Origin of the sequence: Mesorhizobium sp. M0664, from assembly GCF_040320565.1 — a bacterium.
Lineage (GTDB): Bacteria > Pseudomonadota > Alphaproteobacteria > Rhizobiales > Rhizobiaceae > Mesorhizobium.
The window spans coordinates 1-53119 of record NZ_JAMYPW010000039.1 but is presented as its reverse complement, the minus strand read 5'-3'; the positions used below and the strand labels follow the sequence as shown (position 1 = coordinate 53119).

62 protein-coding genes and 5 pseudogenes (1 of these 67 cut by a window edge) are annotated in these 53119 nt (G+C 61.0%); 37 read left to right on the top strand and 30 right to left on the bottom strand.

Annotated elements, in window-relative coordinates:
- A protein-coding gene (locus NKI39_RS26025; protein WP_031195575.1) for a type II toxin-antitoxin system VapB family antitoxin crosses the window boundary here: on the bottom strand, window positions 1-20 show its 5' end (the start). It extends 238 nt beyond the left edge of the window; only the first 20 of its 258 coding nucleotides appear in the window; it begins with the start codon at window positions 18-20; its stop codon lies beyond the left edge, outside the window.
- 499 nt (window positions 21-519) lie between these two features.
- Here NKI39_RS26025 and trbB point away from each other — a divergent pair, with 499 nt between their 5' ends.
- The 14 genes and pseudogenes from trbB to NKI39_RS25955 all read left to right on the top strand — a co-directional run.
- The gene (gene trbB, locus NKI39_RS26020) at window positions 520-1536 is read left to right on the top strand and encodes a P-type conjugative transfer ATPase TrbB (protein ID WP_352835397.1); all 1017 of its coding nucleotides are present in this window, start codon (window positions 520-522) and stop codon (window positions 1534-1536) included.
- Window positions 1537-1610: 74 nt separating this feature from the next.
- Window positions 1611-1874: a TrbC/VirB2 family type IV secretion system protein gene (locus NKI39_RS26015; protein WP_352474837.1), complete on the top strand. Its 264-nt coding sequence runs from the start codon at window positions 1611-1613 to the stop codon at window positions 1872-1874.
- Window positions 1874-2137 carry a VirB3 family type IV secretion system protein gene (locus tag NKI39_RS26010; RefSeq protein WP_352612597.1) on the top strand — a complete coding sequence of 88 codons (264 nt, stop codon included), beginning with the start codon at window positions 1874-1876 and terminating at the stop codon, window positions 2135-2137. Before NKI39_RS26015 ends, NKI39_RS26010 begins: the two co-directional genes overlap by 1 nt.
- 11 nt (window positions 2138-2148) lie before the next feature.
- Window positions 2149-4656, top strand: a complete 2508-nt coding sequence (trbE, locus tag NKI39_RS26005; RefSeq protein ID WP_352835394.1) for a conjugal transfer protein TrbE — start codon at window positions 2149-2151, stop codon at window positions 4654-4656.
- Window positions 4653-5402 (top strand): P-type conjugative transfer protein TrbJ, encoded by a 750-nt coding sequence (gene trbJ, locus NKI39_RS26000; RefSeq protein WP_502898609.1) that lies wholly within the window; start codon window positions 4653-4655, stop codon window positions 5400-5402. The genes trbE and trbJ overlap by 4 nt, the downstream gene beginning before the upstream one ends.
- 12 nt (window positions 5403-5414) lie before the next feature.
- Window positions 5415-5783, top strand: coding sequence for a putative entry exclusion protein TrbK-alt (trbK-alt, locus tag NKI39_RS25995; RefSeq protein ID WP_352835392.1), 369 nt, complete (start codon window positions 5415-5417; stop codon window positions 5781-5783).
- Window positions 5780-7150: a P-type conjugative transfer protein TrbL gene (gene trbL / locus NKI39_RS25990; RefSeq protein WP_352835390.1), complete on the top strand. Its 1371-nt coding sequence runs from the start codon at window positions 5780-5782 to the stop codon at window positions 7148-7150. The genes trbK-alt and trbL overlap by 4 nt, the downstream gene beginning before the upstream one ends.
- Window positions 7147-7833, top strand: coding sequence for a conjugal transfer protein TrbF (trbF, locus tag NKI39_RS25985; RefSeq protein ID WP_352835387.1), 687 nt, complete (start codon window positions 7147-7149; stop codon window positions 7831-7833). Before trbL ends, trbF begins: the two co-directional genes overlap by 4 nt.
- Entirely contained in the window at window positions 7833-8894 is a 1062-nt protein-coding gene (gene trbG, locus NKI39_RS25980) for a P-type conjugative transfer protein TrbG (RefSeq protein WP_352835385.1), read from the top strand. The genes trbF and trbG overlap by 1 nt, the downstream gene beginning before the upstream one ends.
- On the top strand, window positions 8891-10105 hold the full coding sequence (locus NKI39_RS25975; RefSeq protein WP_352835382.1) for a TraB/TrbI/VirB10 family type IV secretion system protein: 1215 nt from the start codon (window positions 8891-8893) through the stop codon (window positions 10103-10105). The genes trbG and NKI39_RS25975 overlap by 4 nt, the downstream gene beginning before the upstream one ends.
- The gene (locus NKI39_RS25970) at window positions 10102-10263 is read left to right on the top strand and encodes a DUF2274 domain-containing protein (protein ID WP_502898608.1); all 162 of its coding nucleotides are present in this window, start codon (window positions 10102-10104) and stop codon (window positions 10261-10263) included. The genes NKI39_RS25975 and NKI39_RS25970 overlap by 4 nt, the downstream gene beginning before the upstream one ends.
- Window positions 10251-10538, top strand: coding sequence for a DUF2274 domain-containing protein (locus tag NKI39_RS25965; RefSeq protein ID WP_352835379.1), 288 nt, complete (start codon window positions 10251-10253; stop codon window positions 10536-10538). Before NKI39_RS25970 ends, NKI39_RS25965 begins: the two co-directional genes overlap by 13 nt.
- A 269-nt stretch (window positions 10539-10807) precedes the next feature.
- Window positions 10808-11061, top strand: a pseudogene (locus NKI39_RS25960) (c-type heme family protein); the annotation flags it as partial.
- Window positions 11059-11385 (top strand): annotated as a pseudogene (locus NKI39_RS25955) (adenylate/guanylate cyclase domain-containing protein); the annotation flags it as partial. The pseudogenes NKI39_RS25960 and NKI39_RS25955, both read left to right, overlap by 3 nt.
- A gap of 82 nt (window positions 11386-11467) precedes the next feature.
- Here the strand turns inward: NKI39_RS25955 and NKI39_RS25950 are convergent.
- Window positions 11468-12634 (bottom strand): ATP-binding protein, encoded by a 1167-nt coding sequence (locus tag NKI39_RS25950; protein WP_352835376.1) that lies wholly within the window; start codon window positions 12632-12634, stop codon window positions 11468-11470.
- Between the two features lie 420 nt (window positions 12635-13054).
- On the opposite strand from NKI39_RS25950, the gene NKI39_RS25945 reads away from it, so the two are divergent.
- A complete protein-coding gene (locus NKI39_RS25945; RefSeq protein WP_352835374.1) occupies window positions 13055-14035 on the top strand; it encodes a GHMP family kinase ATP-binding protein in 981 nt (326 codons plus the stop codon).
- Entirely contained in the window at window positions 14032-15078 is a 1047-nt protein-coding gene (locus NKI39_RS25940; RefSeq protein ID WP_352835371.1) for a cysteine synthase family protein, read from the top strand. Before NKI39_RS25945 ends, NKI39_RS25940 begins: the two co-directional genes overlap by 4 nt.
- A 42-nt stretch (window positions 15079-15120) precedes the next feature.
- On the opposite strand, the gene NKI39_RS25935 is transcribed toward NKI39_RS25940, so the two are convergent.
- The 6 genes from NKI39_RS25935 to NKI39_RS25910 all read right to left on the bottom strand — a co-directional run bounded on the left by NKI39_RS25935 (window position 15121) and on the right by NKI39_RS25910 (window position 20785).
- Window positions 15121-15852 carry an amino acid ABC transporter ATP-binding protein gene (locus NKI39_RS25935; RefSeq protein ID WP_352835369.1) on the bottom strand — a complete coding sequence of 244 codons (732 nt, stop codon included), beginning with the start codon at window positions 15850-15852 and terminating at the stop codon, window positions 15121-15123.
- The gene (locus tag NKI39_RS25930; protein WP_352542328.1) at window positions 15849-16505 is read right to left on the bottom strand and encodes an amino acid ABC transporter permease; all 657 of its coding nucleotides are present in this window, start codon (window positions 16503-16505) and stop codon (window positions 15849-15851) included. The genes NKI39_RS25935 and NKI39_RS25930 overlap by 4 nt, the downstream gene beginning before the upstream one ends.
- A 106-nt stretch (window positions 16506-16611) precedes the next feature.
- Window positions 16612-17358, bottom strand: a complete 747-nt coding sequence (locus NKI39_RS25925) for a substrate-binding periplasmic protein (RefSeq protein ID WP_352472981.1) — start codon at window positions 17356-17358, stop codon at window positions 16612-16614.
- A 163-nt stretch (window positions 17359-17521) separates the two neighbouring features.
- Entirely contained in the window at window positions 17522-18814 is a 1293-nt protein-coding gene (locus NKI39_RS25920; RefSeq protein ID WP_352835367.1) for a threonine synthase, read from the bottom strand.
- The gene (locus NKI39_RS25915) at window positions 18811-20004 is read right to left on the bottom strand and encodes a M24 family metallopeptidase (protein ID WP_352835365.1); all 1194 of its coding nucleotides are present in this window, start codon (window positions 20002-20004) and stop codon (window positions 18811-18813) included. The genes NKI39_RS25920 and NKI39_RS25915 overlap by 4 nt, the downstream gene beginning before the upstream one ends.
- Complete coding sequence (locus NKI39_RS25910; RefSeq protein WP_352772145.1) at window positions 19994-20785, bottom strand: IclR family transcriptional regulator; 792 nt, start codon at window positions 20783-20785, stop codon at window positions 19994-19996. Before NKI39_RS25910 ends, NKI39_RS25915 begins: the two co-directional genes overlap by 11 nt.
- 140 nt (window positions 20786-20925) lie before the next feature.
- On the opposite strand from NKI39_RS25910, the gene NKI39_RS25905 reads away from it, so the two are divergent.
- Entirely contained in the window at window positions 20926-21192 is a 267-nt protein-coding gene (locus tag NKI39_RS25905; RefSeq protein WP_352472977.1) for a helix-turn-helix domain-containing protein, read from the top strand.
- A gap of 28 nt (window positions 21193-21220) precedes the next feature.
- Here the strand turns inward: NKI39_RS25905 and NKI39_RS25900 are convergent, their stop codons facing one another.
- Complete coding sequence (locus NKI39_RS25900) at window positions 21221-21436, bottom strand: helix-turn-helix domain-containing protein (RefSeq protein ID WP_023679380.1); 216 nt, start codon at window positions 21434-21436, stop codon at window positions 21221-21223.
- Window positions 21437-21566: 130 nt separating this feature from the next.
- On the opposite strand from NKI39_RS25900, the gene NKI39_RS25895 reads away from it, so the two are divergent.
- From NKI39_RS25895 to NKI39_RS25865, 7 genes are all read left to right on the top strand, one after another.
- Entirely contained in the window at window positions 21567-22316 is a 750-nt protein-coding gene (locus NKI39_RS25895) for an autoinducer binding domain-containing protein (RefSeq protein ID WP_352835362.1), read from the top strand.
- A gap of 73 nt (window positions 22317-22389) precedes the next feature.
- The gene (locus tag NKI39_RS25890) at window positions 22390-23022 is read left to right on the top strand and encodes an acyl-homoserine-lactone synthase (protein ID WP_352503485.1); all 633 of its coding nucleotides are present in this window, start codon (window positions 22390-22392) and stop codon (window positions 23020-23022) included.
- Between the two features lie 1387 nt (window positions 23023-24409).
- Window positions 24410-24778 (top strand): DUF1612 domain-containing protein, encoded by a 369-nt coding sequence (locus NKI39_RS25885; protein ID WP_352835359.1) that lies wholly within the window; start codon window positions 24410-24412, stop codon window positions 24776-24778.
- Entirely contained in the window at window positions 24730-24906 is a 177-nt protein-coding gene (locus NKI39_RS25880) for a hypothetical protein (protein WP_352835357.1), read from the top strand. Before NKI39_RS25885 ends, NKI39_RS25880 begins: the two co-directional genes overlap by 49 nt.
- Window positions 24861-25031 (top strand): helix-turn-helix domain-containing protein, encoded by a 171-nt coding sequence (locus NKI39_RS25875; RefSeq protein ID WP_352772134.1) that lies wholly within the window; start codon window positions 24861-24863, stop codon window positions 25029-25031. The genes NKI39_RS25880 and NKI39_RS25875 overlap by 46 nt, the downstream gene beginning before the upstream one ends.
- Before the next feature lie 84 nt (window positions 25032-25115).
- Window positions 25116-25799 carry an XRE family transcriptional regulator gene (locus NKI39_RS25870; RefSeq protein ID WP_352612659.1) on the top strand — a complete coding sequence of 228 codons (684 nt, stop codon included), beginning with the start codon at window positions 25116-25118 and terminating at the stop codon, window positions 25797-25799.
- Window positions 25696-26451 carry an RES domain-containing protein gene (locus NKI39_RS25865; RefSeq protein WP_352835355.1) on the top strand — a complete coding sequence of 252 codons (756 nt, stop codon included), beginning with the start codon at window positions 25696-25698 and terminating at the stop codon, window positions 26449-26451. Before NKI39_RS25870 ends, NKI39_RS25865 begins: the two co-directional genes overlap by 104 nt.
- Before the next feature lie 244 nt (window positions 26452-26695).
- On the opposite strand, the gene NKI39_RS25860 is transcribed toward NKI39_RS25865, so the two are convergent.
- Window positions 26696-28282, bottom strand: coding sequence for a serine hydrolase (locus NKI39_RS25860; protein ID WP_352835352.1), 1587 nt, complete (start codon window positions 28280-28282; stop codon window positions 26696-26698).
- A gap of 255 nt (window positions 28283-28537) precedes the next feature.
- Between NKI39_RS25860 and NKI39_RS25855 the strand changes: the two genes are divergently transcribed.
- On the top strand, window positions 28538-28936 hold the full coding sequence (locus tag NKI39_RS25855; RefSeq protein ID WP_352612663.1) for a hypothetical protein: 399 nt from the start codon (window positions 28538-28540) through the stop codon (window positions 28934-28936).
- Between the two features lie 261 nt (window positions 28937-29197).
- Here NKI39_RS25855 and NKI39_RS25850 read toward each other — a convergent pair whose 3' ends face one another.
- The 4 genes from NKI39_RS25850 to NKI39_RS25835 form a co-directional block, all read right to left on the bottom strand.
- Entirely contained in the window at window positions 29198-29566 is a 369-nt protein-coding gene (locus tag NKI39_RS25850; RefSeq protein ID WP_352835415.1) for a hypothetical protein, read from the bottom strand.
- A 573-nt stretch (window positions 29567-30139) separates the two neighbouring features.
- Window positions 30140-30649, bottom strand: a complete 510-nt coding sequence (locus NKI39_RS25845) for a ferritin-like domain-containing protein (RefSeq protein WP_352612666.1) — start codon at window positions 30647-30649, stop codon at window positions 30140-30142.
- A gap of 276 nt (window positions 30650-30925) precedes the next feature.
- The gene (locus tag NKI39_RS25840) at window positions 30926-31201 is read right to left on the bottom strand and encodes a hypothetical protein (protein ID WP_352835350.1); all 276 of its coding nucleotides are present in this window, start codon (window positions 31199-31201) and stop codon (window positions 30926-30928) included.
- 98 nt (window positions 31202-31299) lie between these two features.
- Complete coding sequence (locus NKI39_RS25835) at window positions 31300-31476, bottom strand: hypothetical protein (protein ID WP_352835348.1); 177 nt, start codon at window positions 31474-31476, stop codon at window positions 31300-31302.
- Window positions 31477-31536: 60 nt separating this feature from the next.
- Here NKI39_RS25835 and NKI39_RS25830 point away from each other — a divergent pair, with 60 nt between their 5' ends.
- Window positions 31537-32028, top strand: coding sequence for a hypothetical protein (locus tag NKI39_RS25830; protein ID WP_352835345.1), 492 nt, complete (start codon window positions 31537-31539; stop codon window positions 32026-32028).
- Window positions 32029-32642: 614 nt separating this feature from the next.
- On the opposite strand, the gene NKI39_RS25825 is transcribed toward NKI39_RS25830, so the two are convergent.
- Window positions 32643-32888, bottom strand: a complete 246-nt coding sequence (locus tag NKI39_RS25825) for a hypothetical protein (protein WP_352835342.1) — start codon at window positions 32886-32888, stop codon at window positions 32643-32645.
- A gap of 27 nt (window positions 32889-32915) precedes the next feature.
- Here NKI39_RS25825 and NKI39_RS25820 point away from each other — a divergent pair, with 27 nt between their 5' ends.
- On the top strand, window positions 32916-36341 hold the full coding sequence (locus NKI39_RS25820) for an acyl-[ACP]--phospholipid O-acyltransferase (RefSeq protein ID WP_352835340.1): 3426 nt from the start codon (window positions 32916-32918) through the stop codon (window positions 36339-36341).
- A gap of 219 nt (window positions 36342-36560) precedes the next feature.
- Here NKI39_RS25820 and NKI39_RS25815 read toward each other — a convergent pair whose 3' ends face one another.
- From NKI39_RS25815 to NKI39_RS25805, 3 genes are all read right to left on the bottom strand, one after another.
- Entirely contained in the window at window positions 36561-37049 is a 489-nt protein-coding gene (locus tag NKI39_RS25815; RefSeq protein WP_352503494.1) for a hypothetical protein, read from the bottom strand.
- On the bottom strand, window positions 37039-37644 hold the full coding sequence (locus tag NKI39_RS25810) for a cupin domain-containing protein (protein ID WP_352835337.1): 606 nt from the start codon (window positions 37642-37644) through the stop codon (window positions 37039-37041). Before NKI39_RS25810 ends, NKI39_RS25815 begins: the two co-directional genes overlap by 11 nt.
- A 106-nt stretch (window positions 37645-37750) precedes the next feature.
- Window positions 37751-37954: a DUF6074 family protein gene (locus tag NKI39_RS25805; protein WP_502898610.1), complete on the bottom strand. Its 204-nt coding sequence runs from the start codon at window positions 37952-37954 to the stop codon at window positions 37751-37753.
- Window positions 37955-37978: 24 nt separating this feature from the next.
- Between NKI39_RS25805 and NKI39_RS25800 the strand changes: the two are divergent.
- From NKI39_RS25800 to NKI39_RS25785, 4 genes and pseudogenes are all read left to right on the top strand, one after another.
- Window positions 37979-38098: pseudogene (locus NKI39_RS25800) on the top strand (phosphatidate cytidylyltransferase); the annotation flags it as partial.
- A 2-nt stretch (window positions 38099-38100) separates the two neighbouring features.
- Entirely contained in the window at window positions 38101-38193 is a 93-nt protein-coding gene (locus NKI39_RS25795) for a hypothetical protein (protein WP_352542336.1), read from the top strand.
- Between the two features lie 101 nt (window positions 38194-38294).
- On the top strand, window positions 38295-39452 hold the full coding sequence (locus tag NKI39_RS25790; RefSeq protein ID WP_352835333.1) for a putative hexosyltransferase: 1158 nt from the start codon (window positions 38295-38297) through the stop codon (window positions 39450-39452).
- Window positions 39439-40071 (top strand): hypothetical protein, encoded by a 633-nt coding sequence (locus tag NKI39_RS25785; RefSeq protein ID WP_352835330.1) that lies wholly within the window; start codon window positions 39439-39441, stop codon window positions 40069-40071. Before NKI39_RS25790 ends, NKI39_RS25785 begins: the two co-directional genes overlap by 14 nt.
- Here the strand turns inward: NKI39_RS25785 and NKI39_RS25780 are convergent.
- From NKI39_RS25780 to NKI39_RS25765, 4 genes and pseudogenes are all read right to left on the bottom strand, one after another.
- Window positions 40068-40523 carry a GtrA family protein gene (locus NKI39_RS25780; RefSeq protein WP_352612683.1) on the bottom strand — a complete coding sequence of 152 codons (456 nt, stop codon included), beginning with the start codon at window positions 40521-40523 and terminating at the stop codon, window positions 40068-40070. The genes NKI39_RS25785 and NKI39_RS25780 overlap by 4 nt on opposite strands.
- The gene (locus NKI39_RS25775) at window positions 40501-41193 is read right to left on the bottom strand and encodes a class I SAM-dependent methyltransferase (RefSeq protein ID WP_352835328.1); all 693 of its coding nucleotides are present in this window, start codon (window positions 41191-41193) and stop codon (window positions 40501-40503) included. Before NKI39_RS25775 ends, NKI39_RS25780 begins: the two co-directional genes overlap by 23 nt.
- A complete protein-coding gene (locus NKI39_RS25770) occupies window positions 41168-42208 on the bottom strand; it encodes a glycosyltransferase family 2 protein (protein ID WP_352835325.1) in 1041 nt (346 codons plus the stop codon). Before NKI39_RS25770 ends, NKI39_RS25775 begins: the two co-directional genes overlap by 26 nt.
- 185 nt (window positions 42209-42393) lie before the next feature.
- Window positions 42394-42555: pseudogene (locus NKI39_RS25765) on the bottom strand (hypothetical protein); the annotation flags it as partial.
- 288 nt (window positions 42556-42843) lie between these two features.
- On the opposite strand from NKI39_RS25765, the gene NKI39_RS25760 reads away from it, so the two are divergent.
- Window positions 42844-43197 carry a DNA-binding protein gene (locus NKI39_RS25760; protein ID WP_352835323.1) on the top strand — a complete coding sequence of 118 codons (354 nt, stop codon included), beginning with the start codon at window positions 42844-42846 and terminating at the stop codon, window positions 43195-43197.
- A 23-nt stretch (window positions 43198-43220) separates the two neighbouring features.
- Here NKI39_RS25760 and NKI39_RS25755 read toward each other — a convergent pair whose 3' ends face one another.
- Window positions 43221-43751: a hypothetical protein gene (locus NKI39_RS25755; RefSeq protein WP_352835320.1), complete on the bottom strand. Its 531-nt coding sequence runs from the start codon at window positions 43749-43751 to the stop codon at window positions 43221-43223.
- A gap of 264 nt (window positions 43752-44015) precedes the next feature.
- Between NKI39_RS25755 and NKI39_RS25750 the strand changes: the two genes are divergently transcribed.
- Entirely contained in the window at window positions 44016-44324 is a 309-nt protein-coding gene (locus NKI39_RS25750; protein ID WP_352835318.1) for an NAD(P)H-dependent oxidoreductase, read from the top strand.
- 82 nt (window positions 44325-44406) lie between these two features.
- On the opposite strand, the gene NKI39_RS25745 is transcribed toward NKI39_RS25750, so the two are convergent.
- From NKI39_RS25745 to NKI39_RS25730, 4 genes and pseudogenes are all read right to left on the bottom strand, one after another.
- Window positions 44407-44835: a CopG family transcriptional regulator gene (locus NKI39_RS25745; protein WP_352835316.1), complete on the bottom strand. Its 429-nt coding sequence runs from the start codon at window positions 44833-44835 to the stop codon at window positions 44407-44409.
- A gap of 10 nt (window positions 44836-44845) precedes the next feature.
- Window positions 44846-45382 (bottom strand): annotated as a pseudogene (locus tag NKI39_RS25740) (type IV secretory system conjugative DNA transfer family protein); the annotation flags it as partial.
- Window positions 45331-46452 carry an S-adenosylmethionine:tRNA ribosyltransferase-isomerase gene (locus NKI39_RS25735; protein ID WP_352835313.1) on the bottom strand — a complete coding sequence of 374 codons (1122 nt, stop codon included), beginning with the start codon at window positions 46450-46452 and terminating at the stop codon, window positions 45331-45333. The pseudogene NKI39_RS25740 and the gene NKI39_RS25735, both read right to left, overlap by 52 nt.
- The gene (locus NKI39_RS25730) at window positions 46449-47171 is read right to left on the bottom strand and encodes an SDR family NAD(P)-dependent oxidoreductase (protein ID WP_352835310.1); all 723 of its coding nucleotides are present in this window, start codon (window positions 47169-47171) and stop codon (window positions 46449-46451) included. Before NKI39_RS25730 ends, NKI39_RS25735 begins: the two co-directional genes overlap by 4 nt.
- A 94-nt stretch (window positions 47172-47265) precedes the next feature.
- On the opposite strand from NKI39_RS25730, the gene soxR reads away from it, so the two are divergent.
- On the top strand, window positions 47266-47691 hold the full coding sequence (gene soxR, locus NKI39_RS25725) for a redox-sensitive transcriptional activator SoxR (protein ID WP_502895522.1): 426 nt from the start codon (window positions 47266-47268) through the stop codon (window positions 47689-47691).
- A gap of 362 nt (window positions 47692-48053) precedes the next feature.
- On the opposite strand, the gene NKI39_RS25720 is transcribed toward soxR, so the two are convergent.
- The gene (locus NKI39_RS25720; protein WP_352835307.1) at window positions 48054-48926 is read right to left on the bottom strand and encodes a ferritin-like domain-containing protein; all 873 of its coding nucleotides are present in this window, start codon (window positions 48924-48926) and stop codon (window positions 48054-48056) included.
- 515 nt (window positions 48927-49441) lie between these two features.
- Between NKI39_RS25720 and NKI39_RS25715 the strand changes: the two genes are divergently transcribed.
- From NKI39_RS25715 to NKI39_RS25705, 3 genes are all read left to right on the top strand, one after another.
- Entirely contained in the window at window positions 49442-49654 is a 213-nt protein-coding gene (locus NKI39_RS25715; RefSeq protein WP_352835304.1) for a cold-shock protein, read from the top strand.
- Between the two features lie 491 nt (window positions 49655-50145).
- Entirely contained in the window at window positions 50146-50409 is a 264-nt protein-coding gene (locus tag NKI39_RS25710) for a BrnA antitoxin family protein (protein ID WP_352472951.1), read from the top strand.
- Between the two features lie 1032 nt (window positions 50410-51441).
- On the top strand, window positions 51442-51741 hold the full coding sequence (locus NKI39_RS25705) for a DUF1236 domain-containing protein (protein ID WP_352503690.1): 300 nt from the start codon (window positions 51442-51444) through the stop codon (window positions 51739-51741).
- 473 nt (window positions 51742-52214) lie between these two features.
- Here the strand turns inward: NKI39_RS25705 and NKI39_RS25700 are convergent, their stop codons facing one another.
- Both NKI39_RS25700 and NKI39_RS25695 read right to left on the bottom strand, forming a co-directional pair.
- Window positions 52215-52439: an MAPEG family protein gene (locus NKI39_RS25700; protein WP_352835302.1), complete on the bottom strand. Its 225-nt coding sequence runs from the start codon at window positions 52437-52439 to the stop codon at window positions 52215-52217.
- 237 nt (window positions 52440-52676) lie between these two features.
- Window positions 52677-53119 (bottom strand): SRPBCC family protein (locus NKI39_RS25695; protein ID WP_352835299.1); only part of this gene is annotated, 443 nt, incomplete at its 5' end.

Here is a 53119-nt window from a genome sequence, read left to right as displayed (position 1 = left end):
TTTTTGATGTTCAGGGACACGAGAAACTCCAAAAATCTACCTTTCTGGCAATTTCTACCGCAGTTCTCTAGGCTCTTCAACATACCTGCTAGCCCTCGCCCATCCGCGCTGGATTGACCACGACAATCGCCAGGCCGACTGCCAAACGGCGACCGCCAGTCTCCCGAAGCTGCCTGTTGACTCCAATCCGACAACGGCCGGCGAAGAACTCTAAAGAGCGTTCCGGCAGCGGTCGGAGGGTGAAAGCAGTCCCTTCATCCTGTCAGACGCAGCTAACGAGCCGCTGATCCTCCGTCGCGATGCCACCCCTTGAATATGGCCGCCTGTTCTGCTGGAGGCGATGGCCAGTCGGGCACCGGGTTGCTGAGCTGTCGCGGTCGCGGCACCGCATTTCGCAAGTCTCTGCACGTCATCCCACGATCGCCGGTTTTGCTTGTTGCAACGCCGGCGCTCCTGCCTTTTCTAATGATCCCCGACCGCGGCAAGGACCAGTTCGTGGCGAGAAACGGGGAGACCCGCATGGCGACCAACTATCATGCCAGTAAGGGAGCGGTATCGCGCGGCGCGCGCATGCTGCGCACCGCCCTCGGCCCGGCGATCGCAGCCTTCCTTGACGATCCAGCCATTGTCGAGGTGATGCTCAATCCCGACGGTCGCCTGTGGGTTGACCGTCTCAGCGAAGGACTCGCTGCAAGCAATGAAACACTGATCGCGGCAGACGGCGAACGGATCGTCAGGCTGGTCGCGCACCATGTCGGTGCGGAGGTGCATTCGGGCTCGCCGCGCGTTTCGGCTGAACTGCCCGGGACCGGTGAACGGTTCGAGGGCCTTTTGCCGCCTGTCGTCACGGCACCAACATTCGCCATCCGCAAGCCGGCAGTCGCGGTGTTTACGCTTCAAGACTATGTCGCTGCCGGCATCATGACCGAAGGCCAGGCTGACGTCCTGCAGCTTGCCGTGGAGACACGCAAGAACGTGCTGGTGGCCGGCGGTACATCGACGGGCAAGACCACGCTGGTCAACGCGCTTTTGGCGGAGGTGGCTAAAACCGCCGAGCGCGTCGTGCTGATCGAGGACACACGCGAGTTGCAGTGCGCTGCGCCCAATCTTGTAGCGCTGCGCACAAAGGATGGTGTCGCCTCGCTGTCCGATCTGGTGAAGTCATCATTGCGGCTTCGGCCCGACCGCATCCCGATAGGCGAGGTACGGGGCGCCGAAGCGCTCGATTTGCTGAAGGCCTGGGGCACCGGCCATCCCGGCGGCATCGGCACCATTCACGCCAATTCTGCCATTGGCGCACTGCAGCGACTGGAACAGCTCGTACAGGAGGCCGTCGTCACGGTCCCGCGCGCGCTGATAGCCGAAACCATAGACGTCGTCGCCGTCCTCGCCGGCCGCGGCTCCGCGCGCCGGCTCGTCGAAATCGCCTTTGTCGACGGGCTCGATGCGGCCACCGGTGACTACCGCACCCTGGAAGCAAATGTCGAGACCACAATGACCGTGAATCACCACTCGCCCTTTGGAGCTTCAGAATGACCCCGATCCGCTTCAATTCATCGGCTATCCGCAAACTTGCCGTGGAGCTGTCGTATGCGACGACCGCCGCGATCATGACGATTGCGCCCGCCCATGCTGCCGGTTCCTCCATGCCCTGGGAGGAGCCGCTTCAGCAAATTCTCGAATCGATCGAGGGGCCAGTCGCCAAGATCGTGGCGGTGATCATCATCATCGTCACTGGCTTGTCGCTCGCTTTCGGCGACACATCGGGCGGATTTCGCCGGCTGATCCAGATCGTCTTCGGGCTGTCGATCGCTTTCGCGGCAAGTTCGTTTTTCCTGTCATTTTTCTCCTTCGGCGGCGGGGCGCTGATCTGATGGAGGAGGAAGTCCGTGGCTTTTTCGCGCCGGTGCATCGCGCGCTTACTGAACCGATCCTACTCGGCGGCGTGCCGCGCGCGGTCGCCATCGCCAACGGCACCCTGGCAGGCGCGGTCGGATTGGGGCTTCGTCTGTGGGTCGCGGGGCTCGTCATCTGGGCGGTCGGGCATCTCGCGGCCGTCTGGGCGGCAAAGCGCGATGCGCAGTTCATCGACGTGGTTCGCCGGCACCTGCGCTATCCCGTGCATTTCGGCTGTTGAGGTTTTTCGCCATGATGAACCTCGCGGAATATCGAAACAACAGCGCCAGCCTCGTCGACTATCTGCCTTGGGCCGCCCTGGTGGCGCCGGGCGTGGTGCTCAACAAGGACGGCAGTTTTCAAAGAACGGCGCGTTTTCGCGGGCCGGACCTGGACTCCGCCACGCCGGCGGAGCTGGTCGGCACGACCGCACGGCTCAACGGCGCGCTGCGCCGGCTCGGCTCCGGCTGGGCGATCTTTGTCGAAGCGCAGCGCAATTCCGCCAGCGGCTATCCCGACAGCCGGTTCCCGGATTGCGCATCCGCGCTTCTCGACGTCGAGCGGCGCGAACAGTTCGAAGGGTCCGGCGTGCTGTTTGAAAGCAGCTACTTTCTCACCTTCGTGTGGCTGCCTCCGGCCGAGGAAGCGTCGCGAATGGAGAGCTTGCTCTACGAAGGCCGGCAAAAGACCGGCGTCGATCCTTGGGAGCTCCTGAAGAGTTATGTCGATCGCACGGACCGCGTGCTCAACCTCATCGAAGGCTTCGTTCCCGAAGCTGACTGGCTCGATGATGGCGAGACGCTGAGTTACCTGCACTCAACAATTTCGACCAAGCGGCATCGCGTTCGCGTGCCGGAAACGCCGATGCATCTCGATGGCTTGCTTGTCGATCAGCCGTTAGCCGGCGGGTTAGAGCCGAGGCTTGGCGATGCGCATCTGCGCACACTCACCATCACCGGGTTTCCGACCATGACCTTCCCGGGGTTTCTCGACGACCTTAATCGGCTTGCCTTCCCCTACCGCTGGTCCACGCGGGCGATCATGCTCGACAAGACCGACGCGACGAAGCTGGTGACGAAGATCCGTCGCCAGTGGTTCGCCAAACGCAAATCGATCGCCGCAATTTTGAAGGAGGTGATAACCAACGAGGCGTCAGTCCTCGTTGATACGGACGCCGCCAACAAGGCGGCCGATGCGGACGCGGCCCTGCAGGATCTCGGTTCAGATCAGATCGGCGAAGCCTATGTCACCGCCTCCGTGACGGTCTGGGATGCCGATCCGTCGATCGCCGACGAAAAGCTGCGCCTGATCGAAAAGGTCATTCAGGGCAGGGATTTCACCTGCATCGCCGAAAGCGTCAACGCGGTCGAGGCTTGGCTCGGCAGCATCCCTGGCCACGTCTACGCCAATGTCCGCCAGCCGCCGATCTCGACTCTGAACCTCGCCCACATGATTCCACTTTCGGCGGTCTGGGCTGGACCGACTGAGGACGAGCATTTTGGCGCCCCGCCGCTGTTCTTCGCCAGAACGGAAGGCGCCACACCGTTCCGGTTCAGCCTTCACGTCGGCGATGTCGGCCACACCCTCGTCATCGGCCCGACCGGTGCCGGCAAGTCGGTCCTGTTGGCGATGATCGCGCTGCAGTTCCGACGTTACGAGCACAGCCAGGTTTTTGCCTTCGACTTCGGCGGCTCAATCCGCGCGGCCATGCTCGCCATGCATGGCGATTGGCATGATCTCGGAAGAAATGCCGGAACTGGGCAGGGGGCTGACGATCCGTTGCCCTTGCTCACTTTGGCCGATCTGTCGGACGACGTTCATACCGTTTCGCTACAGCCGCTCGCCCACATTCATCATACGCCAGAGCGAGCCTGGGCGGCCGACTGGATTGTCGACATCCTTCTGCGCGAAGGCGTGTCCATCACGCCGCAGGTAAAGGAACATCTGTGGTCGGCGTTGACGTCGCTGGCCTCTGCGCCCGTCCACGAACGGACGCTGACTGGCCTGTCCGTATTGCTGCAATCTTCGCCGCTGAAGCAGGCGCTCCTTCCCTATTGCATCGGTGGCCCTTATGGCGGCCTGCTCGATGCCGAGCACGAGCGGCTGGGCGAGGCTTCGGTCCAGGCGTTCGAAACCGAAGGCCTGATCGGCACAGGTGCAGCGCCCGCCGTGCTCGCCTATCTGTTCCACCGCATCGAGCAGAGGATGGACGGCCGGCCGACACTGCTGCTCATCGACGAGGGCTGGCTCGCGCTCGACGACGGCGGTTTCGCTGACCAGTTGCGCGAATGGCTGAAGACGCTGAGGAAGAAGAACGCCAGCGTGGTCTTCGCCACCCAGTCGCTTTCGGACATCGACGGATCGCCAATCGCACCGGCAATCGTCGAAAGCTGCCCGACGCGGCTGTTCTTGCCGAACGAGCGCGCCGTCGAGCCACAGATCACAGAGATCTACCGACGCTTTGGTCTCAACGATCGCCAGATCGAGATCGTCGCCCGAGCGACACCGAAGCGCGACTATTACTGTCAAAGCCGCCGCGGCAACCGCCTGTTCGAGCTGGGGCTTGGTCCGATCGCGCTGGCGCTCTGCGCCGCATCGTCCAAATCGGACCAGGCCGCGATCGACCGGATAATCGCCGAGGCGGGGCGAGACCATTTCGTCGAGGCCTGGCTTACGAACCGTGGTCTCTCCTGGGCGGCAGACCTCATTCCCAATCTCACTGGCGTGATCGACCGATCCACAAAGGAGCTTCCCTCATGAATTCCGTTCTTGCAGGTCGCCGTATCCGTCGCATGGCGGCAGCCGGCGCAATGGTCGTCGCGACGGCGCTGTCATCGGCACCGGCATCGGCACTGATCGTGTTCGACCCAAAGAACTACGCCGAGAACCTGCTTTCGGCATCGCGTGCGCTGGAGCAGATCCACAACCAGATCAGCTCGCTTCAGAACGAAGCGCAGATGCTGATCAACCAGGCGAAGAATCTCACCTCCCTGCCAACCTCGCTGCTTGGACAGATCGAGGCCAATTTTTCCGAGATGAAGAGCCTGCTCGGGGAGGCCGACAAGCTGGCCTATAGCGTCCAGGAGATCGAGAGCCAGTTTACCTCCGCTTACGAGAATTTCGGTTCGGAACTCTCCAGCCAGCAGCTTGTCGACGGCGCGCGTCAGCGCTGGCAGACCTCGGTGTCTGCCTTCGAGCATTCGCTGAAGGCGGGCGCCGTCGCGGTCGACAACATCGCAGAGACACAGGAGCAGACGAGTGCGCTGGTCAGCGCCAGCCAGTCGGCTGTCGGCGTGCTGCAGGCGACGCAAGCCGGCAACCAGCTTCTTGCCGTGCAGGCCAAGCAAGTTGCCGACCTCACCGCGATGCTGGCGGCACAAGGACGTGCCGAGGCTCTTGAGCAAGCGAGAAGAGCGGCCGCACAGGAGCAGGCGCGGGAACAGTTCAGCCGTTTCATGACGGGCAGCAGCTACAGCGCGTCATCCGTAAAAATGTTCCACGACTGAGGCGAAGACCGCATGGATCTCAAGATCGCCGCCCGGATAACAGCCGTTCTTGCTCTTGGCGCCGCCATGACCGCCGCCTCCATGGCGCTGCGCGGCGGCGGCTCGCAGGACGCGTCCTCCCCGCGCTCCGCATATCCGGGCGGCGAGCCGGCAACCGTCGAGCTTGCCCGATGCCGGGACATCGGCACGGCGGCGATCGATGACGACGCCTGCAGGAAAGCCTGGGCGGAAGGCCGCCGACGCTTCCTGCGGCCATTCCGCCCGATCATGCCAAACGTGGCTCCGCCGACCGAAAAGGACCCGACCCGGCTGCCGCCGCTCCAACCGCCAACGCCGCCTTTCGCGGAAGACCGGCCCTATCCCGAAACGGTGGCGCCATGAACGACACCGGCGTCATCGATCGCTTCCTCGAGACTTTCACTCGCTACATCGATTCAGGATTTGGTCTGCTCGGTGGGGAAGTTGCGTTTCTCACTTCGACCCTGATTGTGATCGACATCACACTGGCCGGCCTGTTCTGGGCCTGGGGGGCTGACGAGGATGTGCTGCACCGACTGGTGAAGAAGACGCTCTATATCGGCTTCTTTGCCTTCATCATCGGCAACTTCAACCGTCTTGCCGGCATCGTCTTCGAGAGCTTTTCCGGGCTCGGCCTGAAGGCTGGAGGCTCGGCACTTTCAGGCTCGGCATTGCTGCAGCCGGGCCGCGTCGCGCAAGTCGGCATCGATGCCGGCAATCCGATCCTCGAGGCCGCCAGCCAGCTGATGGGCTACGTCTCGTTCTTCGAGAATTTCGTCCAGATCGCAGTGCTGATGATCGCCTGGGCGATCGTAGTGATTGCGTTCTTTCTTCTGGCCGTCCAGATCTTCGTCACGCTGGTCGAATTCAAGCTGACGACACTTGCCGGGTTTGTGCTGATACCCTTTGCGCTGTTCAACCGGACCGCCTTCCTTGCCGAAAAAGTGCTCGGCAACATCGTTGCCTCCGGCGTGAAGATAATGGTCCTTGCCGTCATCGTCGGCATCGGCTCGGGCCTGTTCGGCGAGTTCACCCAAGGCTTCGGCGCCGAACAGCCCACAATCACGGATGCGCTGTCGCTTGTCCTGGGCGCTCTGTCGCTGATGGGACTGTCGATCTTCGGTCCCGGCATTGCGACGGGGCTGGTCTCCGGTGCCCCGCAACTGGGCGCAGGTGCCGCTGTTGGCACGAGCCTGGTCGCTGGCGGCCTTGGCGTGGCCGGCGCTATGGGTGCCCGCGCCGGATCGAGCGGCGCAGCAGGCGCGCTCAATGGCAGTGCGCGTATGTCGGCAGCAGCCGCACGCGGCGGCGCGCACCTGGCCGGCAGCACTTCGGCCGCCTGGGAACTTGGCGCAGCGACATCTGGAAGAGGTGGTGCAGGCTCGGTCGCCGCCGGCATGGCGGGTGTCGCCAGGGCCGGTGCCAGCGCTGCCGTTCGACCGGTGAAGCAGGCCATGTCGCGCGCCGCGTCGGCGCTGTCCGACAGCTATGAGGCCGGGCGCTTTGCGGCTTGGAGTGCGACGAGTGGAGAGCGATCGTCGGGAACGGCTTCCTCGGGTGACTGGTCGACCTCCGAAACCAGTTCCGACGCCCCGCCCGCATGGGCAAAACGAATGAAGCGTAGCCAGGTCATGAGCCATGGCGCCAGCGTCGCCGCGCATTCAGTTCACTCGAGTGATGATGGGGGCGGCTCGATGAATGTTTCCCTCGATCAGGACGACCGCCGATGACCCCCTTAAGACGCCCTTTCGTTCGCTACGCAAAAACGCCCCACCCCGAGACGCCATATCAGCGCGCAGCCCAGATTTGGGACGAGCGCATCGGCTCGGCTCGTGTCCAGGCGAAGAACTGGCGGCTGATGGCCTTCGGCTCTCTCGTCTTGGCCGGCGGTTTTGCATCCGCATTGGTCTGGCAGTCGACGCGCGGCTCAGTGGTTCCCTGGGTGGTGGAAGTCGGCAAGTTCGGCGAAGCGCAGGTTGTCGCTCCGGCCGTTGCCGACTATCGGCCGACCGATCCGCAGATCGCCTGGCATCTGGCCCGCTTCATTGAACAAGTTAGAAGCATTCCCGCCGACCCGGTCATCGTCCGCCAAAACTGGCTGCGCGCCTACGACTACACCACAGACCGCGGCGCCATTTCCCTCAATGATTACGCCCGGTTGAACGACCCTTTTGCCAAATTGGGCAAACTCCAGATCGCCGTCGAGGTTTCCAGTGTCATCCGTGCTACGTCCGATTCCTTTCGCGTCGCCTGGATCGAGCGCCGTTACGAGAATGGCACCCTGGCCAGCACGGAGCGCTGGACCGCAATCCTCACAATCGTGATTCAGCAACCCCGCGACGCTGACCGGCTCAAAGCCAATCCGCTTGGCGTCTATGTCAACGCCATCAGCTGGTCGAAGGAGTTTTCATGATGCGTGCAGCACCAACAAGAACATCGGCCAGACCGGCCACGCGCAATGCGCCCAAGGCACGTAGGCTTGCCCTGGCACTGCTGTCGGCAACCGCGCTCGCCGGCTGTGCATCGAAGAAATACATTCCGCCGGAAATCGCCTACGACGATGCGGAGCCTGCGGTGCGCAGGGTCGAGCCGCCTGGTCCGGTCAAACTGGTGGAAGTGCCGAAACCGCTTCCGCTGCCTGGTCAGTTGAAACCAGTCGACGCTACGAAGGTGAAGCCGGAGCCGACCGATCCGAAGCAGCGTGTCAGCCAGGCGAACGAGGCAGCGAGGATGCAGCCGGTTCGCGACGGGTTCGTCAATGCCATCCAGCTCTATCCCTGGAGTGAGGGCGCGCTCTACCAGATTTATGCCGCGCCCGGCCAGGTCACCGACATCGCCTTGCAGCCCGGCGAGCAGCTTGTCGGCTCCGGGCCTGTGGCTGCCGGCGACACGGTGCGCTGGATCATCGGCGATACGCAAAGTGGGGCAGGGGAGCGCCAGCAGGTCCATATTCTTGTGAAGCCGACACGGCCGGATCTGCAGACCAATCTCGTTATCAACAGCGACCGCCGCACCTATCATCTCGAGCTGCGCTCGACCGAAAAGACCTACATGGCTTCGGTCTCCTGGCAGTACCCGCAGGACCAGCTGATTGCTCTGCGACGCCAGAACGCGCAGGCTTCCGCCGCACAGCCGGTTGCGTCCGGTGTCGACATCCAGAAACTGAATTTCCGCTATCGCATCGAGGGCGATGCCGCACCCTGGCGGCCGCTTCGCGCCTTCGACGACGGTGCAAAGGTCTATATCGAATTCCCATCGGGCATAGGGCAGGGTGAAATGCCGCCGTTGTTCGTGATCGGCCCTTCGGGTGGTTCGGAACTGGTCAACTACCGCGCTCGCCAGAATTACTACGTCGTTGATCGGCTGTTTGCCGCCGCTGAATTGAGGCTCGGCGACAAATCAAGCGAAAAGCGCGTCCGCATCGTGCGCACGGACGGCAAACGAACCTCGCCCAGCACGAGGCTGTTCCGATGAGCGACCCTGCAAATGCACCCAACCAGGACATTCGAGCGGAACTGCGCCTTAGGCCCGAACCGGCCAGGGTCACGCGACTGTCGCGCAAGGTGCTGATAGGCGTTGGTGGAGTTTTCAGCGCTGCGATCCTCGGCACGTTGATTTGGGCGCTCGACACCAGACAGCGCGGCACCGAACAGCCGCCCGAGCTCTTCACCACTGAAAACCGCTCAACGGCCGACGGGCTACAGAAGCTTCCGAAGGACTATGCCGGCGTTCCGCAACTCGGCCCCGCGCTGCCTGGCGATTTGGGCCGGCCGATCTTGCGTGCGCAGGAGCGCGGCCAGCCGATTGGGGCGTCCAACGTCACTGGACCGCGCGCAGATCCGGAGGAGCAGCGCCGACTGGCCGAGATCGAGGCCGCACGCGTGGCGAAGCTCTTCACCGATACGAACACGAGACCTCGTCCCACACGACAGAATGCTGGCAGCAGAGGCATAGAACCGGACACCCAATCTGGTCTGACTCCGCCGCTGGGGCCGCCACCGATCGATCCTGGCGCCGCGCAAAACGTGCAGGATCGCAAGCTGGCCTTCGTCAATGCCGAGCCAGACCGTCGCACAGTCAGCTCCAATCGGCTCGCCGAGAAGGCCTCGCACTATGTGGTGCAAGCCGGCAGCGTCATTCCAGCTGCCCTTATCACCGGCATCCGCTCCGACCTGCCCGGCGAAATCACCGCTCAGGTCACGGAAAATGTCTACGACAGCCCGACAGGATCCCATCTCCTGATCCCACAGGGTGCGAGGCTGATCGGCCAGTACGACAGCCACGTCGCCTTCGGTCAGTCGCGCGCGCTGCTGGTCTGGAACCGGCTGATCATGCCTGACGGCACCTCGATCGTCCTGGAGCGCCAGCAGGGCGCAGACGCTGAAGGATTTTCCGGGCTGGAGGACGAGGTCGACCGTCATTGGGGCCAGATGTTCCGGGCCGCAGCACTCTCGACATTACTGGGCATTGGGACATCGCTTGGGTCCAGCGACGACGAAGGCGAAATCGCCAAGGCCATCCGCGAAAGCGCGCAGGATTCGGCCTCCGATATTGGCCAGCAGCTCGTGCGCAATCAGCTCAATGTCCAGCCTACGCTCACCGTGCGGCCCGGTTTCCCGGTTCGCGTAATCGTCAATCGCGACCTTGTTCTTGTGCCGTATGGTGCGCCGAAGGATCCGTCATGACCAAGTTGAAACGCTCCGCCATTCCCGATGACTGTCCGATCAAGGTCACGGTCGAACTGCCCGGCGCCGTTCATCGCGATCGCGTCGCCTACGCAGATTATCTGAACAGTCAACATGTCTTTGTCTCACAAGCAGGAGGTGAAGAATGCCAGATCTGAGGCTGGGTCGGCTGCCGAAGGTTGGCGTCGTCCGCATGACGATCATCCTGCCGGAGCCTCTCAAGGAGGAACTCGATCAGTATGCGGCCGAGCATAGCCGGCTCTACGAACCCGTGGACACTGCAGCCCTGATCCCGCACATGCTGGAAGCCTTCGTCGGTTCCGATCGCGGCTGGCGCAGCCGTAAGGCGAAGACCGGCCGTGCCCGTCAACGAGCGGCGTCTCCAGCCAGCAGCACGACGCGAAGCGGTGGTGAAGGCGATGGCTCCGCCTGAAGCTGTCCTGGTGGCTTTACCGCGCTTTACCCTAAGCGAAATGCCGGTTCTCACCTAAGCGGAAGCTCGCTTGCTCCGGGCCAATTCACGGCCGTCACCCGAAGCCGTCATCCAGTTGGTCGAGGCTTTGGGTTGGCAATGGGGTGGCAATTGGGTGGTAAGGGCCGTTCGGCGGAGATGGGTGACACACGCCAGGGACGCTTCGGAACAGATGGCGAATGTTTCGTTCCCTCCTTCCCTGAGCTTCGAAGTTTGTCGCTGTCTCCCCGGCTGGCAACGAAGCTCGGGTGCGTGTGACTGCGCCAGAGCCCTCGTGCGCAACCGCAAATCGCTTCCGGACGCCTGGGAAGCACAGATCATCGAAAGCGTCTTGCTGGATCCGCAGAGAGCGAAGGGAGCCTACACGGACGTCACAGAGGCGGATGGACGCCGGTCATTTCGAATTCTGCTGCCCGAATACTATACCGGCTCGTGTCTTTCCAGTCACGGCGAGCCTAAGGGCGAGATCGACGTGACAGGCCATGCCGACAGGATCGTGGCACTGGGGAAATCCATGCTGGACGCGTTGAAGCCCTTAGCTTGGGGCAACGATAGTTTTCGGATCAGCATTGGCGTGCACACGGGACCGGTGATCGCGGGCCTGATCGGCCGTTATCGGTTCGTCTACGACCTCTGGGGCGAGACCGTGAATATTGCAAGCCGGCTCGAGTCCCAGGGCGTGGCCGACCGCATGCAGATCTCGGAGGCAACCAAGCAGGCCCTGCGCACCTCCTGGGAGCTCGAACCGCGCTGTAATGTAGAACTGGCAGGTGTCGGCAGGATTGAAACCTATCTCGTTCAACACTGATCGGAACAATCTCTGGCTGCCCTTAGGCAATTTCGCGAAGCGATGCTCTGCTGCTGACGCGATGAATGCCACGGCTATCGTATCATGCTTGACCAAGCAGCGCCCGGCCTAAGTCCCGTAGGGGCATCGCTTCGACGCCATGCTGGAGTGGGAAGTGCTCCGAGCCCGGGAAGACCACGATGCGCCGCACCGGAGCAAGATCCTCGCAGGCCTGATGAAAACCCTTTTCCACCTTCGGCGCCAGGCTACGCTTCACTTCGATGGCCCAGAGGCGTTGGCCCGGCAACGTGAGCAGCAGGTCGATCTCCGCGCCCGCGGCTGTTCGGTAGAAATTGCTGAGCGTGCCGGCGGGGGCGGCGGCGGTGAGGGTTTCGATCACAAACCCTTCCCAAGAGGCGCCGGCCACTGGGTGCCCAAGCACGTCCTCGTGCGTGGCGAGACCAAGCAGCGCATGGGTGATGCCGCTGTCGCGGACATAGACGCGTGGGGATTTAACCAAGCGCTTGCCGACGTTGGCATGCCAGGGTTCCAGCCGGCGAACCAGCAGGAGATCGACGAGTAGGTCAAGATACGACGCGACTGTCTTGCCGTCGACGCCGAGCGCGCGGGCGAACTCGGCGGCGTTGAGCAGGCCAGCTTGGTGGTGCGCCAGCATGGTCCAGAAGCGGCGCAGCGTCTCGGCTGGGACGCGCGGACCGAGGAGAGGGATGTCGCGTTCCAAATAGGTGCGGATGAAATCCAGCCGCCACCGCAGGCTGGCGCGGTCACTGGCGGCCAGAAAGCTGTCGGGGAAGCCGCCGCGTACCCATAGCGGCCCAAGGTCGGCGGCGCCGACCTCGAGACCGTCGACGGGATGCATTTCGAGATAGGCAATGCGGCCTGCAAGGGTCTCGCCTGACTGCCTCAGGAGATCGATCGACGCCGAACCTAAGAGCAGGAAGCGGCCGGCTTTGCGACCGCTACGTCGACCGCGGTCGATCAGCCCGCGCAGGTTCTGGAACAGGTTCGGTAGCCGGTGGACCTCGTCGAGGATAACCAGCTTGTCCTGATGTTCGGCCAAATAAAGCTCCGGCTCGGCAAGCCGTGCGCGGTCGGCGTCCGACTCGAGGTCGAGGTAGATCGAAGGACGCCGTTCGGCTAGTTCCAGCGCTAGGGTTGTCTTGCCAACCTGACGCGGCCCGAGCAGCGCCACAGCGGGCATGCTGTCCAGCATCTCGGTGAGTTCAGTGCTGATGCGACGTTCAATCATTCTTGCAATTATGGAGTGTAGTTCCAGTTTTGCAAGGACAACCGGGCGGAGCCGGGCAAGACGCGCAGAGGCAAAGGGCATTAAAAGCGGCGACGCCTGAGTGAGATTGGCCCGGAACAGATTCCGCCGATGCTGACTCGGTTCGCCACAATAAACAGAACATTCGCCGACGCACGACGGACTCTGAAACCGGGTTGATTGTCCGACCATGACGGTCGGATACCTGTCAGGACGAATACCGATCCAGCAGGAACGCGACGAAGATGGGGAAGGTGAGGTTGGCGTTGTCGGAGCGCCAACGGGCTATAGGAGGCTCGAATTAGTGGGGCAATGTTGTCTGGCACTACTAAGATTTGGCGAGTGACAGCACGGGTCAGTCGCACGCATCATCGTCCAATGCCATGGTGAGGAGATGATGCGGTGACACCAAAGGGTACGCTCAGGTCCGGCCACCGGACAAACCCGAGCAACGTCAACAACGAGAATATCGTGCTGCCTCTGGCGGTAGGAGTCGGACGGGCGCACGCCCATCACGGGGAATTCCTCCAAGGCGTGTTTGAAGGGGAAAACGGAAGGCTTTGTCGCGGGCTCGTAACCCTGCCGCTCACGTCACAAGAGTCGCTAGCGACTTTCTGGCCGGATGAGCAAAATGGGATTCGACCGCGGCCTGCAAACCGGACCAAGGCGGCGCGCGCGGCAGCCCTCACGCTCGAGCATATCGGAATGGCTGAAGGAGGTGGAGAACTTACGATCGAAAGCCCTATCATGATAGGGCATGGCTATGGTTCCTCGACCGCAGACGTCATTGCGGCGATTCGTGCGGTGGCAGCTGCAGCGGGCCTCACGCTGCGCCAGTCAACGATTGCGCGACTGGCGGTGGCCGCGGAAGGCGCAAGCGACGCCATTGCCTACGGCGACCAACCTCTCCTCTTCGCCCACCGGGAAGGCCGTACGATCGAACACTTCGGTGGCGAGTTCCCGCCCCTTCTCCTGGTAGGTTTCAGGGACGGCAGTGCCCGGCCGATCGATACGCTGAGCATGCCACGGGCACGCTACAATGGTGAGGAAATCGGGCTGTTCCGTGTTCTGCGGGGACTGGCGAACCGCTCCATCCGGCAACAAGATCCCCGCCTGCTTGGACGTGTCGCAACCATCAGCGCCAGTATCAGTCAAAAGCACCTGCCGAAGGCATCCTTCAAGACCGTTTTGGATATAGCGCGGGCGCATGACGCGTGCGGTGTGCAGGTGGCCCACAGCGGAACATTGATCGGCATCCTTCTGGATGCGACTGCGCCCAGAGCGGCCATGCGCGCTGCTGAGCTCGCAAGGCAGGTGAGCGGCACAGGTCTCCAAGGCGTCCATACCTTTGCCCTTAATGCCGAAACGAGGCTGATCCAGTGACCGCGGCGCAAGACTATTTACGCGCCTACGAGACGCCGCGTTTTGCCCAACTCGCACCTAACCTCAACGCCGCCTGCTTTTCCCTCATGAAGCTGATCCCCGCCCGGTTCATGGTCGATCAGGCGGAAGCGTCAGGACGCCTCAAGCAGGAAGGTCACATCATCGAAACGACGTCGGGCACATTCGGCCTCGCCATCGCCATGCTGGCTGCGGCTCGTGGCTATGCGCTTACACTTGTCACGGCCTCCAGCCTCATCGACCTGAAACTCAGGCGGCGACTGGAACAACTTGGTGCCAAAGTCATGGCCATCGACGATCCTCAAGGAGACGGCAATCAGCGCGGTCGGCTCCAGTATCTTCAGCAGACCCTGCAAGATAGCCCGGGCACGTATTGGCCTCGGCAATACGACAGTCCGGAAAACCGCCTGGCCTACGCGCGCCTGGCCGACCTCGTTGTTCGATCATTCGGCCGTATCGATTGCCTCGTCGGCTGCGTGGGCACCGGGGGATCGCTTTGTGGGACCGGAGGCTTCCTTCGTGAGCTCTTTCCTGATCTCAGGATGATTGCAGTCGATACCCACAGAAGCATGCTCTTTGGCCAGCCTGTCGGACGTCGCATGTTGCGCGGGCTGGGCAACAGTGTTTTGCCGGAAAATGTTCGTCATGAGATGATCGACGATATTCATTGGGTGGGGGCATTGCCGGCCTACGCAATGGCGCATGGGCTGTTTCGCGATCACGGGCTCTTCATGGGGCCGACCAGCGGCGCCGCAGCCTTGGTCGGCGCCTGGTTCGCCAGGCAAAATCCGGAAGCCTCCACCGTCGTGATAATGCCAGATGAAGGGCATCGTCATTCCGATACAGTCTACAACCCCGACTGGCTCGCCGGTTTGAAGGATTGGCCAATCTCCATTCCTCTTGAACCAACTGTTCTCACGCAAATTCGTCCGGCCGAAGAGACGGCATGGACGAGATTCCCTTGGAACCGCAGAGCTTTAAACGCCGTCCTAGCGGGGCCGGGCGGCCTGTCCCCTACGCAGTGACAGCTCCGAACTCAGGCTAGGCGAAACCACCATCGGCCAGAGTCACACAGGGTGCATGACCCGGTGAAGAAAATCCCTAGTGCGTTCGTGTTTCGGATGTCGAAGCAACTCCTTGGCCGGGCCTTGCTCAACAATCCGGCCGCCGTCAAGAAAGAGGACGCTATCGGAAACCTCGCGGGCGAACTGAATTTCGTGCGTAACCACGAGCATGGTCATGCTCTCGTCTGCGAGTGCGCGCATGACCTGCAGGACCTCGCCGACCGTTTCCGGGTCAAGTGCGGAGGTGGGCTCGTCGAAAAGAATGGCCTGTGGGCGCATCGCCAGGGCGCGGGCGATGGCCACGCGCTGCTGTTGGCCGCCCGACAATGACGCGGGATAGGCATTCGTCTTATCGGCCAAGCCGACGCGATTGAGCAATGCCGTGGCCCGCTCCCGGACCTGGTTCCTATTTTCCTTCAGCACGTAGAGCGGCCCTTCCATGACATTTTCCAGGGCTGTGCGGTGCGGAAACAGGTTGAAACGTTGGAAAACCATGGAAACGCGGGTGCAGATGGCGTGAACCTGGGGCGAGGCGGCATCGACCACGGTGCCGTCGATGCTGATGCGACCGCGCTGATAGGTCTCAAGCCCGTTCACACATCGCAGAAGCGTCGATTTGCCGGAACCCGAGGGCCCAATCAGACATACGACCTGTCCTTTGGCGATCTCGGCGTTGATCCCCTTGAGGACTTCGTGGGAGCCGAAGGACTTGTGCACGTTTTCAAAGGTGATCATCCCGCCGCCCCAAGATAGCTTTCGATTCTACGCATAAACAGGTTCAGCGGAACCGTCAGGCACAGGTAAAGCAGTGCCACCAAGGTAAAAACTGTCATGTTGTCGAATGTGGACGACGCAAGCATCTTGCCCTGCATGGTCAACTCCTGAACTGAAATCACCGAGACAAGCGAGGAGTCCTTCAGCAGCATGACCATATTGTTGGCGTAAGGCGGCAGGATGATCTTGAATGCCTGCGGCAGCACGACGCGGCGCATCATCAACGGACGCTTCATGCCGATCGATTTTGCCGCTTCGACCTGACCCTTATCGACCGCCTCGATGCCAGCCCGGAAGGTTTCCCCGAGATAGCAGGAGTGAGCCAGCCCCAGCCCGATCGTGCCAGCCTGGAGCGCGGTCAGGTTGATGCCGATCTCGGGCGCGACAAAGTAGATATAAAAGAGAACCACCAACAATGGTATGCCGCGCACGAAGTCGACAAGGAGCCGCGTCGGCACGGCGAGACAGCGTATCCCCGATGTCCTGAACAGCGCCCAGACCAGGCCGAGCGCCGTCGCAAGACACAGCGCAAGAAGGGTTATCATGACGGTCAGCCAAACGCCGTTAAGAAGAAGCGGCAAATATTCCGTTGCATGCGCGATGAATTTGGTCATGGCCGGCTTCCTCTTGGCACGTACCCCGGCCGTCAAAGCCGGTCATTCCGATGCGATCCTTGGTCCTGCCAGCCGGCGCTTCTGTCGAGGTCAGTGCGGGTCGGCCTCAAAGGCCATATTTGGCAAATATTCGGCTTAATTCGCCGCTTTCCTTCAGCTTGGCGATGGAGGCGTTCACCTTTTCGAGAAGCAGTGGATTTTCCTTGGCAACCGCCAACGCGACCTCGCCTTTTTTCATCGGCTGATAGCCGTCGACGAGGCGAACACCCAGGCCGGGATTCTTTGAAAGCTGATATGCGACGATCGGGGCGTCACCGAAACCGGCCTTGATGCGGCCCAGAACCACATCGCGCATCATGTCAGCGATTGAGTCGTAGAGCTTGACTTGACCGAAGACGCCAAGCGCTTCCAGAGCATCAGCGTAGGTCGAGCCGATCTGCGCCCCGACGGTCGCACCTCTGAGTTCCTCGATCGTGTAGTTTTTGCTATCGCCGGCAGCAACAAACATCGCCTCGCCATAGGCGTAAACCGGCGTGCTGAAATCGATTACCTGCTTTCGTTTGTCCGTTATGAACATGCTGGCGGAAATCAGATTGATTTTGTCGGTCGTCAATGCCGGGATCAGGGCTGGAAAAGCGTTTATTTGAAAATCGGCGGTCGTGCCAAGGCTCGCGGCAATCGCACTTGCCAGATCGACCATCGCGCCTGTCGGCTTTTGGGTTGCGGTGTCGACAAACGTGAACGGCACTCCGGTTGGCGTGACGCCGACTCTGAGCGTTTCCTCAGCCATCGTCTGAGTTGCCATTGCGACACTGAGGGCTGCGAGCCAGCCGATGAGCGTTTTGCGAAGCATGAACATTCCCCTTACATCATGTTTGAATCGAGATTCCGCTCGCTAGCGAGTTGAATTTGCCTCTCCTGGATAGCTTTTAGGAAGTCGCAATACCGTCCAATGGTGGACGAGATCATCAATCGATCAGAAATCGCATCCGCTCATGATCGCCTCTATCTTCTCTTCAGGACATCTTGGTCGCGCGCCGTTCAAGTGAGGGCGTGAAATAGTCACGGCCCTCGGCAACGTATTCCCACGCTTCGGCAACTGACTGAAACGATGCTTGTGCTTTGTTCGGACCGGTCGAACGATCCAAATCCTTGAGGCCGCTCGCTGTCACGATGGCAACGACGCTGTCCGACCGCGCGATGGTGCCTTCTCGCCTCAAGGATTCGATAGCTGCAAATGGCGTCACCGAGGCAAGCTCGGCAAAAACACCCTCGGTGGCCGCAAGCTGCTGCTGCATCGCTATCAAGCCGATATTGCCGACCGGCATTGCCGTGCCGCCAGATTCACGCAGGGCGTTGAGCGCCTGAAACGTGCTTCGTGTGGTGCCGATCGAGATGGCAAGCGTGTCGAAGCTTGCGGGCACTTCGGCAACCAGATCTCCCTTGCCGGCAAGGGCTCTGGCCAAAGATCCATGCACTTCCGCCGCCACGAGTCTCGGCAACCGCTCGATCTTGCCTTGGCTGAGAAGATCCTTGAATCCGGCCCACAGCCCGGCAAGCGCGTCCCCGTAGCAAACAGGCAAGGCGCACCAGTCCGGCACTGCACCGTGCATTTGTTCGACGATTTCGTAAGCCAGGGTCTTGTAGCCCTCGATCCCGACAGGATGACTGCCCACCACGGGGCTGTGAAACGGTGATGTTGCAAACCATCCGAGACGCTCGGTACCAGCTTCAAGCAATGGCCAGCGATGGGACTTGTCGGCCAGGGATACGACGCTTGCGCCGTATTTGCGGATCTGCGCCAACATTGCGCCGGCGGTGCCTGAGAATGTGACAACGACGCATTTCAGGCCCGCCCGTGCAGCATAGGCGGCAAGTGAGGCTCCGGCGTTCCCCGACGAAGCAGTCGCCACCACGCGTGCGCCACTCAAACGTGCCATCGACACCGCCACGGTCGAGAAGCGGTCCTTGTGGGACCAGGTAGGGTTTGCACCCTCGTCCTTGATAAGCAGCTTGGGGACGCCGAGCTGCTTTCCCAGCTTCTCGGCGCTCAGCAACGGCGTCAGGCCCTCGCCCAAGGAGATTGCATCGCTGAGTCCACAAGGAAGCATGTCGGCATAGCGCCAGAGCGAGGGCAGGGCGGCACCCGCTGCGGAAGCGGCCGATGTAGCTCCGGACGGATCGTAGACGACCTTAAGATTGGCCGGTGCTTCGGCACAGCATTTCGGGCAGCCGCGCGAGTCGATTTTGGTATCGATCCGGAACAAGGCGCCGCATCGAATACAGGAAAACCCTGCCGCGCGGCTCATAACGGCACCCGCGTGATTGCATCGTGCGTCTGCGTCAGCCGCTCCACTCCGCGCTCGCGAACAACCACCATGTCCTCCACCTGGAGTCCCCAGCGGCCGATTTCGTAGTAGGGCGTCTCCACGCACAGCACCATTCCTTCTTCAAGGATGTCTGTACTGCGCGCCGAGAGCGTCGGCGCATCATAACCATCAAGACCGATGCCATGTCCGACGTGATCGCGCTCGTAGTGGGCAATTCCTTCGCGCCTCACCACATGCACGACCGTCTCGAAGAGCTCTGCTGCTGCCATGCCCGGCCGGATAACGTCGCAGGCATGCTGAACGCCGCGCAGCAGCGCTTGCTGAAGTCGATGCGCCTGCGGCGGCGGCTCGCCCAGCGTGGCGATGCGGGCAATGTCGGCGCGGTAGTGCCGAAACCGGCCACCGACGTCGAAGCGGATGATTTCTCCAGCGCGCAACCTGCGGTCAGACGGCTGGACGTTCATGAGCGCGCTGCGCTCGCCAAAGCCGATGCATCCCAGTACGGGCAGGGCGCCTTCCTCGACCGTCCTGACATGAAAAGCGCGCGCCAGATCTGCTTCGGTGGCGCCTTCCTGAGCAACGCCGAGTGCTGCTTGAATGGAGCGTTCGGCAATCTGGGCAACTTGGCCGAGCCGTTCGATTTCATCTGCCGTTTTTACGGCACGAACCTCGCGAAGCAATGCGGTGGCTGGTAGGAACGATGCATTGGGAAAATGGGCTCTAAGGGTTTCCTGGTATCCTGGTGCGAGCCCGGCCTCGTCTATGCCGATCCGCCCACGGCCGAGCTGAGCTTCTTCCAATGCGGCGACCAAAGCCGCGATGGCATCGCCATGCCTCGGCAGGTCTCGAAGCTGGAGGTGTCGTTCATTGGCGAGGTCCACAATGGTCGAGGAACCGACATTGGCGTAAAAGTCTCCATAGCGCCGAACCTTGCTTACCCACAGTTCCTGATCTGCTACGAGGTCGAGCGTGCTGGAGCTGGCGATGATTTCAGGCGTGCCCTTGTCAGGAGCCGGCCACACCACATAAGCCTGCGGGCCGCGACGGATCCATTGCGGCAGAGCCCAGAAGCCGCTCATGTAGGTCACGTTTTCCGGGGCAGTCGCTATAATTGCGTCAAGCCCGGCTGCCGTCATGCATTGTTTCAGGCGCGCTTCGTTAAGCAGCATGATGGGAATCCCGAGCCTGTTTTGCTTCCAGAAAGCCGAGGCCGGTGGAAATGCGCGCCGCAGCCGCCATTACTGCCTCCCCAATCTCAGCGATCTCCACATGCGGTCCCACTGACCGGGGGTAAGCCGCACTTATAGCCGCGATGATTGTGCCTGATGCATCGCGAAGCGGTGCGCCGACCGCAATCAGCCCGGTAAAGTTCTCGTCCAGGGATGTTGTGTAGCCAATGGGCTCGGACGCTCTGATTTGAGCAACGAGCTTGTGCGGATCGGTGACTGTGCGTACGGCAACCTGCTCCAGTGGACCTCGTCCAAGAATCCCAATGACCGCCTCGCCGCTCAGCTCCATCAGGAGCGCCTTGCCCAACGCGGTGGAATGCAAGGGGAAGGTCTCGCCAGGTGAAGAACGAATGACGACCGGACTCTTGCTTTGCACCGTCAGGAGATAAATTCCGCAGCTGCCCCGCCTGATACCGAGGAATGCGTTGAAGCACCCTTCGGCGGCCAGCGCCTGCAGTTCGATTTCAGCCAAACCAACCAGGCGATCTCTGCCCAGGACCTTCCGCGCCAGCGCCAGCACGGAGTGACCCAGCCGGTAGCGCCGCGAGTCTGGCGACTGCTCGACATAGCCCTGCTCTGCCAGGGTATTCAGAATTCGCTGCACGGCGGGAGCACTCTGCTCAAGCCGGCGGGCGAGTTCGCGCACCCCGACTGCTTCGTCCGCTTCCTTGAGGACATTGAGAACCGCAAGCCCACGTTCCAACGAAAGATTTCCTGTCACTGGCGTTCCTTATTTCGGAATGGCGTTCCTTAATATGATGAGAAAAGCAGCAATGGCCGCGCCTGTCAATGACGAATGTTCATTATAGTGTGTCGTCCTAAAGTGTGCCCAGCGACGACCATGCCGTCATGGACCTACGGTTGGTTGTCGGCCTCAACGTACAGAGGATTCGGCGCGCACAGGCCCTCTCTCAAGAGGAACTGTCGTTCCGTTCAGGATTCACGCGCGCCTATCTGAGTGGTCTCGAGGCCGGCCGTCGCAATCCCACACTCCTGTCGCTCGCAAAGCTTGCCACCGCATTGAGCGTCGACATCGAGGAGCTGACGAAACGGCCCGGCAAAAACGCCCGAGCCCCAGCTGGTGATTGTGCTGTGGCGCCGCGTGAGCGGCGCAAGGGAAAATCCTGATGCTCTCGGCGGCCTGCTGACCAGTGCATCACGGCGAGTTTCGACGGATGAGCTGCTCCACGTCAACTTGCAATGCCAACGCCAATACCTCCAGCGTGTCGACGGTCGGTGAGTTTTCCTCCCGCTCGAGCTTGCCGACATAGTTGCGGTCGAGGCCGGCAAGGTCCGCGAGCTGCTCCTGCGACAGGCCGGTGCCCTGGCGAAGCAACCTCAGATTGCGAGCAAAAACAGACCTCAGCCTCATGCGGCGAGGCAGTCAGAACGCGCCCTTTAGTGCCACCTACTATAGTAGTCAAAAGTCATGACGGACGTTGCGGTCGGACCTAAGTTATTTATTTTGTTTTCTTTGTCTCAGTACATTGAAGGGGCCTACAATGGCGGCGGTTCACGGGGGCGTCTTACAGGACCAGCTAATACAAATCTTTGAAGCAACCGCGCAGATTGACCGTGCAACCAGCGCCCCCGAGATCATTCGGCAACTGCGCAAGAGCATCGAATGTCACGGCTACGCAGCCTGTCTCGTCACCGAATTGCCACGCCAGGACACCGGATCACTGGATGGACACATCCTTGTCAACGGTTGGCCGCAGGAATGGTACGACCGCTATATGGCTGCCGGACACTATCGCCATGACCCTTGTGTTGCTGTGTGCCGTGGTGCGATCGGGCCCTTCCTCTGGCGGGACGTCCATCATGGCTTGACGGACCGAAATGCCAGGAGGGTGATGGATGAAGCGAAAGAGTTTGGGCTTTGCGACGGAATCTGTATCCCGATCCAGCCCGCGTTTGGCGATCCGGCCTGTGTAACGGTTGCCGGAAATGAAATTGATTTGGCGCCGACGGTGCGCTGCACCATTCATGCCCTTGCGCGCCATGCCTATTCGGCTGCCGAACGCCTCGTTGATAACTCGCGCAGGCGGCCGAGACAAAAGCTTTCCCAACGAGAGCGTGAAATCCTGCAGTGGGTCGCGGGAGGAAAGACCGCGTGGGAGGTTTCCCGAATACTTGGCATCTCGGAAAACACTGTGACGACCCACCTGCGCAACATCAAGCAGAAGCTCTGCACCGCCAACGTTGTGCACGCGATCGTCGAGGCTTTTCGCAGGCACGAAATCGAACTTTGATCCATCCCCAGATCTGGGTATTTCCCGGGCAAACGTCGCGTGGTCGGATGGGGTTCCATCTCGAGGAACCGCAATGATTCAGGTCCATGTCGTCGACGCGTCAAACAGCTTTGCCTATCGAGGGGATCTCGACAGCTACTTCCGCCTGCGGCATGAAATCTATGTCGATGAACGTGGATGGCAGGACCTGAGACGCCCCGACGGTCGCGAGATCGACGCGTTTGATACTCCAGAAGCGATTCATCTGCTCGGCATCCAGCCAGGAAGAGGCGTCGTTGCCGGATCCCGTTTCGTGCCGAGCCTTCGGCCCCATCTGATGAGCGAAACCTTTCCGCAACTCGCCGAGGGCGGCGTTCCGCGCCGACCCAATATCTTTGAATGGACAAGATTCTTCGTGGCGCGGGATCTTCGTGAGCCCGGCCGACCTTGCCAAGCAGCCGGCGTGATCTACTGCGGAATTTTGGAATTCTGTATCCAGCGACATATCAGCAATCTGACAATCGTGTGCGAGGAGTACTGGTTCGACCGCCTCGCATCGATTGGCTGGAATCCGAAGCAGCTTGGGCCTGCGCTCGCACATGGTGATATGACGATCATCGGTCTGATGGTTGATGTCAGCCCGTCAGCCTTGATCGCGACGCGACAATTCTACCGCATAACCGAGCCTGTGCTTTGGGCCGAAACGCCATTCAAGCGGCTGGCCTGACCGCGGGCCGTCCGCTTTTGGGCGTCACGCCTCGAACGAACATGCTGCCTGGCACTCGCAGAGGGCGGCGATGTACTATCGCGTGCAAATCGGCTGTCTGCCTCGCGCCATAACAGCCATTCAAAGGCGGAGGTGTCCAAGACGGGCGCGCGCTCAGGCGGGGCAAGCGGTACCAGCCTTGGCATCGAATCGAAGAAGAAGGTCTGGGAAAAGGACACACCGGATCTTGGAGAGTACGACTTCTCCTTCGATCCAATTTCTTTTTTTGGGCAGTTCACGCCTGGTTAAGGCGACGGACACAATTCTTGAGGGCCTGGCCAAATTTCCCGATGCGTCGCTGTTATCGTGCGGACTGGCTTGGGACCCATTGGCCGCATCCTCGCAGGCCTCCACGTGACCGCCAAGGGTCGCGGTGCGGCAGTGCTCGATCGCCATGATGGACAATACAGACATCAATGCAGGTGAAGCCAAGATCGGCGAGCTGAAGGGCAACATGGACGCGATCAACGCAGCCCGACGAAAGGGCGGCTGTGTTGCCGGCACTCTGTAAGCCGCTCCAACGTTAAAATTGTCGGCTTGCTTCCGGCCCTCGCGACTGCGGAGTGGTCGTTCCATCGATTGACTCGCGTAATGCACAGGCAGTTAATCTCCCCGCAAGGGCAAAAGAGGGGCTATGAAACTGGGAGAAAACGATGACTGTCCAAAAAGAAGACTATGAACCAACAGAGCCGACTTCGCCATAGCTGCCATGCATAGCCGAGCGACCCCTGAGGGCGATCGTGACGATTTGGTGGCGAGGAAAAAGTCCCTATGGGTAACAGATCGGCGATCTGCAAAATTGGCTGCAAACCCGTCAGAAAGCTCGCCAGAACCCAAGGCAAAAGCGCGCGGTAAGTGAATCGTGCCAGTCAATTTCTTACCGCCGAGTACTTCGTTCACATTGTTCGATTACATTATATTTATCTAATGTACTAACCAGCCAGTCGGGCATTCCCGAAGGCTCGCTGGTCAGGCTCAGCGGCCCCCTAACCCAAGCTGCTGGGCCGCCCGCTAAGGAAGTGCGTATATCGCTGATACGGTCGTCGGTGACCCCCCTCCGTACCGCGGCCGGGATCGCAACCTGGAAACAGCGTAGTTGAAGCCGATGTTCGGGACGATATTGAGGACGAGCTTCTGGCTGAGAGACCGTTTGGAAATTCTACTCTGACGGCCATCTGATGGGGTTTTCTGCGCTTCCGGTGCTCACGGACCCAAATGTCCGCTGCGTCCGGTTCTCGAAACCACCACCATATGACTCGCCGGAGCGAATTTCGAAACAGCCTCTGAGGAGTTTGCCGAGATCGATGCTGTCTTGGCACGCTCATCAAAGGTCCTCAGCGGCGCAGACGTGCCTGGTCGACGTGACCGGCCGGAGCCGCAAAACGGCCTGATCTACGATCTCGACTGGAATAAAGAAGAACGGCTGGCCGAATGGCAGGCCGTGATTGCCGGGGCGAGCGATCAGCCCATCGTTCTGCGCGGTGCAATCCTGCTTAAGGCCTGGTCCGACAACATCGAGGTGCTGCAGCATGCCGCATGGCTTGGGCCACTGCTGATTGCCGCGCTGCTGTGGCAGGAAGGTCTTGCCGCCAACCATCTCGCCTGCCGGCACCTCGGTGCCAAAACATTCCGCGCGAGAGTCGGCGAGCACACAATCGCAGTGACCGGTTGCTGGCCTCCCTCGATGCGATCCATGACGCCGCACTCGTGGGGCTGAAGGAGCACGACCGGCTGGTGATGGCGAAAAGCCAGATGGAGCGAAACTCCGCGACCGCCGCGCCAGCTCCAAACTGTCCGACGTGGTCGAACTCGTGCTGTCGCGGCCACTTGTCTCGGGAGGCATGATCCAGGAGCGGCTAAAGGTGACAAAAACAGGGGGCGCTCAATGTGGTCGGCGAGCTTGGGCAGCGCGAGATCATAGGGAGGGGGAAGGTTTCGGGCATGGGGCGTCGTGTGATGTAGCTGGCTGACACGACTATACGAACTTTACGGAATTACCGAACTTGACGAACTGCGCTCTGTAGGCATATTGGTGACAGCAACAGGTTGTCATCATGGCCGCTCCAAAACGCAACAATCATAGCGGGACCGCATCGCATACGGGAGTCGCCGCCCTGAGCTTCACCACGAAGCTGCCGGCACAGGCCGACTTCAAGAAGGTATTGCTCGAACGCTATCAGGAAGCGATCGCACGCAGCCGCAAGATCGGCCACCGCGTATCGTTCCGGGTAGAGGTCGATCCGGCCGCCGATGCGCAGACGATCACGCCGGTCGAAGAGCAACCGATCGCTTCGGATGTGTTTCCCGTCGAGGACACGGGCATGCCCGATGCCGAACTCGAGGCGGCTCTTGCCAGAGCGCGCGCGCGTGGCCATAAGCGTGTCGCCGAAATTGTCGCCGGCGAGGAGATGCTGAGCGCGGAAGCCTTTGCCAGACTGCTCGGCACGTCGCGCGTGACCGTCAACGCCAGGCGGCAGAGTGGGCAGGTGCTCGGCATCGATGGCGCCAAACGCGGTTTCCGCTTTCCTGTCTGGCAACTCGACAAGGACGGCCGTCCCTTCAAAGCATTGCCGGGGCTGCATGCCATGTTGGGCAACAGTGCCTGGGCCGTCTATCGATTTCTGGTGTCGCGCCATGGCGCCCTCGATGGCCGGACCGGCCTTCGAGCCCTTCAACAAGGCGATGACGCCTCGGTTTTGGCCGCGGCGGAAGGCATGGCCAGGGGCGATTTCGACTGAATGCCCGGCGTTCCACCTCCACCCGATTTTGGGCGTGCAAAGCTCGAAATCGAGACCATACCGCGCGGTCGGACGTTCGGTCGGATCTACTGGAGCACCTATCCTGATCCATTGTGGTACGGGAAGTCGCCGAGCCGGTTCAGCGATCCCTCGACGCCGTCTTGACGCCAACCGGTTTGGCGTTCTGTACCTCGGTGACTCCCTGAAGGTGTGCTTCCTCGAGACCGTGCTCCGCGACCGCCGCGAAGCAATCCTTGACGATCTTCCAATAGAGGAGGTGGAGCTGACCCGACGGCGCTATGCGCAGATCGCGACCACGACAGACCTACGCCTGGTCGATCTCAGAGGCGACAATGCCGCTCGGATGGGTGTGCCGACCGATGTCGTTCGCGCACAGCGCCAGAACCTGGCACGCCGGTGGTCACTGGCGTTCACGAGCAGCCATCTCAGCCCGACGGGATCATTTATCCCTCGCGCCTCAATGAGGCGACCAATCTTGCCATTTACGATCGCGCGGTACCGAAGCTTCAGGCGAAGCGTGTTATGGCCCTTCTCGGCGCGCGAGGGCTGGCTCAGGTCCTGGAGGATTTCAGGGTTGGGTTGGTGTGAAGATGCAGCTCGTATCCGTATCGCTTGGCGAAGATGGCTGTAGCGCCAGAAGCGTCCACTAAGCCGGAGCAACGGAACGACCGGCCGGGAGCCGTCGGTCTGCTTCGGATCAGCGGCTGGCCAAAGCCGACGTAGCTTGTCGGAAGCTCCCGAGCAAATGCCGGCTTCCTGATTTCCACGCCCGGAAGCGAACCGTCACACAAATCCGCATCTCTGGCATCACCTTGCAGACGGCCGGTTCGCCATTTCGACGGCATAGGGTGCATGGAGCACCCGACGCCCCACCCCTACCTCTGAAAATGCCCCAACCCGTTCTCATTGAGATAGTCCACCGTCATCACCCGCGCGCGAATGCCGCCGGGGGAACCAACGAACTTCACCGATGACAGCGAGCCGGTCGGCGCGTTTTCTCCGCGGGGCGTGAGGGCGTAGGTGTCGCCGTCCCAGTGCTCGAGCGTGAACTGCATGGGCTTGGGGCCGAGTTCGAGCATCAGCTTGTCGCCATCGGCCCGCACGGTGGCGGTGTCGAAATAGTTGCTCGTATATTGGCCCTCGTAGAAGGATGGACTGCGCGCCTTGGCGGGGTTCGTCGGCCTGTCCTTGCCGGCGAGGTCGCCCACCGGCTTGTAGTAGCCCAGGAACCGCGGCTTGATGTAGGGATACCAGTCGCGGGTGACCTGGCCATATTGCACGATGTCCATGAAGCTGGCGGCGACCGCCTCGGCGGCGCCGACGGGGGAGCCGTTGGTGAGCACGACGATGCCGACATCGGCCGAGGGCAAGATCTGGAAGGTGGTGCCGGCGCCGAGCAGGAAGGCGCCGGAATGGCCCATGGTGGTGCGCCCATTGGCGTTCACCCCCACATTGAAGCCATAGCCATAGGAGCTGGCCCGCGTATCGGGCGTCTCGCCGCGGTAGGTCACGCTCTGCGGTGTGATGGCGGGCTGCAGGATCTTGGGGTCGATCATGGGCTGGCCGCTATAGGTGCCGTCGCCAAGCAGCAGGATCATCCACTTGGCAAGATCCTGGGCGCTGGAGGAGACGCCGCCCGCCGGCGCCTGCTGGTCGGGGTCGCGATCATAGAGCGGCTCGAACACATTCTCCGCCACGCGCGCATGCAGCAGGGCGCGGTTCTTGCCGGCGGCAATGAAGTCCTCGTGCCGATAGCTGCTCGAGCGCATGCCGAGCGGATCGAACAACAGGCTCTTGGCCAGCGGCTCCCAAGGCTGTTTCTCGGCGTGGGCCACTGCCTCGGCGCCGATCGTCGTGCCGAAATTGGCGTAGTGATAGGAGATGCGGAAGGGATCGAGCGGCACCATCCACAGGCTCCCGACGATCTGCTTGCGCTGGAAGCCGAGATCCTCGAGTTCGTCGCCCGCCGCCATCGGCAGCCCCGAGCGATGAGCGAAGAAATCGCCGATGGTGGCGTTGCCCGAGACATAGTCGAGATTGAGGCGAAAGCCGTCCCAGACCTTGCCGACCGGGGTATCCCAGTCGAAGCTGTGGTCCTCCGTCATGGCGATCGCGGCCACCGTGGCCGAGATCGACTTCGACACCGAGGCGACCTGGAAAATGGTGGTGCTGCTGACCTTAGAAGTGTCGTCCCGGTTGTCGCGAAGGCCATACCCCTCGTCAAAGATCATTTTGCCGCCATGCACCACCGCCACGGCGAAGCCGGGAACGTCGGATGCTTCCTTGACTTTCTTGACGATGTCCGGCAGCGCGGCCAGCGCCTTCTCGACACCGCCGGGATACAGCTGCATAGCATCCTGCGGCGGCGATGGCCCAAGCTCCGGCACGTAGGACTGCGCGGCTGCCATGGCGGGCAGCATGGCTACGAGGGAAAATACCAGGAGAGCAGCGACCTTCTTCATTGCATGTCCTCAAACTTGCACCGGCAGATGATCGGACCATACGCGGCAAGATGAAAGATGGTTGCGGTATTTTCCAATGATATGTTTATCCTCCGTGCTGGGCGGCTTCAGGGCGACATGCGAAAGCACCTGTGGGATCACTGTCAGGGTCGATGGAATATATCCTCATTACCCTGTTATGGACCGGCCCCACCAGGAACTCTTTGGATATGTGGCCGTTTCCTCGACATACGGAAAAGCCTATCGGAGGTTCACATGTTTATACGAATAGTAAGCGCGTCGGCGCTCGTCCTTGCTTTCGCGTCGCCAGGCTTTGCCGACTGCGGCCAAGAGTTGAAAGTGCTTGAGCCGAACGTCATCACCGCCGAAACGGGCGCGAGCCCAAATAAATCAGGCATCCCGGCGACGAAGCACCAAGAGGAGGTCATGGCCGGCAAGCAGCAGGGGGGTAATCCTGAAATCACCGGATCAACGGCGGGAAATGTGAAGCCAACCACACCTCATCAGGAGCAAGTGACTGGCAACCGTAGCGCCCAGAATGCCGAACATCCTAGCCAGCTAATGGCGGAAGCTCACAAGATGTCCCAAGCTGGCGACGAGCAAGGCTGCATGAAAAAATTGGCAGAACTCAAGGACGCCCTTGGCGTCAAGTGAACGCCAGATTGCCGGATGTTTCGAAGGCAGACTCCGCCAGGATCGCTAGCTTGAAAGCCTGATGGAGTCGACACCGCGGAGCAAGCGCCATCGGCCACCCTTCGATTTGAAACTGCTCGCATTTCTACGGCGGCAGCTGCCGTCTTCTAGTCGCTGCATCGACCAGTTCGCGAGCGCGATTTAGACGATTTTGCGAGTATCAACTTCGCGACGCCTTTCGCCAAAAGACGCCGCGCGGTGACCGCCTCGTGAAAGGCAAGGTCAGGTCGGCATAATGGACTTCCACGGTTCCGGCCCGAACGGGCACGGCTGGGCGAGACATTTGAGTTTCGGGTGCACGGACGGGTGTTCGAGGTGCGGGTGGATGGCGAAACCTGCGCAACAAGCGAGGCCAGCGCCAACGCCCCGGCTGCGGTGTTCACGATGACTGCGGAAGGCGTTGTGTTGGGCCAGCGCTACCTGACGGCCTCGCAATCCCTCGACCAGATCGACCTGCGGAGGCAGGCTTTTTGCCGGATCTTTGAACCATTTCTGAAGCCGCGCGAGTGCTTGTGCGAGGGTGCCGTGAATAAGGGGCCGACGCTCGGTGTCGTAGCTGTCAGGCAGGGCAGAGCCCGCTTCTCGACGCATGACCATGGCAAGCTTCCACGCGAGATTTGAGCATCATGAATGCATGAATTGCCGCCGAACGCCCCGTCGGAGGCATCAGATACGCCGCGTCGCGCCATGTAAGTTCCCTCGTTGGGCTGGGCTGACTGGAACGCTGACAGAAACCTCTCCCCGTCGCTGGTGCGCCCTGCCGCTGTCGGGACGAACTTTCTTCCATCCGGCTTGGCGCTGCCGGTGCCTGCGCACGCACTGCTCAGTGATCAGGGAGGAGTGTTCTCGGGCATTCCACTATCGCGACCTCGTTTCGAACGTTTTAACACGCCCCCTCAAGCTTGATCTCGCCGAGCGCTGCACTAGCCCTTCCGATCTTGGCTATTGCCAATGCGTATTCGACCAGGCTTGCGCAGACGAACGCTTCAACTCAAAAGTCACGACGCCGCAATGTTAGCATCACTCGTCGTAGCAATTTCTGGAAATGCGCAACTCGACAACCGCCTGCCAGCCAGGCGTGTTCGTCGTCCAGCCTTCACGAAGGGGACGCGCTGGCGGACGAATCCCCCATCACCCAGTTCACGATGACTGCGTCCCACCCGCTCACCGCTTGGCGCTGTCACTGTCGGCTTCGGCCCGCACAAGGAACTGCTCGGTCGTGGAGGGAAGACGGGATTTCAGCCAATCCGCCATCGCGACTTCCTCTTGCAGGTTCTCTTCGCAAGCCCGAAGAACCTCGGTTTCGCCGAGCGATCGAGCGGCGGCAATCAGGATCGTGTAGGAGGCGATTTCCATGTGCTCGAACGTGTAGCTCGCGAGCGATCCTTTCATCACCTCGTCTCCAGCGAAGACGCCGCTCAGCGATTGCGCCATCGCCGTCAGCTTACCGCCAGCATCCTTCATCATGGATGAACCCTCGTCCATCTGATCTAGACAAGTCTTCAGCCGGGCAGCCTGCTGCTTGGTCTCGTCGAGGTGCTGTCGGATCCGGTCGCTCAGTTCGGGATAATTCTCGATACGGCTCAACTGCCCGTTCAACATCGTTTCTGCCTGCTCTTCCATGGCATGAGCGTCTCTAAGCCATTGGACAAACCATTCCCGGCTTTCTGACATTTCGAATCTCCTTTGCTATTTAAGGAAAAACTTTCAGAAGAAGACATTGTTCCGGAGCAAAGCCGCGGAACAGGCTTGATCCTTCCAGAGGATCGGCGCCGTCGGCGGATCTCAATTCACCTCACGAAATCCCCAGCAATGCGGGTGAGGGCCAAGATCGCGGAAGATCGGCGCCAGGAAAACGGGCCATGGACGCGAGACGCGCCGATCAACCACACGTGCTCGCTGCTGCGCGTTCCATTACAAAGTCCAACTGGCACTGGGAGGGCGAAGGATCTAGCCTGTCAGTTTAGTGAAGTCGTGGCGCCGCGCGCGAACATGTGCCAGCAAATTCGTTTCGTTTACGACCCCTGATTGAAAGAGATTCAGCGTGGTCGAGGCCAGAATCTGACCGTCCATCGGGGTGCTGTACCATTTGGCATCGGCGGTTACCTGGTCGACCACCCGCTGGCAGATCGCCCGATCTTTTGGTCTAAGGAACTGACTTTTCGGTGCTCGTATCATCTCGAAGCCTTGAAACGGGGAGTCACCTGTCTCCCGCGCGATAGCCATGCGTGGTCTCCGAGCATGGACCCTAAACGCATTCAGACAGAAAATTGCCATTCGTTTGAGTGGTACCGATGTCGCGTGGATAAGCGGCGGTCCGCGAGCTAATCCACCATGTCGCGCAGCGGCTTCTTGCGCTTTGGCGTCCTGTACTTCTCGACCAGCCTGACCTTGTCGATGTCGATCGTCACCAGCGGTCCCAGATCGATAGTCACCCTGCCGCCTTCCTCGTCTACGCGCGTGATCTCTCCGGTAAGCTCGATCTGCTGCCCCTTCTTCACCTTGGTATGATCGATGATCGAATGCGGAAAGCTATAGCTCGGAATCGAGACGTTTACGCAGTGCTGGGTGACCCGTTTGCGAACGCGGCCGGGATCGCCACCTCGTCACGAATGGAAATTCCGCGCGCCGTCCATGAGTCTGGTGCGCTCGGCGCCTTACTCAAGATATTGCTAATTATGGATGAGCCCGCTTCCTCCAATCGATGGATGAAGCCGATCGTGGGCCGGTGCTACTTTGATGCATCGCGCGCCTTACCCGACAAGAGCTGGCTCCAGGGGCAAAATATGAGCAAGACGACTCTCATTGCTATCGCAATCCTCTCGATCAGTGTCGGCTGTGCCGAAGCCAAGGACCGTAAGGTCGAAACGGCGACCCACCGTAAGGTCGAAACCGCGACCCTCGGCACGTATGCCAATTCGAAGAACTTGCCGGTTTGTACAGCGGCAAGCTCACTCTTCGAAGTCCTCGGTGATAAATGTTTTCTCGTCACAGGTTCGATGATCTATGGCGACATCGCCGAACTCTCCCAGACAATCACTTTGAGTTGGTAGCCGAAGCAACAACCTCCCAGCGCGGCCTCCATTCTCCGGTATGAAGCTGCGTCGCAGGGGCTGCCTTCGCCCAGATATCGACCCAGTCTTCGCGCGTCGTCAATACCGGCGCAATCCCCAGTCACCACGGGCCTCTCCAAAATTCTTATGCCGTCCGCACCTGCGGTCGAGCGTGTCGCGCCAACACAGCAGCGCCTCTGCATCGTTTGGGCAACCCAACGCATAGCTTCCGGTCCGGAAACTCGCTTATGCGTCTCATCCTCCATTCGGCAGTGGAACCGATTTGGCAGTGCTCAGAATCGCGGAGCTGTCCTGCGATCCGCTTGGAGAGGATGGCAAGTGGTTGCGGCAACTGCGCCTCAAACTGGCTGGCAACCGCCGTCTGCAGCCCGCTGCTGCGGAGCAGCGTTGACGCTGCGTTCGTCCGGACCGTCGCAAGACCGCTTGATTGTATCCGGCCTGGAGACAGACAAACGCCGGCGCAACCTCACCCTGAAACCAAAAGATAATATCGATGACCTTCAACAGCTATGCTCCCAAGGGTTCAAGCGCCTGCAAACATTCACCATGCCAATTTCGCCATCGCCGCTTCGATAATGACGGCGCCATCAATTTCATGGAGCAAGCTTTGCCGCGAAGGGGTTCTGCCCGATGGCGGCGATCAGGCTCGTGCATACCTCGATCACCATCACCAAGACCCTGCGAGACGCAGAAGAGGCGAGCCGCATGAAGCGGCTAGAAGACCCCAAACCCAAAAGCCGCTGATCGATTTGAGCCGCAGTAACGAAGTGTAACCGGGTTCCCACTACAAGAAGCTCAAACCGCGCAAGACCGCTGATCGATACGGCCACGATGTTCAACGGTCTTGCCCAATGGAAGCCGCCCCAATGGAAATCGCCACGAACGGCCATACGACTAGCCATCTGATGAGGTCACGGCGCTTTGCGCCTCTCTTCTGGACGCAGTTCCTTTCCGCCTTCAACGACAATTTCCTCAAGAACACGCTGGTGTTCCTTATTCTGTTCACCCTGGCGGCGGACAAGGCTGCATCACTGGTTACGCTGGCGGGTGCCGTCTTCATGGCTCCTTTCCTGCTCCTGTCCGCCGTTGGTGGCGAGATCGCCGACCGGTTCGACAAGGCGCTCATCGCCCGTCGGCTGAAATTCACCGAGATCGCCGCTGCGGCTGTCGCTGTCGTTGGAATCACCCTGTCGTCGATCCCGGTGCTGATGATCGCGTTGCTCATGTTCGGCATCATCTCGGCACTGTTCGGACCGATCAAGTACGGCATCCTGCCGGATCATCTCGAGCGCAAGGAATTGCCCCGCGCCAATGCCTGGATCGAATCGGCAACCTTCGCCGCCATCCTCGGCGGCACTATCGCCGGAGGCGTCGTCTCGGCCGATGGCATTGGGGTCTCGGTATTCGGGCCGATCATGATGGTCCTTGCCGTGGCCTGTTGGTTTGTCAGCCGCTACATCCCGTCCACCGGTTCTGCGGCTCCCGACCTAGTCATCGACAAAAACATCTTTCGCTCGACCTGGCGACAGGTGAACGGTTTGCGTGCCGACAAGCGGATCTGGCGCGCCGGACTGATGACGTCGTGGTTCTGGCTGATCGGGGCCATTGTCCTTTCGATCCTGCCTACACTGGTCAAGGATTCGCTCGGTGGCGGAGAAATCGCTGTCACCGCCTATCTCGCGGTGTTCGCCGTGTCGATCGCCATTGGCTCTGCCATAGCCGCATGGATGTCGCAGGGCCGCATCGTGCTCTTGCCAGCCCCGGTTGGCACTGCGTTGATGGCACTGTTCGGCTTGGACCTGGCCTGGATCATCTGGAGCATGCAGCCTTCGATCGGGGCCGAAACGCTCGCAATATTCTTCGCCGGGCCAAACACGGTCCATGTTGCGATCGACCTTGCCGGCATGGCTATTGCCAGCGCCTTTCTTGTCGTACCAACCTTCGCCGCCGTACAAGCCTGGGCGCCCGAAGCCAGCCGCGCTCGCGTCGTCGCCGCGGTGAGCATCGTCAATGCAGGCTTCATGACGGTGGGCGGCATACTTGTCGCCGCGATTCAAGCAGTGGGCGTCTCCACTGGAGGTATCCTGTTCGGCATCGCCGCACTCAACGTGGTCGCCGCCTGGCTGATGCTGAGATATCTGCCAACCAACGCCTTCCGCGACTTCGTTTCCATTCTGTTCCGAGCCTTCCATCGTCTGGAGGTGGAGGGGCTGGAAAACCTTAAGGCGGCCGGCCCGGCACCCATCCTGGCGCTCAACCATGTCAGTTTCCTCGACGGCCCATTGGCTTTGACGCTGACGGATGAGGAGCCGGTGTTTGCCATCGACTACACCATCGCCCAAGCCTGGTGGATGAAGCCGTTCATGAAACTTGCGCGCGCCCTGCCGCTCAATCCGGCCAAGCCGATGTCGACCCGCACGCTTATCAAGGCCGTGCAAGGCGGCGATCCGCTTGTCATCTTCCCCGAAGGCCGGATCACCGTGACCGGCGGCCTAATGAAGGTCTATGACGGTGGCGCCATGGTGGCCGACAAGACCGGCTCGATGATCGTGCCAGTGCGCATCGACGGCCTGGAGAAGAGCTATTTTTCGCGGCTGAGTTCGCTGCATGTGCGCCGCCAGCTGTTCCCAAAGGTCAGGGTGACGATACTAGAACCGGCCAAACTTGAAGTACCGCCGGACCTCAAGGGCCGGAAGCGCCGCGCAGCGGCGGGTGCTGCCCTCTACCAGGTCATGTCGGATCTCGTCTTCCGCACCCAGGACATCGACAAGACTGTGCTGGAGAAGATCATCCAGACGGCGAGCGAACGCGGCATGAAGCAACTGGCCGTGCAGGACCCCGTCACCGGTTCGCTGAGCTACGGCAAGCTGCTGGCAGCCGCCGCCGTGCTTGGCGAGAAATTCAAGAACCTCTATGCCGGCCAGCAGACGCTCGGCATCATGCTGCCCAATGCCAACGGCGCCTGTGCGACGCTGCTCGGCGTCATGTCCGCCGGCAAGGTTCCGGCGATGATGAACTTCACTGCCGGTGCGGCCAACATCCTCTCCGCTTGCAAGGCCGCCGAGGTGCGCACCGTGCTGACTTCACGCGCCTTTGTCGAACAAGCGAAACTTGGCGCCGTGGTCGAGGAACTCGGCCGCTCGGTAGATATTGTGTGGCTTGATGATCTGAGGGCCACCATTGGCCTCAAGGACAAGCTGCTCGGCCTTTTGCGCAAAAATACACCCCGGGTCGCCCGCAAGCCCGGCCAACCGGCGGTGATCCTGTTCACCTCAGGTTCTGAAGGCACGCCTAAGGGCGTGGTGCTCACCCATCGCAACATCCTGGCTAATGCCGCCCAGGCCGCCTCGCGTATCGACTTCCATTCGGGCGACAAGGTCTTCAACGTGCTGCCGATCTTCCACTCGTTCGGCATGACAGCAGGTACGGTGCTGCCGCTGATCTCGGGCGTGCCGGTCTATTTCTATCCCTCCCCGCTGCACTATCGCATGGTGCCGGAGTTGGTCTACGCATCGAACGCGACGATCATCTTCGGGACCGATACGTTCCTCAGCGGCTATGCGCGTACGGCACACCCTTACGACTTCCGCTCAGTGCGCTATTGCTTTGCCGGCGCGGAACCGGTCAAGGCTTCTACGCGCGCGACCTATATGGAAAAGTTCGGCCTGCGCATCCTCGAAGGCTATGGCGTGACCGAAACCGCGCCCGTGATCTCTATCAACACGCCGATGTACAACCGCTCCGGCAGTGTCGGCAAAATCATGCCGGGTATGGAGTACCGCCTGGACCCGGTGCCTGGCGTCGAGGATGGCGGACGGCTTTTCGTGCGCGGGCCCAATGTCATGGCGGGCTATCTGCGCACCGAGAAGCCGGGCGTGCTCGAGCCGCTCGAAGACGGCTGGCATGACACCGGTGACGTGGTCGCCGTCGACGACGTCGGCTTCATCACCATTCGAGGCCGCGCGAAGCGCTTTGCCAAGATCGGTGGCGAGATGGTTTCGCTGGCCGCCGTCGAGGCGCTGGCGGGCGAATTGTGGAAAGGCTCGCTCTCGGCAGTCGCCGCCGTGCCAGATGCGCGCAAGGGCGAAAAGCTGGTCCTCATTACCGAGGCTGTCAACGCCACGCGTGCCGAATTCCTGGCCTTCGCCAGGGCCAACGGCGCCATGGACCTGATGGTGCCGGCCGAAGTGCGCGTCGTTGCGAAAGTGCCTGTCCTCGGCTCAGGCAAGCTCGATTTCTCCGCTGTGATCAAAATGGTGAGCGGCGAAGACATGAAAACCCAAGCGGCTTGAACGACTCGCTTTTACGGGTAACTTTTGTGTATCTCGGTTGAGAACACGGGACCACCGCGAAAGTTCGGTGCACGCAGCGCCACGCGAACGAGCTGCAGCTGGCGAAAACGATGGTGCAGGGTCGATGCGCTCATTTGCACATGTGCCGCGAGCTCGTCGATGCTGAACTGTCGAGGCGGCGGTCATAGAACTGGCAAGCGAGGACCATTGGCTTGTCCGCTATCGTTGCGCCTTCAGCAGACGCTCGAGCGTTGAAAAGTCACTCATGTCGCGGTAGGGCGTCAGGTCAAGATCCTTGGGGATCTTCTTGAGCTTCTCTTCGGAGATCGGTTTTTCGTTCTTTTTGTTGAAGGCCTGGTAAGCGGACCAGCCAACACCCGCCGCCTTCACTGCATCGCGTTCGGCTCGAAGAGCGATTTGATGCGCGTGCAGATAATGAAGCCCGAGTTCGTCTAGGAGCGCCTTTTCAACGATTTCGTGCGTTAGCAGAAATGGGGCAAGCCGGACCTTGGCCGATTTCCAATCCATAGTGCGAGGCATATGGCGATCGATATAAATCGTCCTGCCATCTTTGCTGTAGCCAGCAATGTAGGGGATATCGAAATCATGAACGATCTTCACCCGACGATGCAGCGCCCGCACAGCGTCACTCAGTACATCATCGTCCAAGTCTTCGGAAACGTGGCGGACTTCATCTTCAAGCTTCATTTTTTCCACACTGACACCAGCGGCATTTTGCTCCCATAGACCGGATCCTTGCGTTGACGGCCAACTTGGGAATCGTTCGTAATGCCCGCTCATGTTCCTGGGCTGTCGTGCATTCGTCATAAGCCTCGGATGCGGGATAAGCGCCGACCACCAGGAAACCAGCAGACTCGGAGAGACATTGGTGACCGGTGCCGGCCGGAAGAACTGCCATGTCGCCGGCCTTCCAGGACAATGTACGGCCCCTGTTGCCCCCGAACCGAACCTTGCCGGTGCCGCCCGCAACCCCAAGCACTTCATTTTTGCGGGAATGGTAATGGACGTAGTGGTAGATGCCGTCCCGCCAGCCGCTACACCAGCCATTGGCCTCGAAAAGCTCTTCCGGCACGGCTGCGGAATCAAATTGTTCCACCGACCTTACGGCGCCGCGATAGACGACAAACGGCCAGAAGGGGTGGTTCGGCACGAGGCCGTCATCCTTGAACCGAAATTCGAGTGGCTTCTTCATCTTCACAAATTCGGCGAGATCTTGCTTTCTCGGTCGCGCGATACCCGTCGCCTGCTCGGTAGCTTTCTTCAGGCTCTCGAGAATGCCCACGGCGAATCCTTGCGCTGGATGAGACAGCGGCGAAAGCCTCCGCTCTGGTCTCAACAAATCTCAACCAGCGACACCGCACTTTGTTCCTTTTGCCGAATGGCCGCTATTAAGCTGCGGCCCGTGAGGAGAACTGAAACTCAGAGAAGCGCCCGCATGTCGGCCGCTCAGCTTGTGCCTGCCGGAGTTGAACGAGAATTGTCTTGGCGGTGCTGCGCCAGAAGGCATTCGCGTCCTCCAGGTTTTTGGATTCCAGGACCCGGGCGATACCTTCGACCAATTTCCGCCGCCGATTCAGCGGAAACGCGCTTATGTTGAATGATCGATCACCTCACCGGATCGCCCAAGCTTCGAAGGCCGCAACCTGTTGCTGATCGCTTTCCTGATCATCACCGTGCAAGGCAGCGACGTGCTGCAATTTATCTTCGGCAAGCTGTTCGGCCGGCATCTCCTGGCGCGGTGGCGGAAGCGAAACTCACCGCCGTGCCGTACTTTACCTGGGACAATCGCGACCCCGGCGAGATGCTGGTCTGGCTCAGAAGCGCGGGGTAGCTCTATCGCCATCTGAGCCGCGTTGCATGCCTTGAATTCGCCCGGGCGCGCGTCATCTAGCTTTGAGTGGCGCCAGTCACTTGAACGGGTGGAGGCAGATTATGGCGCTCGAAGCTGTCGCGCGTCCGAACGCCGGTGGCCGCTTTATTGCGGTCGTGGTGGTGCCGCTGCTATTCGTCGTCGGTGGACTGGCCATCCGCTATGCGGCATTTGCCTCGATCTCGGCGGAACCAGGCTTCGCAGCCTATGCCCAGGCGCTCTGCCGGTGGGATTGCGCGTGGTATGTCGACATTTCCGAACACGGTTATGAGCGCTTTCCCATTCCAAACCAGAGCAATGTCGGACGCTGGGGCTTCTTCCCATTCTATCCGATGCTGGTGGCGGCAATCCGGTCTGTTTTCCCTTTGCCGACGATACTGCTCGCGTCGATCACATCGGTTGCGTGCAGCTACGCGGCCTGTCTGGTGGCGTGGCCGCTGCTCGAGAAGAACATGCGCGCTTATGTGCTATATTGCGCCTTTCTGCTCAGCGGCCCGTTCTCCTTTCATTTTACGACTTTCCTGACCGAACCTCTTTTCGTGCTCCTGACGTCGTGCGTTTTTCTGGCACTCAAACGCTCCAGCTATCTGACCGCGGGGCTGTCATCGGCTCTGCTGTCGGCAACCAGGCTGGTCGGAGTGCTTGTTGTATTTGCGACCGTCATTCAGATGTTCAGAGATTACCGCGCAAAGGGCGGATCGGCGCTTTCGTTCCCACGTTGGGTGCTTGGCCGACCGGATCTGCTCGTTGCAATCCTCATCTCGCCTGCCGGCTTGTTCGCCTACATCCTGTTCCTCTATCTGACGGTCGGGGACGGCTTTGCCTTCCTGCACGTCCAGCGTGCGTTTGGACGTGTGGCGGGCAATCCGCTCGCCTTCATATGGGATGGACTCTCGGCCGTTCCGACGACTGGATGGCTGCCTACGGCGCCGCAATGGAGCGCGCTCGCCGCACTCATAGGACTGGCATTATCGGCGGTTCTGGCGGTTCGCAGGCAATATGGCGCCGCGCTGTTCTGCGCCTGCTGCATCATCTCGCCGCTGATCACGAACCTGGCCTCGATGGTCAGATACGTCGTTGGGCTTGCGCCTCTGACAATATTGCTGACCACGTTGTTGTCGGCGTCGAAGCTGACTTTTCTTGCGGCTCTGGGTCTCTTCCTGGGCGCCTGCTATTTCATGACCGTCGCGTGGATCGGGGGCTATCTTGCCCTGGTCTAGCACTCCGGGCCCGCATCGGCGCGCGGCCTCGCTTGGCGGCTACACGCTGGCGGCGGTTCTGGCCGGGGCGGAAATCATCATGCTTGCGCTTGCTCTCAATCCAGACGTCAATGCCGACTATCGCGCCTATTACATCGACCGGACGACGACCTGCCTCAATCGCGATGCGGTCGGCAGCTACACACTTGGCGAGACGGTGTCGTTCCGGTCCGACGGAGCCAAAAAGGCAACCGGCATGATGGTCTGTGGCTGGTCGGGGCCGGTAGCCGACGGCACCCATTCGCTGGGCGAGACCTCGCGGCTTCGCCTGGACATACCGCCGCTTCGCGACGGCCTGACTGCCACGCTGCAAATGGCCGCCGTCATTCGTCCGCCACAGATCACGCAAAGGATTGTGATCTCGGTGAACGGCGTTCGGGTGCATGCGGTGACGCTGTCCGGCAAAGAGCCACGCACCGTCTCGTTCGTCATCCCACCGGCGGCTCTCGGCGAGGCCAAGACACTCGACATTGCCTTCGACTACCTCGACGGCATTCCGCAAACTCCTGCCGCCAGCAACATCTATAAGCGCTCCATCAAATTGTTGTCGCTCCGGCTCGATCCCATTGACGCGGATTAGGGCGGGCGATCGCGCTGCTGGCCGCGTCTTCGCTGCGCAAAAACCCAGCGGTCGAGCATGAGGAGATTGACCGCTGGAACAAGCAAGCATGTAACCAGGATGGAAATGATCGGCGGCAGACTGAGTTTCGCCGTCAAAAGCGCCGGCGCCGCGTAAGCCACCGCGAAGCCGGTTGCCGTCAGCAAGAGAAAACGCGGAGCCTCCGATCGATGCGATCCGCTCGACGCGAAGGTCACGAACTTGTGCGCGAGATAAGAAAACAGGGCGGCAGCGGTATAAGCTGCGAGCGAGGCACCGACCGGCGAGAGGCCGAACCGTTGCCATTCGACCAAAGCGGTGGCCATCACTGCATATAGGATCGTTGCAGCGATGCCGACCGATCCGAAACGCACCAGCAGTTTCAGGCCGGCGTCGCTGGTCGAGGGCCCCTCAGACTTGCGCACTGCAGGCATACTGCGCTCCAAGCGGCAGCGACGCGAGCGCGCGCTCGACTCTTCTGGCGAAAGGCCTTGCCGACGGCAGCAGCAGGAAATGCTCGGATCGGATGTCCCGGAACCCGGTCTCCCGAAAGAGGGACGCTGCGTTGGCAGCGTTGAGGAGGACCGCGTCGTGGTCGAACGGACACCGGAACACCGCAAGACGCGTCAGGGGATTATAGGGATTGTGCTCGATGATGCAGGCGACGCCACCTGGCCGCACGACACGCCGCAATTCCAGCAAGAAATCGGACCAGGAGGAGGGCGGAACGTGATGGACGACGCAAGTGGCGAAAGCCAGATCGAACGCGCCATCCTCGTAGGGCAGACTCGGCGACCTGCAGGCCCTATAGGTCACACCTGGATTGTCCTGGCCGGCGCGCAAAATTGATTGCTCCGACACGTCGCAGCCATCGAGGCTGTCGAAAGCGCCGTCGAGGTAGGGGTGGAGCGAACCGACGCCGCAGCCGATATCCAGCGCCCTTACAGCCGCCCCACCCCGCCGAAGCTTTCGCTCGACCACCAGACGCCGCAGCAGGTCCGCCTTGGCGACAAGGAAGAAGTCGTGCCCGAGTCCGGAAAACCGGATGGACCCTTCGACCGCCTCGCCGTAGTTGGAATTATAGCTGTCGAAGAGTTCGGCCATTGGCGGGGACTCCACTCCTGGGCTTGTGAAACGATAGGCGGCGGTCACCAGAGACGGTACGCATCGCCTCGTCGAAGCCGGTGAGCCGGTTAATCACATAAAGCGGGCGGCGTTTCACCTCGGCGTGGATGCTGCCAACGTAGAGCCCGACCACACCGGTCATGAAAAGATTGATGCCGCACAGGAGCGACACGATCACCACCGTGGATGTCCACCCGGCAATGATGCCGGTTTCAAAAAACGAGGCAAAGATGGCATAGGCGCCAAAGACCACCGCAAGCGCGGAAATGGCCAATCCGCCCCAGAGCGCCAGGCGTAAGGGCTTCTCGGAGAAACTGACGATGCCGTGAACCGCAAGGTGCACCATCTTCCAGAATGGGTATTTGGTCTGGCCCAGGGTTCGCGCGTGGCGCTCAAATGGCACGGTCGTTTGCTTGAAGCCCATCCAGCCGAACATGCCCCTGACGAAGCGGTCATGTTCGGGCATACGCTTGAAGGTTTCCAGCGGCTTGCGGCCGACCAGGCGGAAGTCGCCGACGTCTCGCGGAATATCGACCGACGTCATTTTCTCCAGCAGGCGATAGAAAAGACTTGCCGTAAAGCGCTTGAACCAGGATTCGCCCTCGCGCTTGACCCGGCGGGCATAGACGATCTCGAAGCCTTCCTTCCACTTGGCCACCAGATCGAGAACGACTTCCGGCGGATCCTGCAGGTCGGCATCCATGACGATGACGGCATCGCCCGCAGCGGCATCCATACCGGCGGTAATCGCCACTTGGTGGCCGAAATTGCGGGAAAATTCGATCAGCCGAAAGCGCGGCTCGGCGGCAACCACCTTTTGGAGGTATTCGACGCTTCCATCGAGGCTTCCGTCATCGACGAAGATGGCCTCGGTTTCGCCGTCCAGCCGGTCGATAAGCGAACTGATCCGCTCGATCAGCCGAGGCAGCACCTGTTCTTCATTGTATATGGGCAGGACGAGCGAGTAGCGAGGCGGTGATCTGTTCACCGTCATTCCAGGGCCGTGGACCACAGAGTCTCGCATGCGGTTGAAAATGTAACGAAAGCTACAAAGTTCCAAAGGTGTGCAAGAAACTGCTAATTTAGCTAGTTCTTGATTAAATGCCGGTTCTCAGTGAGAGATGAGCGTCCGCACCGAGGCGCGAACTCGATAGGTCGCCAGCGAGGTTCGTCTGGCGACTACGCCAGCACAAAGCTGTTTGACCGCCCTGAAGATCGCTGCACGCCCTCCTTCGCGCGCTCCACGTAGGCGCCATCGGCAGTCATCACCACGACGCGGGTGCCGGCGCTGATGTATAGCGGTACCAGGGTGCGCACGCCGTTGGACAGCGTTGCCGGTTTCGCGACGAACCTCTGCCGCTGTTTGCGGCCGCTGCTTGCCGTGAGAAGAGGACTTTGCCCGAGATCCACCAGCCTGTTGTTGCGCTCAGGCCCATGACGGCCGGCCGCGACGTTGTCGAGGATTATGGCCATATCGGGCTGACCTTGCGCAGCCATCCGGCGCGTGCCGATCTTCGCCGGCGCAGCATCGTGACCTGTCAGGAGGCCATGCAGGCGCGAGACAGAAGTTGGCTCGAGGCTGCCGGCCTGGTTCTGGTCCGGCAACGGCCAGGCTCGGCCAAAGGCGTCATGTTCCTCACCGTGGAGGATGAGACGGGCGCCGCCAACGTCGTCGTCTGGGTCAAGGTATTCGAGAAATCCCGTCGCGTGCTTCTTTCGTCGGCCATGCTCGGCGTGCGCGGCCGCATCCAGCGGGAAGGGGAGGTGGTGCATCTCGTCTCGCATCAGTTGGCCGACCCGTCAGCCGAGCTGGCCAGCCTGGGAAACCGCGAGACGCCGTTTCCCGTGCCGCATGGCCGCGGTGGCGAAGCCCATCACGGCGCGCCGGGTGTCGATCCGCGGAGCCTGCCGAAGGGCCGAAACATCGTCGATCCATACGAGCACATCGACGGCCTCAAGGTGAAGACGCGGGATTTCCGATAGAAGCTGCAGCGGATATATCGTCATCATGTGGGCCCGCATGACGACGCTTTATCTCCATTGACGCGGAAGACGGTGGATCCCTCAGGCCGAATAAAACGCATCCGCCGAAATGGATCGAGCCTCAGCTGACGCGCCTGGTCGACGAAGCGCCCGACGGCCCCGATTGGCTTCACGAGATCAAGTATGACGGGTACCGGATGCATGCGCGCATCGAGGGGAGCGACATCCGATTGCTGACCCGGACGGGGCCTTGACTGGTCGCATCGCCATCGGCCTTTCAATTTTGCGTCGAGTGTGGCGGTGCGCTCGGCCCGCCACTCCGCACAGCTGTCGGGGATTGCAGGCCCGAGCCGTCCTGCGGCGCGCATCAGGGCGAAGATCGGCCGAGGCACAAGATAATCCTCGAAACTGCGCCATGCGCGGCTACCATCGACCCAGATATCACCGGCCCGCAAGGGGCGCTCCCGCAGATGAACGAGAACCGCCACTTCCCAGGCGCGCAGGTCGATATGGGTGCCATCAGAGCGCACACGCCGTCGCCATTTGCTGGTCATGAATGCGAGCGGCACCTGCGAGGGCAATTTCCGGCGTATCGTATCTGCACACAGATGGTCCACTGCGTCAGGATCGGATCGCGATCCCGGGAGGTCGGGATGCCCTGGCAATTCAAGCCGCAGTATTCATACCCGATGCGCCCTGTATGACAATTATGAGCGCTGAAACAGCAGTCGAAGGTTCGCCGGGTGCAACTCTCAGAACGTATGTGACGTCCGGCAAGGCCGGCAGCCCCTCGTTCTCCGAAAGTGCTCGCAGAGCAGTTGATCGACCTCATTTCGCAGAAGGATGTGCTGTTCTCATTCGACGATGACGGATTCGCGGGCCGGGTCAAAGCCAATCGAGCCGCCGTGATCTATGCTCGGGGCTTGGACTATGCGCCAACTTCAACTTGGACGCCGGGCGAGAGCTACGATTTCCAGAGACCCTACGTCGAGGCTCGGCTTAAGCTGATCGGAGTGACGGATATCGATTCAATTTTGATCGAGCGCACGCTGTTTGGGCTTGAAGCTGAGCAGGCGGCGCGTGCGAACGCAAAGTTCGAGGCAGAACGGCTCGCGCTTGAGTTTTGATCGTGAAGCGGTCATCGGCTGGACTGTTTGCGCACGTGTTCGCTGCGCTCCAGGCGGAGCGACCAGCGGGGTCGCCTAGTCGCTACACAGGGTCGCCCGGGATATCTTCGGAAATCTCCTGCCGCAGCTTTGGGTTCTTGGCGAGTCTGGGCCCCAGCGCCGCGACGAAGGCGTCGTAGCGCTCGCCAGCCTGAGCCCTTGCTGCGGCCTGCGCCGGCCCGGGCAGCAGCAGATTGGTGGTAAGCCAGAAGCGCACGAAAACGGCGAGCATCTCGACCGAGATGCCGACCTCGCGCTCCATGAGCGGCATGCGGCGATCGAGCTGGTCGAGGCGCTTGGTCGTCGCGGCCTCTTGTCGCTCGGCGGCGTCCGGCGACAGGAAGGATGCGATGGCCGCCTCTGCAATCAGCGTGCGCGATTGGTCACGTCGTGCCGCGTGGGCCGCGAGCGCCTTCATCACCTCGGGTTCGAGACAGACCGACAGGCGCTGCTTCTTCGACGGATTGGCCACGGGCGCCTCGCAGCTCCATGCCGTCGTTCGGATCGAGCGAGACCTGGCGGGCCATGCCCGGCATAATCTGGTTGCCGCGGCTGATCCGCGCAGTGTCGTCATCGGCCTCGTCATCGAAGCCGCCGTCGAAATCGTTCTCGATCGGCGCCCTCTTCTCCACCGGCGCGGCGCGGTTCAGCTCGGGCTGTTGACGCCGTTCCGATCCCGTTGGATCTTCGTCGCCGATGTCTGCGGCGCCGGCTGCGTCGGCCGACACGATGCTCGCCGGCCTGGCCCGAAGCGGCAGCCGGGCTCCAGTCGTCCGTGCCCGGCTGTGCCGGCCTGGTAAGCACCGGCGGCGCCATGATCCGGTCCTTGAAACGGCGATTCTCGTAGCGTGCCTTCTTCGCGCGGATCGGCGGCGTGCCCGCCACCATGACGATCTCGTCGGCGGGCGGGAGCTGCATGATCTCGCCCGGGTCAGCAACGGTCTGGCGGTCTCGGAGCGCGACACGATCAGATGGCCAAGCCAGGGCGAGAGCCGATGGCCCGCATAGTTGCGCATGGCGCTCTCGGGAGCACCTCGGCGCGGTTCCGTTCGCGCGATAGAAGCAGCGGTTGGCGATTAAGCAGCATGGAATCACCGAATTCATGCGCGCGGTATCGATACGCGATGAAGGCCGCGGAGGCCTTGGCGAGCAGAGCATCGTCGGCAAAGGCGCGCAGGAGCGCGAAATGGCTTTCGCCGGGCTGGTGGACGCCCGTGAGAACCGCATCGACCACGCGAAGCCGCGTGCCCCGCGCGATGCGCCCTGTCGCAATGCCATTTCCGGCACGCACATTGCCGCCGGGATTGGCGGCTGCCTCAAGTGCGCGCACTACGCTCGTGCCGATCGCAATGATGCGGCTGCCGCGCAGCTTCGCCCACGCGACCTGCGCCGCGGTGTGCCCAGGGATGCGGTATGGCTCGTCGAAGGGAAGGCGCGAGTCGAGCGCGGGATCGCCGGTAGAAGAGACTCCCGCAGCATGCGTGAGTGTTGCAAAGCCAACATCGTGCCGACGCCAGGCTTGGAGCGTGCGCCAGTCGAGCGCGAAGCCTGCCGATGGCGCCTCGAACGCGACCGGCCCGGCGGCAATCTTCGTCCAAACATCCCACAGTGCCAACGGCTCGGGAACATGCGCGTATTGGATCGGCCGGCCGTGCTGCGCCAGTCCTGCAAGCACCGCTGCGCGATTGCCTGGGAAGTGCAACTCGAGAAGGCGTGAATGGTCGAGAAGGCGCTCGACGACGGCGTCAAGCGAGCCGAGCCGGAGGCGATCGCCTGGTGACAGCGGAGGTGGAGGCAGCCGGTCTTCCGTGCGCGTGCGGTGATCGCCCGAGCCGAAGGCAATCGCCACGAATCGGGTTGGATCGGGAAGTGATAGCCAGCCCGCCAGGCGGATCTCGATCGCCTCACCGCTTGGGACATGCGTGCCGTGCAAGCTGGCAGGCAAGGTCGCGGCGTCATTGGCGACGACCAGATCGCCGGGGTTGAACAGCGTCGCGAGTCCAGCTCGCGGCAGGTCGCGCATCGTGCCGTCCGCCTGGATGACGAACAGCCTGGCGGAGCGCCGATCGGGACGATCGGCGGCAATCATCCATGTGCTCCGGCCAGAAGCGTAGAGCGGACCGGCAACGCGTCGAGCATCTTTTCGATGATCTCGGCAGCTGCCTCCTCGGGGCGCTTCAAGGTCGCCGGATCAGCATCAGGGATCGCGAGCGCGTGCAGTGGGGTGTCCATATCGCCGGGGTCAAGCGCGAGGAGCCGGATGCCGTCTGCTTTCGTCTCCTCGTCCCAAATCGCCGTCAGATGGGCAAGACCGGCCTTGCTCGCGCCGTATGCTCCCCAGCCGGGATAGGCGTTCACCGCGGCGTCGCTGGAAAGGTTGATCACCAGCGCGCCACGGCCGCCGCGCGCGGACGCCGCAAGCGCACCGAAAAGAGCCTTCGTCAGCCGGAACGCGCCGACCAGGTTGACCGCGAGCGCCGTTTCCAGCTCCTCGCACTCAGTATCGGCGAGGAGCGCCAGAGGGACAGGGCCGAGGCTCGAGGCATTGTTGATCAGGACGTCGAGCCCGCCGAGGCTCGCGGTTACCTGTAGCGCGATCGAGTAAGTGTCCTCTTTCTTGCCGACGTCGCCGACAATGCCGTGCGCGCCCGTCTCGTCAGCGATGCGTGCGACGTTCGCGGCGGTGCGGGCGACGAAGGCGACGCACGCACCCTGTGCGGCAAGCTGCCGCACAAGCGCCAGTCCGAGGCCGGACGTGCCGCCCGTGACCGCCACGCGAAGTCCCTGAAGTTCGATATTCGTCTGCATTGCCAGTGCTCCCTTAATCCGTATGCCTCTTGCTACAAGTTCAAGTTAACTTGAAGTCAAGCGGGAATTGTGCTTTCGTTCATGCATGGATTCTATGCTGACCATCACCGACGTGTCACGGCGCAGCGGCGTCGCCTCATCGGCCCTGCGCTTCTACGAGGAGCGCGGGCTGATCGCGTCCGAGCGGGCCGGCTCGGGACACAGACGCTACCCGCGATCCGTGCTGCGTCGAATCGCCTTCATCGTCTTCGCGCAGCGAATTGGGCTGACGCTTGAGGAGATCGGCGCCGAGCTGGCCAAGTTGCCAGCCGATCGCGTGCCGTCGCGTCGGGATTGGTCGCGGTTGTCGGGCCAGTGGACCAAGCGCATAGACCAGCGCATCGCCGAGTTGCAGCGCCTGAGGTCGGGGCTTACCGAGTGCATCGGTTGCGGCTGCCTGTCGATGGACCGGTGTAGCCTTGCGAACCCTGCCGATATGGCAGGACGCAAGGGGCCGGGGCCGAGGTATTGGCTGGGGTGATTTGGCAGCGTGCCTGTCCCTATTGCAGAATTCGGCAGCGCAAGACTTCGCCAAGTGCGAGACGCTGCCCGGTAAGGTCAGGGCGCGGCGGCCCTGATGTTAATTCAGGAATCGCGCTGAACCGGACAGCTCCTGCATTTGTCTCAAAATCGCGGTCAACAAGGGGTCAGAACAATAGCTGCTCAAAATCGACGCGATGGAAGGCTCCCGCTCCGCGGGCGTGGCATCGTTAGGATGGACAACCGGGAGCGCAAGACTCCTGCGGCGGATTTGAGTCGTGATCGTCGCGCAGCCGTACCAGCAGTGCCGGCCGCAGGCCCGCTGCATCTCTTCCGGCGATGCGATCGCCTGTCGCGAGCGACTCAGGTGCTCTTCAGGGTCCCGTTCATCCCTTCCGGATAGAAGCCGCCCTTGCTCACGCCGTCCTTATCGGTGAGATAGACGATCCGCAGCACTTCCTTCGGCGTCCTGGTGAACGCGATGGCGTCGGGCGTGGAGGGAACGAAATTGGCCTTGCCGTTCACCTGGATGCCCTGGTCCTTGTCTTCCGGCCCGTCGATCTTGTCTCGTGCGTCCGAGACGGCATTGGCGGCCTTCCAGGCTTTCTCTCCCTTCCGGTACAGTGTGGAACGCGCCATTCCCATGTGGTAGGCCTCGACCGCCAATATGCCGGCGGCGGCGGCGAGAAACTCCTTGTTCTTCAGAACCGTCGCGGCACCGGCATAGGCGGTGACGCCGACATCCTCGAACAGCATGCCGCCGAGAACAAAGTTCGTTTCGTTGCCGAAGGGATCGAAGTCCCGCCCGAGGCCCGCTGCCTCCGCAACCGCCTTGAACCCCGCATCGAAATCGATGGCCGGCCTGTCGACAGCGTTCTTTGCAAGCGTCTTGCGGTAGAACCGGACATGCGCGAGTTCGTTTTCAGCAACCTCCTGCATGAATTCGCCGATGGCGGGTGTCTCGAAGGACACTTTCTTTCCGCCGACGACATCGCCGGGTTTGGAACCGGCATCGGCAGCGTCGATGCCTTTTCCGGTGGTGCCGCGAAGATAATATTCGGCCTCCATGTATTCCAGGTTGAGCGCAAAGCGGAAGATGTCTTCGTCCTGCACTTCCTCCTTGGCATAGGCGCGAGAAACCGGCGCCAGGCCCGTCGTGGCGGCGAGGCTGGCTCCCAGCCCAAATTGCAATGCGCGGCGACGGGAAAGGTGGAGTGAAGGGATGGCACGTATCATGGCTTCCTCCCAAAAGCCCGCCGGCATCATCTGTTGGCGTCCGATCGCGGGCCACGCGCCCAACTCCGCCATAGGCGAAATGTTCCTTTAAAGGTCGGACTTTGCAGGGGTCGTGCTCCGGATCAATGGCTTTTTGGGCGCGTAACGTCGGAGTTGGCATCGACTATTTGTGACCAAGCCTCGACTCTAGACATTGAGGTGACACATTATGAGCCGGATAGTGCCCGCGTCAGCACGGTCGACCAAGAACTCGAAACGCAAGTCGGCAAGCTAAGGGCCGGAGGGAAACGAACGGGCCGTGATAACCCAGGACAGCAAGGATGACTGGAGGAGCTTCAGGCCGGAAAGGAAAATTCGTGTCGACTTGTGAGACGAGTGGGCCGTCCGAGAGAAGTTGGTATTCTGGTCGATCCATCCGGGCCTCGCGATTTCTCGCTTTTGCTGCGTCTATTTATCAACCGGTCTGGCCTCTTCGTCGATCAAACACGCTGGGAAGTCACAAGGAGTATATGCACATGGCAACTGGAACCGTGAAGTGGTTCAACAGCACTAAAGGGTTTGGTTTTATCCAACCCGACGATGGCGGTCAGGACGTTTTTGTTCACATCTCCGCCGTCGAGCGCGCTGGTTTGTCGAACCTCGTTGAGGGCCAAAACATCAACTACGACATCGAGCAGGACCGACGTACCGGCAAGTCTTCTGCTGGCAATCTCCGCAAAGCAGGTTGATTTCTCTCGCGCGCCGTGGCGAAAGCCGCAGGAGCGCGGCAAGTCACGAATGTACTGACCCCGCCGTGTAAAAAGCGCGCGAGCTTGGTGTGATGGAGAGACCTGGGCAGCAGATTGCTGCAACGCATCAGAAACGATCGTGTGAACCAGCTTGTCGGGCAACGGAAGGCGGGAAGCCTCCTGCGTTTTCGCGTTTGCGTCCTCCAGCGTAGGAGTGGGCCACGTGGCGTTGCCCCGCAGAGCACTTTAGCTTGTTGCATCCCACAGCAATGTGATTGGGGATAGCCTGAGTTGGCCCACATGGACATCGCATCGGATTCTCCTGCCATTCGTCCGGCGCGTTCCGCTTTGGAGGTTTAAGCTGCCTTCATACTTGGGCCGGGCTCAACAGTCCGGCCTTTTGCTTTTTGTGGGTGGGCTGCGGTACATGGTTATGATGCGCATTCGCACTGAACGGCTCGACAACCATTATGACCAGTCAGGATCATCAAATGGCAAATCCTCCACGCCGACCCACAAATCCGATGTCGGCCGCTGAAGCCGCCTTCAAGCCGATCAAAAAGCCGGCGGCGCCGGTTCGCGAACCGTCGGCTCCAAACATCAGAGAGCTTGTTTCGATCAGGATCGATAGGGCCGTGCTGGACCACTTCCAGGAAGATGGACCGGGCTGGCAGGATCGGATCAACGACACCTTGCGGCGCGCTATCTCCAAAGAACCGACCAATGCCGATGACAAACGATCGGACGACTACTGATCGGCAGGGTGCATAGCTGCGACGCAGATGGAGTTGAACGGAAGCATAAGGTTAAGCGGTTGCGAATCTTTGGACAACCGACGACGCATATCCTGGAATTTTTTCATCGAGCCGCGACCGAACCCCTCAATGCTATTTGCATTGCGAGCATTTGGCCAGCTTGGGGGGACCGGGCGATCTTCTCCTCACTGCAGAGTTGGTCCAAAACGCGTTGGCAAAGGTCCTGATTGGATGGGTATAGACCGGCCCGTTTGAAAGGCATTTAACCCCCCAAGCTTCAGAAGACCGTCGCTGTAGGAGCCGATGGATCAAGTGTAGTGCCCGTCAGGATGCACGAGTCAACGGTGTGTAAAAAGCGAACATGAGGCCGGATATGCAATCCCCAACTCTTGGTTGGAGTCCGGCGGGTTTTTCAATGGTGATCCCGCAGCTTTTCACTGCCTTGGTGAGGGTCTGGCGGTCGTTGCCGATCTTTTTAATCACTTGCTGATTTGACTTGGTGAAATGCAATTTTCCCGCGCGAAACGTTCCACCTCAAAAACGCATCGATCGAAAGGGGGGCCCGGTCGACGTAGGCTTGGTTGCCTCGTTCTAGTTAGTTTCCGTCTTCCTGCTCACTCAGCAGCTGCAAATGAGAATCCGCCCGCCACTCCTCGATTTGGCGGGCGGATCCCACCAGCGCAGGAAGGGGCCCTAGCTGCGCAGATACAATTTCTGGGACTGTTTGAGCGTCATTTCTGGCTAGGCCATCAGCTCGCGACTATTCCAATCACCAACAACGTGATGGAGGTGGCGAAAACCGGTGCAAGCGGCCAGCGAGCTTTGTGAACACTGTTCTCCATAGGCTCCTCCCTTGAGGGATCGCACCGAGTACAAACAGACGCAGTTCCGGGGCCATTGCGCGCAGCGAATCAGACTTAGGTCCCTACGCAAGGCCAGCCTTAAGGCTCCGTTTGGAACGTCTAGAGAAGCTGCAGGTTTGGGGCGGTTTGGCGCTATGTTTTGCGCCCACGAGCCCACAAGGAGATAGCTATGAGAATGCATCTTTCCACCGCAGCGGCAGGATTTCTGCTGCTGGCCGGTGTCGGTGCCGCCGCCGCCCAGGACGTGGTCATTGACCCGCAGCAGGAAACCGTCATCAAGGAATATGTGAAAAAGCAGCCACTCGCTTCGGTGAAAGTCCCTGGGGTAGAGTTGAATGTCGGCTCGACGCTCCCGGACAGCGTCGAGCTTCATGAAGTCCCCAACGTCAAATATCGCTATGTCGTGGTCGACAACCGGACTGTTGTCGTTGACCCGGGCACACGTAAAATCGTGAAAGTCATCCAGTAACCTGAACGTCTGAGAAGACCGCCCGCCGTGCCGAAGGGTGCGGCGGGAAGCCAAGCATGAGCTCTCCAGAATGCGAGGCGCTGCAATGTCCCTCTCTCCCAGTCTATCCTCCGTCGGTCTGACTTTCCAATGCCCGCATTGCAACTTCGCCGTCGTCAGGAACGGCAGCTGGTTTCAGGTCGTTTCCCATTACAAGTGCGAGGAATGCGGACGCGAGGTCCGGATTACGTATCCCGATAAGATTGGCATCTTCCAGAAGCACGCGCACTTGGCCATGCCCCCGCCGGGAGCGAGGTAGATTTGCAGGCCCGAAAGTGAGTTCGAACTGCTGGGCGTCGAGTCCGAGCGGGCAAGGCGGCATTCGCCTGAAATCGGCACGCGGAGGACTAAGGGTCGGGTGGGGATCGCTGCTTGGAGTCGTGAACTGCGGGCTCCAAGGAGTGGCGAACGTCAGTTGAGTGCTGCCCATCCAGTCAAAACGATGAGGGCCAACGTGAGCAGCGCGCCAGAGACGTACAAGATTGTCCTGACACTATCCCCTTGGCGGCGTTTCCACCACGCAGGTAGATTCCCAGGTGGAGGAGGCGTATCGCGACGTGGGTCCAGACCAATATCGCCAAAGTGGCCGCTCCAACACCAACCATCATCGCTGGCACTGCGGGGACGATAAAGGGCGCCAGTGCCTCGACCGAATTCATGTGAACCCGGTCGATCCTATAGAGCCGGTTGTCGTCGTCTGCCGGGACTACCGGTCGTGCCAGCGCTCCTGCAAACCTCTGGACGAACCCGAGTAGACTGCCAACACTACCGATAGCAAGCAGCGCGCGAGCACGCCGAGAAGACTTAACCAATAGACTTCCATGTTGTCTCCACTCCCTGGAATCGCAGTGGACCAGACGGTGCTTGCGAGTGATGCTCGCAAGGGCGCGGACGGATCAGGCCGCCGCACCGGGGAAAAGGCCCTGGAACCGCCGCAGGTACAGCGGCCAGCCTTGATCGCAATCAACCCCCACGCGCACGCCCTCCCAGCCTTCGCCATGGCGTTCGAGATTCCGGTGCTCGATCTCGACCCGGGTTCGGTTCTCCGTCTCAGGCGTGAACCGGACTTCCCATTCGCTGGTTTTGTTCAGGTCGCTCTCAATCTGCCACCGAGGACTGATGTCCCAGCTCAGAACGAGCCGGCCGGGGGGATCGTAAGCCAACACACGAGCCCAGTGGCACTCGCTGCCGTCCACGCCGCGATCGTAAACGTGGCCCCCGACCCTGGGTTCGAAGATGGTCTCTGCGATCGGCACGGCAAGAAGATTGTGCTCGCGAGGTTTGAATTTCCCGAAATCCTCGGTGAAGACCTTGAAGGCACGCGCGATAGGTGCCTCGA

What these genes read in the sequence shown, in the direction of transcription:
- trbB (WP_352835397.1), top strand. Translation starts at nt 520, where the DNA reads ATGGCGACCAACTATCATGCCAGTAAGGGAGCGGTATCGCGCGGCGCG.
- NKI39_RS26015 (WP_352474837.1), top strand. Translation starts at nt 1,611, where the DNA reads ATGACGATTGCGCCCGCCCATGCTGCCGGTTCCTCCATGCCCTGGGAG.
- NKI39_RS26010 (WP_352612597.1), top strand. Translation starts at nt 1,874, where the DNA reads ATGGAGGAGGAAGTCCGTGGCTTTTTCGCGCCGGTGCATCGCGCGCTT.
- trbE (WP_352835394.1), top strand. Translation starts at nt 2,149, where the DNA reads ATGATGAACCTCGCGGAATATCGAAACAACAGCGCCAGCCTCGTCGAC.
- trbJ (WP_502898609.1), top strand. Translation starts at nt 4,653, where the DNA reads ATGAATTCCGTTCTTGCAGGTCGCCGTATCCGTCGCATGGCGGCAGCC.
- trbK-alt (WP_352835392.1), top strand. Translation starts at nt 5,415, where the DNA reads ATGGATCTCAAGATCGCCGCCCGGATAACAGCCGTTCTTGCTCTTGGC.
- trbL (WP_352835390.1), top strand. Translation starts at nt 5,780, where the DNA reads ATGAACGACACCGGCGTCATCGATCGCTTCCTCGAGACTTTCACTCGC.
- trbF (WP_352835387.1), top strand. Translation starts at nt 7,147, where the DNA reads ATGACCCCCTTAAGACGCCCTTTCGTTCGCTACGCAAAAACGCCCCAC.
- trbG (WP_352835385.1), top strand. Translation starts at nt 7,833, where the DNA reads ATGCGTGCAGCACCAACAAGAACATCGGCCAGACCGGCCACGCGCAAT.
- NKI39_RS25975 (WP_352835382.1), top strand. Translation starts at nt 8,891, where the DNA reads ATGAGCGACCCTGCAAATGCACCCAACCAGGACATTCGAGCGGAACTG.
- NKI39_RS25970 (WP_502898608.1), top strand. Translation starts at nt 10,102, where the DNA reads ATGACCAAGTTGAAACGCTCCGCCATTCCCGATGACTGTCCGATCAAG.
- NKI39_RS25965 (WP_352835379.1), top strand. Translation starts at nt 10,251, where the DNA reads ATGCCAGATCTGAGGCTGGGTCGGCTGCCGAAGGTTGGCGTCGTCCGC.
- NKI39_RS25950 (WP_352835376.1), bottom strand. Translation starts at nt 12,634, where the DNA reads ATGATTGAACGTCGCATCAGCACTGAACTCACCGAGATGCTGGACAGC.
- NKI39_RS25935 (WP_352835369.1), bottom strand. Translation starts at nt 15,852, where the DNA reads ATGATCACCTTTGAAAACGTGCACAAGTCCTTCGGCTCCCACGAAGTC.
- NKI39_RS25930 (WP_352542328.1), bottom strand. Translation starts at nt 16,505, where the DNA reads ATGACCAAATTCATCGCGCATGCAACGGAATATTTGCCGCTTCTTCTT.
- NKI39_RS25925 (WP_352472981.1), bottom strand. Translation starts at nt 17,358, where the DNA reads ATGCTTCGCAAAACGCTCATCGGCTGGCTCGCAGCCCTCAGTGTCGCA.
- NKI39_RS25920 (WP_352835367.1), bottom strand. Translation starts at nt 18,814, where the DNA reads ATGAGCCGCGCGGCAGGGTTTTCCTGTATTCGATGCGGCGCCTTGTTC.
- NKI39_RS25915 (WP_352835365.1), bottom strand. Translation starts at nt 20,004, where the DNA reads ATGCTGCTTAACGAAGCGCGCCTGAAACAATGCATGACGGCAGCCGGG.
- NKI39_RS25900 (WP_023679380.1), bottom strand. Translation starts at nt 21,436, where the DNA reads ATGAGGCTGAGGTCTGTTTTTGCTCGCAATCTGAGGTTGCTTCGCCAG.
- NKI39_RS25895 (WP_352835362.1), top strand. Translation starts at nt 21,567, where the DNA reads ATGGCGGCGGTTCACGGGGGCGTCTTACAGGACCAGCTAATACAAATC.
- NKI39_RS25890 (WP_352503485.1), top strand. Translation starts at nt 22,390, where the DNA reads ATGATTCAGGTCCATGTCGTCGACGCGTCAAACAGCTTTGCCTATCGA.
- NKI39_RS25870 (WP_352612659.1), top strand. Translation starts at nt 25,116, where the DNA reads ATGGCCGCTCCAAAACGCAACAATCATAGCGGGACCGCATCGCATACG.
- NKI39_RS25865 (WP_352835355.1), top strand. Translation starts at nt 25,696, where the DNA reads ATGGCGCCCTCGATGGCCGGACCGGCCTTCGAGCCCTTCAACAAGGCG.
- NKI39_RS25860 (WP_352835352.1), bottom strand. Translation starts at nt 28,282, where the DNA reads ATGAAGAAGGTCGCTGCTCTCCTGGTATTTTCCCTCGTAGCCATGCTG.
- NKI39_RS25855 (WP_352612663.1), top strand. Translation starts at nt 28,538, where the DNA reads ATGTTTATACGAATAGTAAGCGCGTCGGCGCTCGTCCTTGCTTTCGCG.
- NKI39_RS25850 (WP_352835415.1), bottom strand. Translation starts at nt 29,566, where the DNA reads ATGCGTCGAGAAGCGGGCTCTGCCCTGCCTGACAGCTACGACACCGAG.
- NKI39_RS25845 (WP_352612666.1), bottom strand. Translation starts at nt 30,649, where the DNA reads ATGTCAGAAAGCCGGGAATGGTTTGTCCAATGGCTTAGAGACGCTCAT.
- NKI39_RS25840 (WP_352835350.1), bottom strand. Translation starts at nt 31,201, where the DNA reads ATGGCTATCGCGCGGGAGACAGGTGACTCCCCGTTTCAAGGCTTCGAG.
- NKI39_RS25820 (WP_352835340.1), top strand. Translation starts at nt 32,916, where the DNA reads ATGGAAATCGCCACGAACGGCCATACGACTAGCCATCTGATGAGGTCA.
- NKI39_RS25815 (WP_352503494.1), bottom strand. Translation starts at nt 37,049, where the DNA reads ATGAAGCTTGAAGATGAAGTCCGCCACGTTTCCGAAGACTTGGACGAT.
- NKI39_RS25790 (WP_352835333.1), top strand. Translation starts at nt 38,295, where the DNA reads ATGGCGCTCGAAGCTGTCGCGCGTCCGAACGCCGGTGGCCGCTTTATT.
- NKI39_RS25780 (WP_352612683.1), bottom strand. Translation starts at nt 40,523, where the DNA reads ATGCCTGCAGTGCGCAAGTCTGAGGGGCCCTCGACCAGCGACGCCGGC.
- NKI39_RS25775 (WP_352835328.1), bottom strand. Translation starts at nt 41,193, where the DNA reads ATGGCCGAACTCTTCGACAGCTATAATTCCAACTACGGCGAGGCGGTC.
- NKI39_RS25770 (WP_352835325.1), bottom strand. Translation starts at nt 42,208, where the DNA reads ATGACGGTGAACAGATCACCGCCTCGCTACTCGCTCGTCCTGCCCATA.
- NKI39_RS25760 (WP_352835323.1), top strand. Translation starts at nt 42,844, where the DNA reads ATGTTCCTCACCGTGGAGGATGAGACGGGCGCCGCCAACGTCGTCGTC.
- NKI39_RS25755 (WP_352835320.1), bottom strand. Translation starts at nt 43,751, where the DNA reads ATGACCAGCAAATGGCGACGGCGTGTGCGCTCTGATGGCACCCATATC.
- NKI39_RS25735 (WP_352835313.1), bottom strand. Translation starts at nt 46,452, where the DNA reads ATGATTGCCGCCGATCGTCCCGATCGGCGCTCCGCCAGGCTGTTCGTC.
- NKI39_RS25730 (WP_352835310.1), bottom strand. Translation starts at nt 47,171, where the DNA reads ATGCAGACGAATATCGAACTTCAGGGACTTCGCGTGGCGGTCACGGGC.
- soxR (WP_502895522.1), top strand. Translation starts at nt 47,266, where the DNA reads ATGCTGACCATCACCGACGTGTCACGGCGCAGCGGCGTCGCCTCATCG.
- NKI39_RS25720 (WP_352835307.1), bottom strand. Translation starts at nt 48,926, where the DNA reads ATGATACGTGCCATCCCTTCACTCCACCTTTCCCGTCGCCGCGCATTG.
- NKI39_RS25715 (WP_352835304.1), top strand. Translation starts at nt 49,442, where the DNA reads ATGGCAACTGGAACCGTGAAGTGGTTCAACAGCACTAAAGGGTTTGGT.
- NKI39_RS25710 (WP_352472951.1), top strand. Translation starts at nt 50,146, where the DNA reads ATGGCAAATCCTCCACGCCGACCCACAAATCCGATGTCGGCCGCTGAA.
- NKI39_RS25705 (WP_352503690.1), top strand. Translation starts at nt 51,442, where the DNA reads ATGAGAATGCATCTTTCCACCGCAGCGGCAGGATTTCTGCTGCTGGCC.
- NKI39_RS25700 (WP_352835302.1), bottom strand. Translation starts at nt 52,439, where the DNA reads ATGAATTCGGTCGAGGCACTGGCGCCCTTTATCGTCCCCGCAGTGCCA.